This window comes from uncultured Flavobacterium sp., from assembly GCF_963975515.1.
Classification (GTDB): Bacteria; Bacteroidota; Bacteroidia; order Flavobacteriales; family Flavobacteriaceae; genus Flavobacterium.
The window spans coordinates 1-57,671 of sequence record NZ_CAXBGY010000007.1; the positions used below are offsets into that span (position 1 = coordinate 1).

General features: G+C 29.3%; 57 protein-coding genes and 1 tRNA gene (1 of these 58 running past the window's edge). 32 read left to right on the top strand and 26 right to left on the bottom strand.

Annotated features, from left to right (window positions below):
* Nucleotides 1–171: 171 nt before the first annotated feature.
* A complete protein-coding gene (locus AAC008_RS08985) occupies nt 172–1,365 on the bottom strand; it encodes a pyridoxal phosphate-dependent aminotransferase (RefSeq protein WP_339888874.1) in 1,194 nt (397 codons plus the stop codon).
* Between the two features lie 102 nt (nt 1,366–1,467).
* Between AAC008_RS08985 and AAC008_RS08990 the strand changes: the two genes are divergently transcribed.
* Nucleotides 1,468–2,808, top strand: a complete 1,341-nt coding sequence (locus tag AAC008_RS08990) for a PDZ domain-containing protein (RefSeq protein ID WP_339888876.1) — start codon at nt 1,468–1,470, stop codon at nt 2,806–2,808.
* A 31-nt stretch (nt 2,809–2,839) separates the two neighbouring features.
* Here the strand turns inward: AAC008_RS08990 and AAC008_RS08995 are convergent, their stop codons facing one another.
* Nucleotides 2,840–3,265 (bottom strand): DUF1573 domain-containing protein, encoded by a 426-nt coding sequence (locus AAC008_RS08995; RefSeq protein ID WP_339888877.1) that lies wholly within the window; start codon nt 3,263–3,265, stop codon nt 2,840–2,842.
* A gap of 305 nt (nt 3,266–3,570) precedes the next feature.
* Here AAC008_RS08995 and AAC008_RS09000 point away from each other — a divergent pair, with 305 nt between their 5' ends.
* From AAC008_RS09000 to AAC008_RS09010, 3 genes are read left to right on the top strand one after another with little or no spacing between them, the layout of a single operon-like run.
* Nucleotides 3,571–6,198 (top strand): valine--tRNA ligase, encoded by a 2,628-nt coding sequence (locus AAC008_RS09000; protein ID WP_339889086.1) that lies wholly within the window; start codon nt 3,571–3,573, stop codon nt 6,196–6,198.
* Between the two features lie 34 nt (nt 6,199–6,232).
* Complete coding sequence (locus tag AAC008_RS09005) at nt 6,233–6,922, top strand: hypothetical protein (RefSeq protein ID WP_339888879.1); 690 nt, start codon at nt 6,233–6,235, stop codon at nt 6,920–6,922.
* Nucleotides 6,912–7,676 carry a hypothetical protein gene (locus AAC008_RS09010; RefSeq protein ID WP_339888880.1) on the top strand — a complete coding sequence of 255 codons (765 nt, stop codon included), beginning with the start codon at nt 6,912–6,914 and terminating at the stop codon, nt 7,674–7,676. Before AAC008_RS09005 ends, AAC008_RS09010 begins: the two co-directional genes overlap by 11 nt.
* A 75-nt stretch (nt 7,677–7,751) precedes the next feature.
* Here AAC008_RS09010 and AAC008_RS09015 read toward each other — a convergent pair whose 3' ends face one another.
* The 3 genes from AAC008_RS09015 to AAC008_RS09025 are packed head-to-tail and all read right to left on the bottom strand — an operon-like array spanning nt 7,752 to nt 9,192.
* Nucleotides 7,752–8,195 carry a sensor of ECF-type sigma factor gene (locus tag AAC008_RS09015; RefSeq protein ID WP_339888882.1) on the bottom strand — a complete coding sequence of 148 codons (444 nt, stop codon included), beginning with the start codon at nt 8,193–8,195 and terminating at the stop codon, nt 7,752–7,754.
* A gap of 4 nt (nt 8,196–8,199) precedes the next feature.
* Nucleotides 8,200–8,619, bottom strand: coding sequence for a hypothetical protein (locus tag AAC008_RS09020; protein ID WP_339888883.1), 420 nt, complete (start codon nt 8,617–8,619; stop codon nt 8,200–8,202).
* A gap of 30 nt (nt 8,620–8,649) precedes the next feature.
* Complete coding sequence (locus tag AAC008_RS09025; protein WP_339888885.1) at nt 8,650–9,192, bottom strand: sigma-70 family RNA polymerase sigma factor; 543 nt, start codon at nt 9,190–9,192, stop codon at nt 8,650–8,652.
* A 101-nt stretch (nt 9,193–9,293) separates the two neighbouring features.
* Between AAC008_RS09025 and AAC008_RS09030 the strand changes: the two genes are divergently transcribed.
* Together AAC008_RS09030 and AAC008_RS09035 are read left to right on the top strand one after the other, a co-directional pair.
* On the top strand, nt 9,294–9,950 hold the full coding sequence (locus AAC008_RS09030) for an HAD-IA family hydrolase (protein WP_339889088.1): 657 nt from the start codon (nt 9,294–9,296) through the stop codon (nt 9,948–9,950).
* 163 nt (nt 9,951–10,113) lie between these two features.
* A complete protein-coding gene (locus AAC008_RS09035) occupies nt 10,114–10,542 on the top strand; it encodes a DUF559 domain-containing protein (RefSeq protein WP_339888886.1) in 429 nt (142 codons plus the stop codon).
* 47 nt (nt 10,543–10,589) lie between these two features.
* On the opposite strand, the gene AAC008_RS09040 is transcribed toward AAC008_RS09035, so the two are convergent.
* The 3 genes from AAC008_RS09040 to AAC008_RS09050 all read right to left on the bottom strand — a co-directional run bounded on the left by AAC008_RS09040 (nt 10,590) and on the right by AAC008_RS09050 (nt 13,151).
* Entirely contained in the window at nt 10,590–11,876 is a 1,287-nt protein-coding gene (locus AAC008_RS09040; RefSeq protein ID WP_339888887.1) for a deoxyribodipyrimidine photo-lyase, read from the bottom strand.
* A gap of 104 nt (nt 11,877–11,980) precedes the next feature.
* Complete coding sequence (locus tag AAC008_RS09045) at nt 11,981–12,679, bottom strand: SDR family oxidoreductase (protein ID WP_339888889.1); 699 nt, start codon at nt 12,677–12,679, stop codon at nt 11,981–11,983.
* Nucleotides 12,680–12,683: 4 nt separating this feature from the next.
* The gene (locus tag AAC008_RS09050; protein WP_339888890.1) at nt 12,684–13,151 is read right to left on the bottom strand and encodes an SRPBCC family protein; all 468 of its coding nucleotides are present in this window, start codon (nt 13,149–13,151) and stop codon (nt 12,684–12,686) included.
* Between the two features lie 135 nt (nt 13,152–13,286).
* Between AAC008_RS09050 and AAC008_RS09055 the strand changes: the two genes are divergently transcribed.
* A complete protein-coding gene (locus tag AAC008_RS09055) occupies nt 13,287–14,138 on the top strand; it encodes a DUF2911 domain-containing protein (RefSeq protein ID WP_339888891.1) in 852 nt (283 codons plus the stop codon).
* A gap of 86 nt (nt 14,139–14,224) precedes the next feature.
* Here AAC008_RS09055 and AAC008_RS09060 read toward each other — a convergent pair whose 3' ends face one another.
* The 10 genes from AAC008_RS09060 to AAC008_RS09105 all read right to left on the bottom strand — a co-directional run bounded on the left by AAC008_RS09060 (nt 14,225) and on the right by AAC008_RS09105 (nt 24,781).
* Entirely contained in the window at nt 14,225–15,919 is a 1,695-nt protein-coding gene (locus AAC008_RS09060) for a sodium:solute symporter (protein WP_339888893.1), read from the bottom strand.
* 165 nt (nt 15,920–16,084) lie between these two features.
* On the bottom strand, nt 16,085–18,535 hold the full coding sequence (locus AAC008_RS09065; protein ID WP_339888894.1) for a PIG-L family deacetylase: 2,451 nt from the start codon (nt 18,533–18,535) through the stop codon (nt 16,085–16,087).
* Between the two features lie 173 nt (nt 18,536–18,708).
* A complete protein-coding gene (locus tag AAC008_RS09070) occupies nt 18,709–19,029 on the bottom strand; it encodes a hypothetical protein (protein ID WP_339888896.1) in 321 nt (106 codons plus the stop codon).
* A 101-nt stretch (nt 19,030–19,130) separates the two neighbouring features.
* A complete protein-coding gene (locus tag AAC008_RS09075) occupies nt 19,131–20,963 on the bottom strand; it encodes a hypothetical protein (protein WP_339888898.1) in 1,833 nt (610 codons plus the stop codon).
* A gap of 44 nt (nt 20,964–21,007) precedes the next feature.
* Nucleotides 21,008–21,544: a mechanosensitive ion channel family protein gene (locus AAC008_RS09080; protein ID WP_339888900.1), complete on the bottom strand. Its 537-nt coding sequence runs from the start codon at nt 21,542–21,544 to the stop codon at nt 21,008–21,010.
* Nucleotides 21,537–22,118, bottom strand: a complete 582-nt coding sequence (locus AAC008_RS09085) for a Maf-like protein (RefSeq protein ID WP_339888902.1) — start codon at nt 22,116–22,118, stop codon at nt 21,537–21,539. The genes AAC008_RS09080 and AAC008_RS09085 overlap by 8 nt, the downstream gene beginning before the upstream one ends.
* Nucleotides 22,111–23,043, bottom strand: coding sequence for a geranylgeranylglycerol-phosphate geranylgeranyltransferase (locus AAC008_RS09090; protein WP_339888904.1), 933 nt, complete (start codon nt 23,041–23,043; stop codon nt 22,111–22,113). Before AAC008_RS09090 ends, AAC008_RS09085 begins: the two co-directional genes overlap by 8 nt.
* Nucleotides 23,044–23,083: 40 nt before the next feature.
* Nucleotides 23,084–23,458, bottom strand: a complete 375-nt coding sequence (locus AAC008_RS09095) for a four helix bundle protein (RefSeq protein WP_339888906.1) — start codon at nt 23,456–23,458, stop codon at nt 23,084–23,086.
* A 53-nt stretch (nt 23,459–23,511) separates the two neighbouring features.
* A complete protein-coding gene (locus tag AAC008_RS09100) occupies nt 23,512–24,039 on the bottom strand; it encodes an HAD-IIIA family hydrolase (RefSeq protein ID WP_339888908.1) in 528 nt (175 codons plus the stop codon).
* On the bottom strand, nt 24,023–24,781 hold the full coding sequence (locus AAC008_RS09105; RefSeq protein WP_339888910.1) for a DUF2520 domain-containing protein: 759 nt from the start codon (nt 24,779–24,781) through the stop codon (nt 24,023–24,025). Before AAC008_RS09105 ends, AAC008_RS09100 begins: the two co-directional genes overlap by 17 nt.
* Before the next feature lie 122 nt (nt 24,782–24,903).
* On the opposite strand from AAC008_RS09105, the gene AAC008_RS09110 reads away from it, so the two are divergent.
* From AAC008_RS09110 to AAC008_RS09125, 4 genes are all read left to right on the top strand, one after another.
* Nucleotides 24,904–25,155, top strand: a complete 252-nt coding sequence (locus AAC008_RS09110; RefSeq protein ID WP_339888912.1) for a hypothetical protein — start codon at nt 24,904–24,906, stop codon at nt 25,153–25,155.
* A 39-nt stretch (nt 25,156–25,194) separates the two neighbouring features.
* A complete protein-coding gene (locus tag AAC008_RS09115; RefSeq protein ID WP_339888914.1) occupies nt 25,195–27,408 on the top strand; it encodes a T9SS type A sorting domain-containing protein in 2,214 nt (737 codons plus the stop codon).
* Between the two features lie 69 nt (nt 27,409–27,477).
* Nucleotides 27,478–28,071 carry a hypothetical protein gene (locus AAC008_RS09120; protein ID WP_339888916.1) on the top strand — a complete coding sequence of 198 codons (594 nt, stop codon included), beginning with the start codon at nt 27,478–27,480 and terminating at the stop codon, nt 28,069–28,071.
* Nucleotides 28,072–28,101: 30 nt separating this feature from the next.
* The gene (locus tag AAC008_RS09125; protein WP_339888918.1) at nt 28,102–28,620 is read left to right on the top strand and encodes an NUDIX domain-containing protein; all 519 of its coding nucleotides are present in this window, start codon (nt 28,102–28,104) and stop codon (nt 28,618–28,620) included.
* Between the two features lie 56 nt (nt 28,621–28,676).
* Here the strand turns inward: AAC008_RS09125 and lpxD are convergent, their stop codons facing one another.
* Nucleotides 28,677–29,666 (bottom strand): UDP-3-O-(3-hydroxymyristoyl)glucosamine N-acyltransferase, encoded by a 990-nt coding sequence (gene lpxD, locus AAC008_RS09130; RefSeq protein WP_339888920.1) that lies wholly within the window; start codon nt 29,664–29,666, stop codon nt 28,677–28,679.
* A 442-nt stretch (nt 29,667–30,108) separates the two neighbouring features.
* Between lpxD and AAC008_RS09135 the strand changes: the two genes are divergently transcribed.
* The 16 genes from AAC008_RS09135 (at nt 30,109) to AAC008_RS09210 (ending at nt 47,889) form a co-directional block, all read left to right on the top strand.
* A complete protein-coding gene (locus AAC008_RS09135) occupies nt 30,109–31,344 on the top strand; it encodes a phage integrase SAM-like domain-containing protein (RefSeq protein ID WP_339888922.1) in 1,236 nt (411 codons plus the stop codon).
* Between the two features lie 26 nt (nt 31,345–31,370).
* Nucleotides 31,371–32,060: a hypothetical protein gene (locus AAC008_RS09140; RefSeq protein ID WP_339888924.1), complete on the top strand. Its 690-nt coding sequence runs from the start codon at nt 31,371–31,373 to the stop codon at nt 32,058–32,060.
* 98 nt (nt 32,061–32,158) lie between these two features.
* Nucleotides 32,159–32,443 (top strand): helix-turn-helix domain-containing protein, encoded by a 285-nt coding sequence (locus AAC008_RS09145; RefSeq protein ID WP_339888926.1) that lies wholly within the window; start codon nt 32,159–32,161, stop codon nt 32,441–32,443.
* A 3-nt stretch (nt 32,444–32,446) separates the two neighbouring features.
* Nucleotides 32,447–32,722, top strand: coding sequence for a helix-turn-helix domain-containing protein (locus tag AAC008_RS09150; RefSeq protein ID WP_339888928.1), 276 nt, complete (start codon nt 32,447–32,449; stop codon nt 32,720–32,722).
* 2 nt (nt 32,723–32,724) lie between these two features.
* Nucleotides 32,725–34,983, top strand: coding sequence for a DUF3987 domain-containing protein (locus AAC008_RS09155; protein WP_339888930.1), 2,259 nt, complete (start codon nt 32,725–32,727; stop codon nt 34,981–34,983).
* 104 nt (nt 34,984–35,087) lie between these two features.
* Nucleotides 35,088–37,982 carry an SNF2-related protein gene (locus tag AAC008_RS09160; RefSeq protein ID WP_339888931.1) on the top strand — a complete coding sequence of 965 codons (2,895 nt, stop codon included), beginning with the start codon at nt 35,088–35,090 and terminating at the stop codon, nt 37,980–37,982.
* A gap of 3 nt (nt 37,983–37,985) precedes the next feature.
* The gene (dinD, locus tag AAC008_RS09165) at nt 37,986–38,837 is read left to right on the top strand and encodes a DNA damage-inducible protein D (RefSeq protein ID WP_339888933.1); all 852 of its coding nucleotides are present in this window, start codon (nt 37,986–37,988) and stop codon (nt 38,835–38,837) included.
* A gap of 12 nt (nt 38,838–38,849) precedes the next feature.
* A complete protein-coding gene (locus AAC008_RS09170) occupies nt 38,850–40,793 on the top strand; it encodes a site-specific DNA-methyltransferase (RefSeq protein ID WP_339888935.1) in 1,944 nt (647 codons plus the stop codon).
* A 2-nt stretch (nt 40,794–40,795) separates the two neighbouring features.
* Complete coding sequence (locus tag AAC008_RS09175) at nt 40,796–42,529, top strand: site-specific DNA-methyltransferase (RefSeq protein WP_339888937.1); 1,734 nt, start codon at nt 40,796–40,798, stop codon at nt 42,527–42,529.
* Nucleotides 42,530–42,535: 6 nt separating this feature from the next.
* Nucleotides 42,536–45,229: a DEAD/DEAH box helicase family protein gene (locus tag AAC008_RS09180; protein ID WP_339888938.1), complete on the top strand. Its 2,694-nt coding sequence runs from the start codon at nt 42,536–42,538 to the stop codon at nt 45,227–45,229.
* A 2-nt stretch (nt 45,230–45,231) separates the two neighbouring features.
* Nucleotides 45,232–45,774, top strand: a complete 543-nt coding sequence (locus tag AAC008_RS09185) for a hypothetical protein (protein WP_339888940.1) — start codon at nt 45,232–45,234, stop codon at nt 45,772–45,774.
* Between the two features lie 4 nt (nt 45,775–45,778).
* Nucleotides 45,779–46,003 (top strand): hypothetical protein, encoded by a 225-nt coding sequence (locus tag AAC008_RS09190; RefSeq protein ID WP_339888941.1) that lies wholly within the window; start codon nt 45,779–45,781, stop codon nt 46,001–46,003.
* A complete protein-coding gene (locus AAC008_RS09195) occupies nt 46,003–46,419 on the top strand; it encodes a protein-export chaperone SecB (RefSeq protein ID WP_339888942.1) in 417 nt (138 codons plus the stop codon). The genes AAC008_RS09190 and AAC008_RS09195 overlap by 1 nt, the downstream gene beginning before the upstream one ends.
* A 174-nt stretch (nt 46,420–46,593) precedes the next feature.
* Nucleotides 46,594–46,752, top strand: a complete 159-nt coding sequence (locus AAC008_RS09200; RefSeq protein ID WP_339888943.1) for a hypothetical protein — start codon at nt 46,594–46,596, stop codon at nt 46,750–46,752.
* Nucleotides 46,742–47,281, top strand: coding sequence for a GNAT family N-acetyltransferase (locus tag AAC008_RS09205; RefSeq protein ID WP_339888944.1), 540 nt, complete (start codon nt 46,742–46,744; stop codon nt 47,279–47,281). The genes AAC008_RS09200 and AAC008_RS09205 overlap by 11 nt, the downstream gene beginning before the upstream one ends.
* 134 nt (nt 47,282–47,415) lie before the next feature.
* Nucleotides 47,416–47,889 (top strand): hypothetical protein, encoded by a 474-nt coding sequence (locus tag AAC008_RS09210; RefSeq protein ID WP_339888946.1) that lies wholly within the window; start codon nt 47,416–47,418, stop codon nt 47,887–47,889.
* 1,096 nt (nt 47,890–48,985) lie between these two features.
* Here the strand turns inward: AAC008_RS09210 and AAC008_RS09215 are convergent.
* Nucleotides 48,986–49,789, bottom strand: a complete 804-nt coding sequence (locus tag AAC008_RS09215; protein ID WP_339888947.1) for a hypothetical protein — start codon at nt 49,787–49,789, stop codon at nt 48,986–48,988.
* A gap of 98 nt (nt 49,790–49,887) precedes the next feature.
* Between AAC008_RS09215 and AAC008_RS09220 the strand changes: the two genes are divergently transcribed.
* Entirely contained in the window at nt 49,888–50,382 is a 495-nt protein-coding gene (locus AAC008_RS09220) for a thermonuclease family protein (protein ID WP_339888948.1), read from the top strand.
* A gap of 83 nt (nt 50,383–50,465) precedes the next feature.
* On the opposite strand, the gene AAC008_RS09225 is transcribed toward AAC008_RS09220, so the two are convergent.
* Nucleotides 50,466–50,539 (bottom strand) — tRNA-Arg (locus tag AAC008_RS09225).
* A 112-nt stretch (nt 50,540–50,651) separates the two neighbouring features.
* Here AAC008_RS09225 and AAC008_RS09230 point away from each other — a divergent pair.
* On the top strand, nt 50,652–51,164 hold the full coding sequence (locus AAC008_RS09230; RefSeq protein WP_339889090.1) for an adenine phosphoribosyltransferase: 513 nt from the start codon (nt 50,652–50,654) through the stop codon (nt 51,162–51,164).
* A gap of 90 nt (nt 51,165–51,254) precedes the next feature.
* Here AAC008_RS09230 and AAC008_RS09235 read toward each other — a convergent pair whose 3' ends face one another.
* The 4 genes from AAC008_RS09235 to AAC008_RS09250 all read right to left on the bottom strand — a co-directional run bounded on the left by AAC008_RS09235 (nt 51,255) and on the right by AAC008_RS09250 (nt 55,357).
* Nucleotides 51,255–51,395 (bottom strand): SsrA-binding protein, encoded by a 141-nt coding sequence (locus tag AAC008_RS09235; protein ID WP_339888949.1) that lies wholly within the window; start codon nt 51,393–51,395, stop codon nt 51,255–51,257.
* 91 nt (nt 51,396–51,486) lie between these two features.
* On the bottom strand, nt 51,487–53,688 hold the full coding sequence (locus AAC008_RS09240) for a M56 family metallopeptidase (RefSeq protein WP_339888950.1): 2,202 nt from the start codon (nt 53,686–53,688) through the stop codon (nt 51,487–51,489).
* 4 nt (nt 53,689–53,692) lie between these two features.
* Complete coding sequence (locus AAC008_RS09245; RefSeq protein WP_339836108.1) at nt 53,693–54,049, bottom strand: BlaI/MecI/CopY family transcriptional regulator; 357 nt, start codon at nt 54,047–54,049, stop codon at nt 53,693–53,695.
* Nucleotides 54,050–54,118: 69 nt separating this feature from the next.
* A complete protein-coding gene (locus AAC008_RS09250) occupies nt 54,119–55,357 on the bottom strand; it encodes an MFS transporter (RefSeq protein ID WP_339888952.1) in 1,239 nt (412 codons plus the stop codon).
* An 80-nt stretch (nt 55,358–55,437) separates the two neighbouring features.
* Between AAC008_RS09250 and AAC008_RS09255 the strand changes: the two genes are divergently transcribed.
* The 3 genes from AAC008_RS09255 to AAC008_RS09265 all read left to right on the top strand — a co-directional run bounded on the left by AAC008_RS09255 (nt 55,438) and on the right by AAC008_RS09265 (nt 57,473).
* Nucleotides 55,438–56,034, top strand: coding sequence for a DUF1684 domain-containing protein (locus AAC008_RS09255; RefSeq protein ID WP_339888953.1), 597 nt, complete (start codon nt 55,438–55,440; stop codon nt 56,032–56,034).
* A complete protein-coding gene (locus tag AAC008_RS09260) occupies nt 56,034–56,684 on the top strand; it encodes a TatD family hydrolase (RefSeq protein ID WP_339888954.1) in 651 nt (216 codons plus the stop codon). Before AAC008_RS09255 ends, AAC008_RS09260 begins: the two co-directional genes overlap by 1 nt.
* Before the next feature lie 72 nt (nt 56,685–56,756).
* A complete protein-coding gene (locus AAC008_RS09265) occupies nt 56,757–57,473 on the top strand; it encodes a tRNA threonylcarbamoyladenosine dehydratase (protein WP_339888955.1) in 717 nt (238 codons plus the stop codon).
* Between the two features lie 34 nt (nt 57,474–57,507).
* Here the strand turns inward: AAC008_RS09265 and AAC008_RS09270 are convergent, their stop codons facing one another.
* Nucleotides 57,508–57,671: the 3' end of a GyrI-like domain-containing protein gene (locus AAC008_RS09270; protein WP_339888956.1), read on the bottom strand. It continues 910 nt past the right edge of the window; only the last 164 of its 1,074 coding nucleotides appear in the window; the start codon falls outside the window, past its right edge — the gene reads right to left on this strand; its stop codon occupies nt 57,508–57,510.

Sequence of the window (57,671 nt, forward strand, 5' to 3'; positions counted from 1 at the left end):
TCATTAAAACGATAATAGACTTTAAATAAAATCAATAAAAATAAGGCTTTCTCAACTGAGAAAGCCTTATTGCTTTTATAATAAAACCTAAATGTTTTACTCGAAATCAGTTAAGTATTAGCTCAAAAAAAAAAGCCCTTTTTAGGGCTTTTTTTAAATTTGTATAATATATTATATCTTATTATAAGCTTTTATTGCTTCTTTAAGAATTTGAACCGATTTTACTAAATCTTCTTTTTTAAGAACATAAGCAATTCTAACTTCATCTAATCCAACATTAGGGGAAGAATAAAAACCTGCAGCAGGAGCAACCATTACAGTTTCTCCATTTAAATCATACGATTCTAGTAACCATTGAGCAAAGTCATTTGCACTAACAATTGGTAATTTAGCAATACAGTAAAAGGCACCTTTTGGAGTAGCAACTTGAACGCCTTCTATCTTTAATAATTCTTCAATTAGTATATCTCGTCTTTCTTTATATTCTTCAATAACTTCATCAAAATAACTTTGTGGTGTATCTAAAGCTGCTTCACTAGCAATTTGTGCATATGTTGGAGGACTTAATCTAGCTTGAGCAAATTTCATGGCTGCAGCCATTACTTCTGTGTTTTTAGAAACAATACATCCAATTCTTGCGCCACACATACTAAAACGTTTAGAAACAGAATCAATCATTATTGCATGGTTTTCTAATCCTTTTACATTCATTACAGAATAGTGCTTAAAACCATCATAAGTAAACTCTCTATAAACTTCATCAGCAATCAAAAACAAATCGTGTTTAATTACAATTTTTGCCAGTTGATTTATTTCCTCTTCAGAATATAAATATCCAGTTGGATTTCCTGGATTACAAATTAAAATTGCTTTGGTTCTTGGTGTAATTAATTTTTCAAAATCTTCAATCGGAGGTAAAGAAAATCCAGTTTCAATACTTGAAATAACAGGAACTACTTTAACACCAGAAGCAACAGAAAAACCATTATAATTAGCGTAAAATGGTTCAGGAATAATAATTTCATCATCAACATCCATAGTGCTTCCTAAAGCAAAAAGTAAAGCTTCAGAACCACCAGTAGTTATGATGATATTTTGTGTATCAATAGGTATATTTTGATTTTTATAATATTTTGAAAGTTTCTCTCTATAGCTTTCAAAACCAGCAGAGTGACTGTATTCTAATACTTCAATATTCGCATTTTTAACAGCATCAAGGGCTACTTGTGGAGTTTTAATGTCTGGTTGACCAATATTTAAGTGATAAACCTTATTTCCTTTTTTCTTTGCAATTTCTGCATAAGGCACCAATTTTCTTATCGGTGATTCAGGCATTTGTGATCCTTTTTTTGAAATTTTTGGCATCTTAAGTTTTTTTTTTAAAATACAAAATTGCAACTTTTTTTTAAAATAAAACATGAATGTTGGTTTTAAAATGCTCAATTATCAAATTACTTTATTAACTTTATGAAAACTAATAGATATATGTATAAAACGAGGGTTTTGATTTTGCTTTTACTTGTTTCAAATATAGCTATTAGTCAAGTTGATAATCTTTGGCACTCAGATAAAGATAAAATTTCTATCCCTTTCGACTTTTCAAACAACTTAATAATTTTAGATGTACAAATAAATGCTGTTAATCTTAAAGTTATTTTGGATACTGGTACAGAAAAAAATATACTATTCAGTTTTCCTAGTAATGATAGTATTGAGCTTTTTAACCCTATAAAAACTAAAATATCTGGAGTTGGATCTGGAGAAACTATTGACGCATTAATTTCATCTAATAATAAATTAAAAATAAGAGAATTCGAAGATAATGATTTTACTGTTCTAATTTTAAACGAGAACAATATTAACTTTATTAGTAAGTTAGGAAAAGAAGTAAATGGAATAATTGGATATAGTTTTTTTAGAGATAAATTAATTGAAATTGATTATGATAGAAAGAAAATCATTATACATAAAAACAGAAATTATTTAAAAAAAAGAAAGTTTAGAAAATTTTCAAAACTTAAAATAGATTTAATAAACAATAAGCCATATGTTGAAATTAATTCAACATTTAATGATAAAAATTCACCACTTAAACTATTATTAGATACGGGTCTTAGTGATGGTTTATGGGTTTTTAAAAATGATTCATTAAAAATACCTGAACAATTTTTACAGGATTATCTAGGGTTTGGACTGGCTGGAGAAATACATGGAAAAAGAGCTAGAATTGAAAAACTGCAATTTTCAAATTTTGAATTTAAAGAAGTCTTGGTTGCCTATCCCGATTCAATATCTTTTAATAATATAAATTTAATCTTTGGCAGAAATGGTTCAATTGGTGGTGAATTATTAAAACGGTTTCATTTATTTATTGATTACAAAGAGGAGTTGTTGTATTTGAAGAAAAATCAATCCTATACTAATTTATTCAACTATAATATGTCTGGAATTGAAGTTCAGCATTCGGGAATAGAGCCTATTAAAGAAGAAATAAGATTAAACTCAGCAAGTTCTGAAGTTAATGCAATAGAATATGTTAAAAATAATTCTGAATATAGATATAATTATAGATTTATATTAAAACCAACCTTTGTTGTGTCTAATGTAAGAATTAATTCACCTGCAGCAAATGTTGGTTTATTACCAGAGGATAAAATAATTAGTATAAATAACAGAAAAGCATATAACTATACCATTCAAAAAATCAATGATTTATTCCAATCCGAAGATGGGAAAAAAATAAAAATGGAAGTTGAGCGAGAAGGTAAAATAATTGAAGTCATTTTTTACCTTAAAAAACTGATATAAAAAAAGCCTCAAATTAATGAGGCTTATTTATTTATTGTTCTAAAATTGATTTCTTTTTTTCAAGAAGATTGACTTCTTTTTTCTCAACAACTGTACCTTTAATTCTCAAGGTAACCATTCCGCTAGGAACATTCACTGCATTACTTTCAACCGTAATCGATTTACTAATTGGTCCAGGATTCATGTTATATTGAACTTCAATAAAGTCAGATTTCCCAGGCATAATAGGAGCAGATGGTTTAGTAGGAACCGTACAACCGCAAGTAGATTTAACATTTTTAATTTCTAAAGGTGCATCACCAGTATTCGTAAATTCAAACTTACGCTTACCATCATCTTCACCTCTAGTAACCGTTCCATAATTAATTGTTTCTTCTTTAAACTCAATCTTTGGGCCTTGAGCAAAGGCAACCGTTGAAATAAACAAAACTGCAATTAAATTAAGTAAATTTTTCATCATATTATTTTTTTAATTATTGTAAAATTAAACACTTTTGCAAAAAATACAAACAAATTAACTTTTTTTATTTTAGCTTATATCGTTACTTTTGCAAATAGTTAATTGCAAAAACAATACCAAACTCAATTTTCTCTATTTTTGGAGCATTAAGGCTTGGGCATTTTTAGAAACCATATTCCTGCCATTCATTATATCTTTTTTTTCAAAAAAGGATGCCATTACTGTCAGGGCTAGAAAGTTTTCATAAACCTTTTGTAATGGACAACAAATTTTTAAATAACAGACAACAGATAACAAAAAATATGATTCCAGCTCAATTCAACGCAAAAGAAGTAGAACAAAAATGGTACGATTACTGGATGAAAAACAAGTATTTTCATTCTAAGCCAGACGACAGAACTCCTTATACAATAGTAATTCCTCCACCAAACGTGACAGGAGTACTTCATATGGGTCATATGTTGAACAATACCATTCAAGATGTTTTAATTCGTCGTGCGCGTTTAAAAGGATTCAATGCTTGTTGGGTTCCTGGAACAGATCATGCATCGATTGCAACAGAAGCTAAAGTTGTAGCCAAACTAAAATCAGAAGGAATTAATAAAGCTGATTTAACGCGAGAAGAATTCTTAAAACACGCTTACGATTGGACTGACAAATATGGAGGAACTATTCTTGAGCAACTAAAACAATTAGGATGTTCATGTGATTGGGACAGAACGAAGTTTACTATGGACCCAGATATGTCAGCTTCTGTAATTAAATCTTTTGTGGATTTATACAATAAAGGAATGATTTATCGCGGTTACCGTATGGTAAATTGGGATCCAGAAGCAAAAACAACTTTGTCTGATGAGGAAGTAATTCACGAAGAACGTCAAGGTAAATTATACTATATCAACTATAAAGTAGAAGGTACAAACGATGTTTTAACTATTGCGACAACACGTCCAGAAACTATTTTTGGAGATTCTGCAATATGTATCAATCCAAATGATGAACGTTTTTCACATTTAAAAGGTAAAAAAGCAATAGTTCCTATTTGTAATAGAGTTATTCCTATTATTGAAGATGAATATGTGGATATCGAATTTGGAACAGGTTGCTTAAAAGTAACTCCAGCTCATGATGTTAACGATAAAGAATTAGGAAACAAGCACAATCTTGAAATCATCGATATTTTTAATGAAGATGCTTCGTTAAACAGTTTCGGTTTACATTTTCAAGGACAAGATAGATTTTTAGCTCGTGAAGAAGTTGCCAAAGAATTAGAAGCAAGTGGCGTTTTGGTAAAAACTGAAATCCACATGAATAAAGTTGGAACTTCAGAAAGAACTAAAGCAGTTATTGAACCAAGATTATCAGATCAATGGTTCCTTAAAATGGAAGATTTAGTAAAACCAGCTATAAAAGCAGTTTTAGAAACAGAAGAAGTTAAATTATATCCAAGTAAATTCAACAATACATACCGTCATTGGTTAGAAAATATTCGTGATTGGAACATTTCGCGTCAACTTTGGTGGGGACAACAAATTCCAGCGTATTTCTATGGTGATGGAAAAGAAGATTTTGTAGTTGCAGAAAATATTGAAGAAGCATTAATTTTAGCCAAAGAAAAAACTGCCAACTCATCACTGACCACTGCCAACTTGAAGCAAGATGCTGATGCTTTAGATACTTGGTTCTCATCATGGTTATGGCCAATGGCTGTTTTTGGAGGAATAATGGATCCAGAAAATGAAGAATTCAACTATTATTATCCTACAAATGATTTAGTTACTGGTCCAGATATTTTATTTTTCTGGGTAGCACGTATGATTATTGCAGGTTATGAATACACTGGAAAAAAACCATTCAACAATGTATACCTAACAGGTTTAGTTCGTGATAAACAACGTCGTAAGATGTCAAAATCATTAGGAAATTCTCCTGATCCATTAGAATTAATTCAAAAATTTGGTGCAGATGGAGTTCGTGTTGGATTACTTTTAAGTGCTTCAGCCGGAAACGACATCATGTTTGATGAAGAGTTATGTAATAATGGTAAAGCTTTCGCGAATAAAATTTGGAATGCGTTCAGACTAATCAAAGGTTGGGAAGTAGCTGATATTCCTCAGCCAGAAGCTTCTAAAATTGCAATTGATTGGTATGAAGCTAAGCTGCAACAAACCTTAGCGGAAATCGAAGATAACTTTGAAAAATACAGATTGTCTGACGCTTTAATGAACATATATAAATTAGTTTGGGACGATTTCTGTTCATGGTTATTAGAAATTATTAAACCAGCTTACCAACAACCAATAGACAAAGCAACGTTTGACAAAGCCATTGAATTGTTAGAAGCTAATTTGAAATTATTACATCCATTCATGCCTTTCTTAACGGAAGAAATTTGGCAATATATTGCAGAAAGAACTCCAGAAGAAGCATTAATTGTTTCTACTTGGCCAACAATGAAAGATACAAATGCTGATTTAATCGCTGAATTTGATTTTGCTGCTGAAGTTATTTCTGGAATTAGAACGATTCGTAAAGAGAAGAATATTGCTTTCAAAGACGTTATAGATTTAAAAATAATCAACAACGAAAAAGTAGCCACAAATTTTGATGCTGTAATTCTAAAATTAGGAAACATCGAAAATCTAGAATACGTTACAGAAGCTGTAGAAGGAACATTGACTTACAGAGTAAAATCAAATGAATACTTTATCCCAATTGCAGGAAATATTGATGTAGCTGCTGAAATTGAAAAATTAGAAGCAGAATTAAAATACACACAAGGTTTCTTAAAATCGGTTCAAGGTAAATTAAAAAATGAGAAATTCGTTGCTGGTGCACCAGAACAAGTTATTGCAAACGAACGTAACAAAGAAGCTGATGCTTTAGCTAAGATTGCTACAATAGAGCAAAGTTTGGCTAGTTTGAAGTAAACAAGAGAATTAAATAGATAAACTCCAATAAAGAATGAGTAATGAAAAAATAGTTCTTATTGCTTTAAGCATACTATATATACCTTTATTCTTATTGGAGTTTTTTTATTATATAAAACTTCTTAAAAGACCAAAACTAAATTTTAAAGTTACTTTTAAATATATAATAGCATCATTTATTGTTATAATAATAGGTATTCTTACGTTAAGCCATACGAATTACTTAAATTATGAAAAGCCAATTCCTTATAAAGATTACAACAACATTGATTTTAAAAAATTTAAAGGAATTGAACTCTTTCAAAAAGAATTATTTGGCAGTAAATATTTTGCTTATGTAGTTACTAGTATAGAAGTTGAATATGAAAAAGATAGTGTTTCAATAATTTCATATTTTCACCCATCTAGTTCTTTTGTTTATAATAAAGAATCAAGGTTTAAAGATTTACTAAAGCATGAATTATATCATTTTAAAATAACTGAATTATTTGCTAGGAAAGCTAAAGAAAAAATTTCTACATTTGAAAAAATTTCTAAAAAAGAAATTAATATAATAGTTGAAGAAATTGAACTTGAAGAAAGGAAGTTTCAAATAAAGTATGATTATGATACTCATCATAGCTTTATTTATAATAAACAAATTGAATATCAAAAAACTATCGACAGTTCACTCTTAACATTAAATAATTTCAAAAATCCAAAAATTAAAGTATATGAAAATTAATAAGTTAATGCTAATTCTTTTTGTAGCATTCATAGCATGTAATAATGAAGATCATAAATTTCCAATGGATAAAAGATTTTGGTCAACTGATGATTATCGGGATGCAGTTACAGAACTAAGGTTTGGTTATAATGAAGATGAAGAATTACCAAATTTTAATAATCCTGAAACTAAAGCTATTGTCGAAAAGCTTACTGATACAGAAAACTTTAATGTAGTGTTACAAGATAATGAATTAGGAGTTAAACATAAAAATGAAGTAGCACAAAGTTTTTTTACAGTATGGAAAGATATGACTGATATTTATGATATTCTTGACAAAAAAGATAAATATACTTATGAACTTGAATATTTAGAAACTTATAAGTTTGGATTAGAATTACAATTATCTTATTTCAAATTGGGAAATGAAGAAATATTAAAAAGTGTTGATGATCCTGATTCTGAATCTACAAAAAGAGTATTAGATTCAAATATTAGTACTTTAATTAGTAACTATACTTATTATCTTGACTTAGTTAATAGTGAAAATGCTTTTTCAGAAAATGGAAAAAAAGTATATGCTGAAAGTATTTCAGAGTATTTTTCTAAGCTTATCAATAATCATCCAAATTCTGATTATAGTGAGTTAAAATCAAAAAGCGTATTGCTTATTTCTAAATCAAATTCAGCAATAATAAAAAATTCTTTAGAAGAAATTAATAACTTGATTGATTCGAAAAAAATAAAAAGTATTGATAAGACTGAAGAATAAAGTTAAAAACTAATAAATCAAAAATCCCGTTTAGTTGTAAAACCAAACGGGATTTTTTTAATAAACTAACCTAATTTATTTTTTATCTTTTCCTCTATACTGCTTAAATAGAGTTCTTGTAAAATCTTCTTCTGCTTTTTTGAGTTGTAATACTTTTTTGGCACCAATAATTTCTTTAGCTTCTTTAACAAATTTCTTTCTTAAAGTTAATAATTCTTCATCAATAGATTCCATTTCTGAAAGAATAGTTGCTGCTTCTTTGTCATTCAGTTTATCTAAACCATCATCTTTGTATTTTTTCATGATAGTTCTCATTTTGTTATGACGTAATTCAAATTGTTTTTCGTCATAAGCATTGTAAATAGGCCAAAACTTTTCAGCTTCAGAAGAGGTAAGGCTTAATTCTTTAGTAATATAGGCTACTTTTAAAGCTTTTACTTTTTCTATTTTTTCTTTGCTAGGTTGTGCAATCGATACCATCGAAAACAAAATAACCATTAGTGTAATAAACTTTCTCATTTTTTTATTCGTTTAAATATAAATCAACATTTTGATAATTTTGTTCTAAATATAATTCTACAGCATCATCATTTAAAGCTAAACTTTCTTCAAGAGATGCAAAATCTTCATTGGTTAATTCGGTTGCAATTTCATAATTTGTCATAACTGGTTGCATAGCCAAATAAGTCTCAATAGTTTCATCTTCAACTACATTCGTTGTCGTGTTATTCATTGAAAAATAAATAGGTAACGCAATTGAAACTAATAAAACAGCAGCTATACTAGTCATCCAAACTCTTTTGTTTTGCCACAACGAAATGACTTTAGGTTCATTTTCAACAACTAATTGATTTAGCATTTTGCTTTCAAATTGTTCAAAATATCCTTCAGGGACTTTAAATCCTGTTTCTATTTTTTCATTATTTAGATTAAAATCTTTCATATATATAAGACTGTGTTTTTTGTAAATGGTTTAATTTGATTTTAAAAATTCTTCGATTTTTTTAGAAGCAATATGATAACTTGCTTTTAAGGCACCAACCGAAGTATCAAGAATTTGCGACATTTCTTCGTATTTCATTTCTTCAAAATATTTCATTTTAAAGACCAATTGTTGTTTTTCTGGCAAAATAGCAATAGCTTTCTGTAACTTTAATTGAATTTCATCACCTTCAAAATAAACATCACTTTCTAAATTATTTATAGCTTTACTTTGAACTTCTTCATTAGAAATACCACTTTTCTTAGCTTTCTGCTGTAAAAACGTCAACGATTCATTTGTGGCAATTCGATACATCCAAGAATATAATTTGCTATCACCTTTAAAATTCTTCACATTTGAAAACACTTTTATAAAGGTATTTTGAAGTACATCATCAGTATCATCATGGTTTAAAACAATGTTACGTATGTGGAAATATAAAGGCTTTTGATATAACTCCAATAGCTTTTTGAACGCATCATTTTGCGTTTTAGGGTTTGATAATTCCGATAAAAATGCTTTTTCGTCTTGCAAGTTTTAAATCATTTGTTGATAAGACTAAAGATATACAAAAAGGTTTAATATAATTTTTAAAAATCTTTTGTAGAATGTACCTTTGGCAAAACAACACTACAATGGTACAAACTGTAATTTTTGATATGGATGGCGTAATTGTTGACACAGAACCCGTTCATCAGTATGCATATTTTCAACATTTTCAACAACTAAATATTGAGGTTTCAGATGAGTTGTATAGAACTTATACAGGAAATTCAACTCGAAATGTTTTCCAAAAAATAAAAGCTCAATTTAATTTACATCATGAAGTTGAAGATTTAATTCAGACAAAAAGAAGTATTTTTAATGATGCTTTTGATACCAAAGAAGATTTATATTTAATTGAAGGAGTAGAAGATTTGATCAAAGATTTACATGCCAACGGAATTCAGTTAATCTTAGCGTCATCAGCTTCAAAAGTCACGATTGATAGAGTTTTTAATCGTTTTAACTTGAATCAATATTTTACGCACAAAGTTTCAGGAGAAGATTTTCCAAAATCAAAACCACATCCAGCTATTTTTGAGCATTCAGCTAGATTATCTATTGCTCCAAAAGAGAATTGTATCGTCATAGAAGACAGCACAAACGGAATAGAGGCTTCTGTTGCTGCAAATATTTATTGTATTGGCTATGATAGTTTACATTCCAAAGATCAAGATTTGTCGAAAGCGAATATTTTAGTAAAACATTTTAACGAGTTAAATGCTGAAATTATTAAGAATTTGAAGTAGTTAATATTTCCCCTCCTTTGGAGGGGTGCCCGTAGGGTGGGGTGGTTCTTTTATTGAAATTTATTACTAATTTTGAAATTTAGAAAACCACCCCGTCTTTCAGACACCCCTCCAAAGGAGGGGGAAGTTAGAATTATAATTAAATATTTTTTAAATTTCATATATGAATTCAATTGAAATACTAACTAATATAAATGGAGTTCCTATTAGAAGAAATTTTGTAGAAAATTTACCTTACAATCCTAAATTAAAATTAAGAGCAAGAGGTTTAAGAAAAGCAGGAGTTTTTTCTGAAGTGGTTTTTTGGAAGCATGTTAATAGAAAACAGTTTCATTCTATAGATTTTGATAGACAAAGAGTTATAGGTAATTATATTGTTGATTTCTATGTAAAAGCATTAGGTTTAGTAATCGAGATTGACGGATCAAGTCATAATAATAAAGAAGATTATGATATTAAAAGAGAAGAATTCTTAAAATCTGTGGGTTTAAAAATATTTAGAGTTTCAGATTTAAGAATAAAACATGATTTAGAAAATGTTTTGAAGGAACTTGAGGGTTTTGTGATTGAGAATTTTGGTGTTAATGATTAGTTTTACCACCCCGCCCTTTGGGCACCCCTCCAAAGGAGGGGAAAACTTTATCCTAAAACTTCTTTGTAAGTTTTTAAACAAAGTTCTCTAGCTTCTTTATGGTCAACAATTGGTTTTGGGTAATGAAGAGTTTCCAATTCAGGAACCCATTTTTTGATGTATTTTAAGTCTTTATCAAACTTCTTAATTTGTTCTGTTGGATTAAATATTCTGAAATAAGGAGCTGCATCAACACCTGAGCCTGCTGCCCATTGCCAATTTCCAACATTACTCGATTGTTCATAATCTAATAGTTTTTGAGCAAAATAAGTTTCACCCCATTTCCAATCGATTAGTAGGTGTTTACATAGAAAACTGGCTACAACCATTCGTACACGATTGTGCATGTGACCTGTTTTGTTTAGTTCTCTCATTCCAGCGTCTACCATTGGGTAACCTGTTTTTCCTTGACACCATTTTTCAAATAATTCTTCATTATTTTTCCACTTTATAGCATCGTATTTTGGTCTAAAACTCGAATTTACTGTATGAGGAAAATGCCATAAAATTTGCATGAAAAACTCTCTCCAAATTAATTCTTTTAAAAACGTTTCATTTTGAAAAGTTGAAGCATGATTTACCATTTTTCGAATTGAAACAGCTCCAAAACGCAAATGAGTTCCCAGCATTGAAGTTCCATTTAAAGCTGGAAAATTACGAGTTTCTTCATAATTTGAAATTACTTTATTGCTGATGTCAAAAGGTGTAACTTTTATTGAAGAAACGTCAAAGCCAATTTCTTTTAGACTTAAAAAAGGGTAGGAGTGATTGGTTATTTTATTTAACTTATCTTCAGAATTGTAATGCTTTAATTTGATTTTAGAAAGAGCTTCTTTCCATTTTTTGGAAAAAGGTGTATAAACTACATAAGGAGTTCCATCTTCTTTTACGACTTCACTTTTTTCAAAAATAACTTGATCTTTGCTGGTTTTAAATTCTACCTCATTGTCTTTAAATAACTGATTCATTTCCTTATCGCGTTTTCTGGCATAAGGTTCGTAATCGTGATTGGTGTAAACCGTTTTTATCTTATTTTCTTGAATTAATTTTTCGAAAATCGCTTTCGGTTCACCATGAAAAACCGCTAAAGATTTTCCGTTCTCTTGCAGTTTTTCTTGAATTTTGGATACTAATTCATAGATAAAGGAAACACGAGCATCATCTTTTGGTAATTCTGATAAAATTTTTTCATCAAAAATAAATATAGGTAATACCTTTTCGTCATCATTCAAAGCATGAAAAAGGCCTACATTATCTTCTAATCTTAAATCTCTTCTAAACCAAAATATGTTCATGTTCAATTCTTTGTTTCAGTTGTTTCAGTTTTTTTTTTGTTTCAATTGTTTCAGATGAAAATTCAATTAATTTGAAACCTGAAACTTTTAAAATGCTATTTTTATTATCCATTAACTAATAAAGTTGACATTCCTCCATCAACATGTAAAATTTGACCGCTCATCCAACTGCTATTTTCGCTTAGTAAAAAGCTTGCCATTTGAGCAATATCTTCGGGTTGTCCAAATCGTTTTAACGGATGACGTTCCGAAGATTTTTCCTTTTTCACATCATTATTTAAAAATTTATCCGCTAAAGGAGTATCCGTTAAAGATGGTGCAATTACATTAACCCTGATTTTTGGAGCATATTCAGCAGCTAAAGCTTTAGCAAAACCTTCGATTGCACCTTTTGAAGCAGCGACACTTGTATGAAAAGGCATTCCCATACTTGCGGCAACACTACTAAACAAAACAATACTAGATTGGTTTGAAGCTGTTAAATTAGGCAAAAGAGCTTGAATAACCTTCACCATTCCAATAAAATTGATTTGCAAATCGTTTTCAAAGGCTTCAATTTTTAATCCTTTAAAGGGTCTTAAATTAATGCTTCCTGGTAAATAGACTAAACCATCTATAACTTCTGGTAATTTTGATGTATCTAATGTGTCTGCTGTTACATCAAATGGAATATGAGTTACGTTTAAATTTGCTAATTCTTCATTTGTTCTACTGGCTACAAATACGTTATTGTTCACTTGTAGTTCTTTGGCTAACGCTAAACCAATTCCGTATGAACCTCCAATTAATAGTATATTTTTCATGATTTTATTTTTTAAATTCTCCGAACATTTCAATTAATTTTTTTCTTCTGTATTCGAAGATTTCGTTTAGTTTAGGTTGAACAACAAAAGGATGCACCATTTGACCTAAAATTCCCATTGGAACTTTATAGTCTACAATATCTTCCATTTCAACACCGCCATCTATTTCTTTTAAAAAATGTTTGTGATGCCATAATGCATATGGCCCAAAACGTTGTTCATCTACAAAAAACTTTTTATCTACAACGTGTGTGATTTCTGTAACCCATTTTGTTTTGATACCTAAAACTGGAGTGACTATATATTGAATAAGCTGTCCTGGATACATTGGCCTATCAGCTCCAGAAAGTATTTCAAATCCCATATAATCAGGAGTTATTGTTTTTAAATTTCTTGGATTGGATAAAAATTCCCAAGCCTCATCTAAAGAAATAGGTAAGTTTTGTTTTGTATGTAAGGTGTAGATTTTCATTTATTTTTTTTGTAAAGATAATTATTGTTTAATGAATTGCAAAAAAGATTAAACAAAATATTTTAATTTTTAGAAAGCTTTAACATAAGTTTGATGAATATTGTTTAATTTCGTAGGATTAAAAAAAACAATATCATGAAAAAAGTATTTTTATCAGTTCTAGCATTTGTAAGTATTGCTGCAACTGCTCAAGTAAAAACACCACAATCTAGCCCTAGCTCAAAGGTGGAACAAGTTGTAGGTTTAACAACTATTGAAGTTAATTATTCTCGTCCAAGTGCAAAAGGAAGAACAGTTTTTGGAGAATTAGTTCCTTATGGTTCTATGTGGCGAACAGGTGCAAATGCAAATACTACTGTTACATTTTCAGAAAATGTAAAAATTGAAGGTAAAGATTTAGCAAAAGGGACTTATGCATTATTTACAACGCCAAAAGCAGATAGTTGGGACGTCTATTTTTACAAAACTACTGACAATTGGGGAACACCAGAAAAATGGGATGATTCACAAGTTGCGGCTAAAGTAAATGTGAAACCTGCTTCAACATCAAGAAATATTGAAAGTTTTACTATTTCAGTAAACGATATTACTAATGATAATGCAACTTTAAATTTAGAATGGGAGAAAACTATTGTTCCAATTAAAATTGAAGTTCCAACAAAAGAAACTGCAATTTCAAGCATCGAAAAAACTTTAGCTGGACCAAAAGCTGGTGATTATTTTTCTGCTGCACAGTATTATTTTCAATCAAACGGTGATATGAACAAAGCTTTAACTTGGGTTAATCAAGCGATTGATTTAACTGAAAAAGGTAAAGATGCTCCATTCTGGTATTTACGTCAAAAATCATTAATTCAAGCAAAATTAAATGATAAAAAAGGTGCTATTGAAACTGCAAAATTATCTTTAGCAGGAGCAATTAAAGCTGGAAACAAAGATTATGAAAAAATGAATAACGATTCAATTGCTGAATGGTCTAAAAAATAAGAATATACTTTTTTAAGTACTAGAAAAAGCCTTTCATAATTGAAAGGCTTTTTTTGTATACTATTTGAGTTATTAGTCTTCTAGCTTTATGCTTCAGTTAACGAATCTTTACTATTCAAAAAGCGTTGAATACTTAACGATAAAATAATTGTTAATATCGCTCCAATGAAGTTTAACCAAAGGAAACTAACTATATCAATATAGAAAATATAAAAGATTGTTAATTGGCTAATACAGGCTGCAATAAATATCGCTTTTCCTTTTACATATTGGATATAAAATCCGACAAGGAAAATACCTAAAACAGTTCCGTAGAATACAGACCCAATGATGTTTACTAATTGAATTAAGTTTTCAAATAGTGAACTAATACAAGCAAAACCAATTGCTACTAATCCCCAAAATAGTGTGAAATATTGTGTAGCATAAACATAATGTTTGTCTGATTTACCTTCTTTATTTCTTTTGTAAATATCTATTGTAGATGTCGCTGCTAATGAGTTTAAACCAGAAGCACTTGATGACATGGCTGCACTAAAAATTACAGCTAATAATAAGCCTAAAATTCCTTTTGGCAAATGATGTAGTATGAAATATAAGAAAACATAATCTTTATCATTTGTTTCGGCTTTTGAATCTGATTTAGCAATTAAATTTTTAGCATCTTCACGCAATTCTTTTTCTTGAAGCGATAGATTTTGCATTTTCTTTTTTAATGCATTGTTATCATATTCTAAATTTAATTGCTCAATATAAATATGATTGATAACGTTTTTTTCTTCATTGATGATATTTAATTTGTCTTCCAATTTATTATAATCGGCTTTGTATTTAGAATTTTCAATATTCGTTACATTAGTGGGATTAAAATGCAAAGGAGCGCTATTAAATTGATAAAATACAAATACCAAAACTCCAGTTAAAAGAATAAAAAACTGCATTGGAACTTTTAAAAGACCATTCATAATCAATCCCATTTGGCTTTCTTTGATTGACTTTCCTGAAAGATAACGACCAACTTGCGATTGATCTGTTCCAAAGTAAGAAAGCATTAAGAAAAATCCACCTGTAATTCCACTCCAAAATGTATAACGTGTTTCTGGATTGTAAGAGAAGTCTAGAATATCCATTTTGCCGTTTGCACCAGCGATTTTTAAGGTGTTAAAGAAATCTAATTGCTCAGGTAATTGGTTTAAAATGATAACAAATGTAATTACCATTCCACTAAAAATGACAAACATTTGTTGTTTCTGAGTAACATTTACAGCTTTTGTACCACCAGTTACTGTGTAGACAATAACTAGGAGCCCAATGATTATGTTTAACATAAATAAATTCCAACCTAATAAAGCTGAAAGTATAATAGCTGGAGCATAAATTGTAATTCCAGTTCCTAAACCTCTTTGAATTAAGAATAAAATGGCTGCTAATGTTCTTGTTTTAACATCAAAACGCTGTTCTAAATATTCATAAGCTGTGTAAACTTTTAACTTGTGATAAATAGGAATAAATGTATATGCAATAACTACCATTGCCAAAGGCAATCCAAAATAGAACTGTACAAATCCCATTCCGTCATGATAAGCTTGTCCTGGTGTGGAAAGAAAAGTAATAGCGCTTGCTTGAGTCGCCATAACCGAAATTCCAACTGTAAACCAAGGAGTTTCGTTGTTTCCTAAAATATAATCTTTAACATTAGCACTTCCTTTTGTCTTTATAGCTCCATAAATTACAATAAAGAGTAGTGTAACCGATAATACAATCCAATCTAAATTTGCCATATTAAGTGAACATTTGCATTAATAAATAGAACACTAATATGTAAAGAGCGTTCACCACCAAAACGATGCTATAACTCATTTTCCATTTGTTTTTCTCATTTTCCATAGTTTGTGTATTTCAATCCTTTCGGAGTTTTAAATTCCAAAAGGGTTTTGTAAGTATAATTATTCTAAAGCAATAATGTTTGCCAACAATCTATAAGCACCACTAACACCTTCAGGTAATTCTCTAAAGAAACTTAAACCTGTGTAAATGTAATTTCCTTTTCCGTATTTTGCGATTAATAAAGCTCCTTTTGTAGGTGTTTCACCTTCATCGTTAGCTTGTAATATTGGTGTGAATTCTGAAGCATATTCATCAGGATAATATAATCCTTGTTCTTGTACCCAACCTTCAAAATCTTTAGATGTAATCTTATTTGGAGTATTTAAAACTGCATGATCAGGAGCTAAAAATGTAATTTTCGCATTTTCATTTGTAACTCTATCTCTTGAAATTTTTAATTCATAAGGAGCAATTTCTTCCGTTACTAAACCTCTGTTGGTATTGTATTGAACTATTACATTTCCACCATTTTTAACATACTCAAATAGGATTTTGTTTTTGAATGCTAATTCATCAATTACATTAAAAGCACGAATTCCTACAAGAATAGCATCATAATTTTGAAGTTTATCTAATGAAATATCTGATGGATTAATTGTTGTGACTTTGAAACCTAAATTTTCTAAATTACTTCCAACTTCATCACCAGCACCTTTGATGTAACCAATATTTTTTCCTTTAGTTTGAATGTCTAATTTAACTAATTTAGAAGTTGAAGGTTGTAAAATGGTCTGTTTTGGAATATGAGGATAATTGATTTCAATAAGTTCTTGGTTGAATTTTTTTCCATTCATTGAAACCACTGCTTCTAAAGTAGAAGTGCTTTCTGATTTTGGAGGAAAAACTTTAAAAGTCACAGTTCGCTCGTCATTTTTTTGAGGAATTTCAAAAGCAATTGATGCTGGTTCAACTTTCCAAGTTTTATCTACGTTTAAAGATAAAGTTCCTTTTGTGTTTTCGGTTTGTGAAATGATTTTAACCTGAATTTCTTTCGGTTGATTGTCATTAAAAATCGATACTTTATTTACAATGTTTGTCGTAACTTCAGGTAAAACCGTGAAAGGAATATACGTTTCTCCAAATTCAGGATCATTTTTCTTGTAGACAACATTTTTGACGAATTCAATTGTTGTTCCTTCAATATTTACAGAAAAAGTTATAGGAAATTGTAATGTTTCTTCAGGTGAAATTCGGATTGCTTTGTTCGAAACTTTATACATTCCAACAGTTGGAGTTTCTTTTAACCAAAATAAATTGGAGTAATCAAAATCAGTTGGAATTTTATTATTTTCTAACTTTAAACTAATTTTTGAATTGTTCTTTAAAGCTATATTTTTTTCTGAAGCCGTTTTATTTCCAAATGAAACTGAATTCAATGTCATATTTGCATCACTACGATTAATAGCTTCAATATTTAAGGAATAAGTATCCGATTTCGTGACTTTTTCAGAAGAACTAATAGCTTCTAAATATAAGCCAGAACATGCTTGAATTAAATTTGAAAGCTCATTTAGTTTAATTTTTTTCCAATGTGAATCTTCTAATTTTTGAAGCATTTTATAAGCTTCAACCAATTGTGGAATATGTTTTTCAGGATTTTTGAAATTGAAATTGTCTTCAATTGGATTTAATATTTTTCCAATAGCATCACCACCTTTTATTCGGTTCCAAGAAGTGTCAATTCCTTCAAAAATATTATCAGATGAAGGCATATTTCCTTTTAAAAGTTCTAAATATTCTGTTTCATCACCACGAGAACCTGTTGAACCAAATCCTTGACAACGGTGTTGACTTCTACTTAAAGCTGCAATTTCAAAATTACTTTTCCCTAAAATAGGGAAGAAGACATTTGCATTAATAGCTAACAAGTTACTTTTGTCAGCTTTATCAAAAGCTTCTTGGCTTCCATAAAACCAATAAGAAGTATTAAAAAACACTCGTTTTGGTTTGTTTTTAATTAAATCATACGCTTCCAAACTTAACATTGCACTTGCTGTGTGATGACCATGAGTTGTTCCTGGTGAACGATGATCAAAACGATTGATGATAATATCTGGTTGAAAAGTTTCTATGGTTTGAATGACATCATCTAAAACTTCTTGTTTGTTCCAAATGGTAAATGTTTCAGAAGGTACTTTTGAATATCCAAAATCATTGGCACGAGAGAAAAACTGTTGTCCACCATCAATTCTTCGAGCCGCTAAAAGTTCTTGTGTTCTAATGGCTCCTAATTGTTCTCGCAATTGTGGTCCAATTAAGTTTTGTCCACCATCACCACGAGTTAATGATAAATAAGCAGTTTGAGCATGATAATGATTAGAGAAATATGAAATTAATCGTGTGTTTTCATCATCTGGATGCGCTGCTAAATATAAAACAGAACCTAAAAAGTTTAGTTTTTTAACTTGTTCGTAGATTTCTCCAGTAGCAGGTTTTTTGGGTTGTTGTGCGTTTACAACTATGAAAGAGAATAGAAATAATAGTACAAATTTGAATTTTGACTGATGCATTTTAACTTTTTTATTGGCAATAGCCTCAAAAATAGCAATTATAAATTTGTTGTGAAGTGTTTTCTCAAATTTTGGAATTTCTTTAACAAAAAGTTAAGAGCAACAACTTAGTAGTTATTGCTCTTAATTAGTAAATTAAAATACTTTTTAAGTTGTATTTTGAGTTTTTGGAATTACAATAATAAAATTAAAAGTAATATAATTACTATAATTGCACCAACAGATAAATAAACTCCATTTCCAGTTGATCTTAATTCTTTTTTGATTGATCTAACCTCTTTTCTAAGTTCTTTTCTTTCAGATCTAGATAAATCGGATTTATCCATTTCCTTGATTTCCTCTAAACGATCAAGCATTACTTGAACTTTTGCAGGAACTTCTGAATTTGGATTTGCATTAATTGTTTCGTTTGCAAATGTTAATGTTGGAATTAATGTCATAGTTAAGACCATAAGTAGAGTCATAAAAGACATTTTGTTGATAATAGTTTTCATAATGTTTGGATTAAATTAGTTTTAATTATAATGTAAAGTTCTCTAAATTATATAAAAACATGTTACATAATTTTAAGACATACTTATATAATTTTCATTAACTATTTATATTCTATAATTTTAGGTTTGGAGAAATCGAAGTTTTGGAACCCTATATCGTCTGTTTTAAAAGCATTAGTTTTAAAAATATTATTTCCATCACCAGGAATATTTGGAAAAAATGAAAATGAGATTTGAAAACTATCAAAAACCAAATAATCATTACTAATTACTAAACCAGCTCCAAACTGAGAAAACATTTTACTTCTCGTAAAGTGGTTGTTATCATCACTAAGCATTCCGAAAGTATAACTTAGAAAAGGATTTAAACGAAATCCTCCTAAATTCCAAGGAGAATAGCCTTGAGTTTGAAAAGTCATCAACAACTTTTTTGTACCAAATAGAACGTCACTATTAAAACCTCTAATTCCGTAATTATCATTTAAGGTAACTCTATCAAATCTTGAATCAATTCTATTCGTTCCAATAATTAGTTCAGGTTTAATAAATTGTCTGAATTTCCATTTTTTACCTTCTATTAAATTGGTAAAATAAATCAGTTTTACCGAAAGTGTTGTTTGTTCGGATGAATTTTTATAAAAAGTACCATATTCAATATTTGAACTCAAATAACCCCAGTTGTAAAATTTCCCCAAGCTAAATCTACCTCCATAATAGTAGCGATACTCATCATTTTTACGCTGAAAACCACTTGTTATTCCGTAAACAACTCCCGTTGGTATGTCTTCAATTACTCCATAATTAAAAACATATTTTTCTTGTTTAAATTGTCTAGATGCAACCCCGATACCTACCAAATATAATTGTTCGTTGGAATAAAAATCTTTCTCATCATATAATGGAGAAGCTTTTTCTAAATAATTTGTTCGATAAAAACGTGCTGACGTTATCAATTTTGTTGTTCTGTCGCTTTCTGAGTTTCCATTAAAAATTTTAAAAGATCTTCCAACCCAATAATCTTGATCGTTATATTTAAAATTTTGTTTATCACTAATAAATGTAGTGTCAATAGGGATTTCGCTTCTAAATTGTTGTCCAACTTTAATTCCACCAGCCCAATTCAAAAATGCAGAAACAAAAGGTCTTTCAATATTTACACTTTTTGAGTAATTTCCATCTAAATCAATATAATAATTTAGTCTAGTACTTATATATGTGTTTTTGAAATTTGGGACTATGTAATCAACACTATAAGCATTATCACTGTTGCTTAAACTTTTTTGATATGAATTTTTTAATTGATGTCCAAAGCCTAGAAAATTATATTCATTTAATTCGAAAGTTGATTTGTTGGTTGACGATGAAAAATTAGGAACAGTACTCCAAGAATCTAAAACTTTGATATGGATATCTACTGAATCTGATTTTTTTGAAACTAAATTGGCTTCAATTTCAACTCTTCTAACATATTTTTGACTTCTTATAATACGTTTTGAGTCTTTTAATAACAAAACATCTAAAGGTTTATTTCTCTTAAATAACAATAGATTTTTAATAGTCCAATTACTTGTTTTGTCATGAATTGAATTTCCAACTCGTTCTAAATAATTTCTAGGTTTTTTGGTGCTATCTGTAACAGAAAAACCAAAAGGATCCATAACTTCAATAGTTATATTTCTCACAATTTTACCTTCAAAATTGGAGTAGTTTTCTTCAATTTTCTTGATAATTTTAGTAGAATCAACGTTTACTTCTTTAGTTGGTTCAAAGATAAGTTTGTGTAAATATTTCGTAAAACGACCCTTTTTAGAATAGTTTTCAATGTCTTTATATATTTTTACACTATCTTTCTCCTTAGGATTTGTTTGAGAAAAACCCGAAGTACAATAGAGAAATACAAATAGAAATAACAATACGATTCTATTACTATTCATTTTATAATGATTTTTTATAACTGAAAACAGGCTAATTTTATTTATTAATCTGTAAACTCTTTTACTTCAGAATGATTTTTTAAAACTGAAATTCCTTTTTGCATTAGGATGTTATTTGGATAAGTAACGGTTTCACCTTCTTCGGTTTTTAAAAGAATATAAAATGCTTTAATGTCAATGATTTCACCAGAAATTGGAAAATCTTTATCTAAAATTTTAATATGATCTCCAATTTTAAAAGGGAATGCAAAAAATATAATTATTCCTGCTGTAATATTACTTAATAACGACCATTGTGCAAACGCAGCAACACCAACTACAGTAAAAATTGAAGAAATAAATAGAAAAAGTTGGTCTTTTTTTACACCCCAAATTACCACAATCGTAATAATAGCTAATAAACCAATTAGAAAATTGACATATTTAATAACTAAATTTGTTCTATGCTCTAAAGCTTCATGAGTCTTTGCGTATTTTCTAATTCCTTTGGCAAAGAAATAACGCAGCATAAAAACCACGACTAAAACAACTAGTGTATAAATTTCTTGGTCAATATATTTATTTTGAATGATATCAAGCATATTCTTTTAGTTTAGCATACAATTTATCAACTGGTAAACCCACAACATTAGGATAAGAACCTTCAATTTTAGATATTCCGATTAAGCCTATCCATTCTTGAATTCCGTATGCACCAGCTTTGTCAAAAGGTTTGAAATTTGTAATGTAATAATCAATTTCTTCTTTGCTCAAATTTACAAAAGTCACTTTAGTAATACTATGAAAGACTTCTGATTTTAACGAAGTTTTAATACAAACCGAAGTTATGACTTCATGCGTTTTTCCTGCCATTGAGTGAATCATTTCAAAGGCTTCATCATAATCTTTTGGTTTGCCTAAAGCTTTATTTTCATGCCAAACAATAGTGTCACTAGTAATTAAAATTTCGTTTTCAGCTATTTTTTTTTCAAAGGCATTTGCTTTCAATTCTGCTAAAAAATCAGTGATTTGATGATGTTTTAAGTTGTTAGGATAGATTTCTTCCACTTCTTTTAATTGAATGGAAAAATCTAAACCTAATTCTTTGCAATATTGTTGCCTTCTTGGAGAACCAGAAGCTAAAATGATTTTTTTATTTGGTAGAAAATTATCCAACGTTTGAAATTTGATTTAAGTTATAAGTAATGACGATTATTGATAAAATTCCTGTAATCATGACAATTTTAAGAACTGTACTTAGGTGATTAAAATCTTTTTGTGTTTTAGCTTGCCAAAGTTTAACAATAAAATAAAGCATTGGAGCAACAATAAAAGCTAAAGTATAATAAATTACATATTCTAAATTAGTAAAATTTGCATTCAAATAATAGAGTAGTGTAATCAATGGAATAAAACTTAATCCGAAAACTACTTTTTGTGTTTTTTCTTTTCCTAAATAAATTGGTAAAGTGTTCATTCCGGTTTTTAGATCACCATCATAATCTTCAATATCTTTTACAACTTCTCTGATGAAAGTTAGTAAGAAAGCAAAAATGGCATAATCGATAATAATCTGAAATAAAATACCTAAAAATTGTTGATTTTCAGCAATTATCATTGGATATAAATCGAAAATTCCAACCAATAAAATACTAAAAGCAACAAGGAAAGAAACCAAGAAATTTCCAGCTAAAAGACTTTGTTTAAATTGAGTTGCATAAAGATAAAGAATAAAAGCAACCACAATAAAAACAGCAGCAAAGCTTTCTTTAAAAACGATATTTGCTACAAAAAATCCAATTAAAACGCCAATAATATTTAAGGCAATATAATAGTTATAAGCTCTTGTTTCTGATATGTATTTACCAACAATTACTTTTTCGGGTTTAGAAATAGCATCAGTTTCTTGATCGACAATATTATTGATGATGTAACCAGCAGCAGCAATACAAACCGTTGCGATGATTAGTAAAATAAACTCAACATCATTTAATGCAACTAGTAAACCTTTTTGTTGTTTTAAAAATCCAAAGTGAAAAACAGCTTGGACAAGGGCTATGATTAGTAAGTTTTGGTAACGTATTAGTTTTAGGAAATTCATATATTTAGTGTTCAGTGTTCAGTGTTCAGTGCTCAGTTTTTTAGTTTTCAGTTTTTACTCCGAATTTACTTGGATATAAAATCATGTAGTTTATTAGTTTTCCAACTTCATTGTTTTTTTCTGTTAAAAGTTGAAACGTTTCTTTTGAAATATAATTGCAAGCAAATGCAAATTCTAGCCAAGTTTGTGTTTCAGAATTTTCGGCATCACAATCCGTTAATTTACTATGAAAATGTTTTGGATAATCTCTTTTTCTATAAGCTTCAGCAATATTTGCACAAACACTTCTTGAACTTCTTCTAACTTGGTCCGTTAAAGAATAAATTTCTTCTTTAGGAAATGATTTTGAAGTTTCAAAAATATTCATCGCAACTTCAAAACCTTTTTTATAAGCCAATAAATCTTGATATTTCATTTTTAAATAATTATAAACTGCCTACTTAATACTGAACACTGAACACTTTTAATCTAGTCAAACTTCGCATCAAAATGCTCCATCCATTTGCCTTGGACTTTCATAACTTGTTCGATTACGTCTCTAACGCAACCTTTTCCACCATTGATGTGCGAAATGTATTTGCTTATGTTTTTGATTTCTGGAACAGCGTTTTGTGGACAAGTTGGTAATCCAACTAATTTCATCACATGAAAATCTGGAATATCATCACCCATGTATAAAACTTGTTCAGGTTTGATGTTGTATAATTCGATAAACTCGTTGAACGTTTCTACTTTATTTGGAACACCTAAATGAATATCGGTGATTCCTAAATTGCGTAAACGAACACGAACACCTTCATTACTTCCGCCAGAAATGATGCAAACCGTGTAGCCATTTTCAACAGCAGCTTTCATGGCATAACCATCGCGAATGTGCATATCACGAAGCATTTCTCCGGTTTGTGTAACGTGAATTGTTCCATCAGTTAAAACACCATCTACATCTAAAATAAATGTAGTGATATCGTTCATTATTTCTTTATAGCTTTTTGACATTTTGTATGGATAATGTTATTTTTTGATATAATTCTTTATAAATCGGATTTTCTAAAGCTTCCAAATGTTTCTGAATCGTTGGCTCATCATTACGAATCGCTGGACCAGTTTGTGCATCAGTTGGAGTTAGGGTTTTTATCTTATTACCTGTTTCTTCAATTAAAGGCTGCAAGATAGCAAAAGGAACGTTATTTTCTTCACAAAGTGCGTTACCAATTTGATACATGTGATTCACAAAATTAGAAACAAAAACGGCTGAAATATGCAAACTTTTACGTTGTTCACCATTTATAGCATAAACCGAATTGGATAAGCTTTTGGCTAAATTTTCTACTGTTTTATAATCACCTACATTTTCAGTTTCTAGGCAAAATGGAACCGATTTCATGTCAACTTCTTTACTTTTTGAAAACGTTTGTAAAGGATAAAAAACACCACGTTTGTGTTTAGGATTAATGACATCAAAACCCATTGTACCAGAAGTGTGAACCACTAATTTATTGGTAAACGGAATTTGATTAGAAACTTCTTCAATAGCTTTATCACTAACCGAAATTACATAGACATCAGCTTCTTTTAAATCACCGAATGAAGTTGTGATTTTAGAGGAATCAATCATATTTTCAAGCGGTTTTTTAGAACGAGCAAATACTTGAACTAAATCAATAGCATCATTGACTTCCATCGATTTTATAAGATGTGAAGCTACATTTCCTGAACCTAAAAGTACGACTTTAATCATTTGGCTAAATTACTATTTTTTTGAAGAATTAAATAGTTAGGAATAAACTTATGTTTTTAATTAAAAAAAAGACTTTTATTTCCTAAAATAGTTTATTTTTGATTTTCCATAATTGATTAAATATGAAGAAATTATACTTTTTAGTGGTTTTAGCCATGAGTTTTGCTACACAAGCACAGATTGTTAATATTCCTGATGCGAATTTTAAAGCGAATTTGTTGGGTGCGAGTTCGAGTAATTATACTGCGTCAACTATTGCTTCACCTTTTGCTTCACCAGGAAATAATTTTGTAAAAATTGACACTAATAACGATGGCGAAATACAAGTTAGTGAGGCACTAGCCATAAAATATTTAAAAATATCTTCTGGTTGAGGTATTACAGATCTAACAGGTATTGAAGCATTTACTAATTTGGAAACTTTAATTTGTTCAAATACTACTTTAACCAGCTTAAATGTTTCTCAAAACACGGCTTTGACTGAATTAAGGTGTGAAAGTATTAATTTAACCAGCTTAAATCTTACTCAAAACACGGCCTTGACTCATTTATATTGTTCAACTAATAATTTAACCAGTTTAAATGTTACTCAAAACACAGCTTTGACTTATTTAAATTGTTACCAGAGTAATTTAACCAGTTTAGACGTTAGTCAAAACACGGCTTTGACTCAACTAAATTGTGCTGATAATAATTTAACCAGTTTAGATGTTACTCAAAACACGGCTTTGATAGTTTTAATTTGTTATTATAATAATTTAACCAGTTTAGACGTTAGTCAAAACACGGCTTTGACTCATTTAGATTGTGGTAGTACTAATTTAACCAGTTTAAATGTTTCTCAAAACACGGCCTTGACTTTTTTAAATTGTTCTAATAATAATTTAACCAGTATAGATGTTACTCAAAACACGGCTTTGACTGATTTAAGGTGTGAAAGTATTAATTTAACCAGTTTAGATGTTACCCAGAATACCGCTTTGATATGGTTATATTGTAATTATAATAATTTAACCAGTTTAGATGTTAGTCAAAATATGAATTTGAAATTACTATATTGTAAGAACAACCAACTTGAAACACTTTTTATAAAAAATAATAATTTAATCTGGTCAGAAAGTACAGGTTCAAATGGTTCTTCATTAATATTTTCCAACAACCCAAACTTAGATTACGTTTGTGCTGATGAAGAAGATGTGGCTATGGTTCAACAAAAAGTAAATACTTATGGTTATTCAACTACATGTACAGTAAATAGTTATTGCAGCTTTACACCTGGTGGTACTTTTTATACAATTGAGGGTATTAATAAGTGGGACTTTGATAATAATGGATGTGATGTTTTAGATTATCCTTTTCCTAATTTAAAATATAATATTGCTAATGGAAATGTTAATGGAATAATAATTTCAAACACATCAGGAAATTATTCCATTCCAGTTCAAGCAGGTACTCACACAATTACACCAGTTTTAGAAAATCCAACTTATTTTAATATAAGTCCAATAAGTTTTGTAGCTAATTTTCCAACACAAACAAGCCCATTAGTTCAAAATTTTTGTGTTACAGCCAATGGAATTCATCATGATGTTGAGATTGTATTAATGCCAACAAATCCAGCTCGTCCTGGTTTTGATGCAAACTATACCATTGTTTATAAAAACAAAGGAAATCAAATTGAAAATGGTTCAGTAACATTAGATTTTAATGATTTAGTTTCAGATTTAGTTTCAGCTAACCCTACATTTTCAAGTCAAGCTACAAATGCAATGACTTGGAATTACACTAATTTGCAACCTTTTGAAACAAGAACTATTGATTTGGTTTTCAATGTTAATGGTCCAACAGAAACTCCAGCTGTAAATATTGGTGATGTTTTAAATTACACAGCTTCAATAACTCCTTTAACAACAGACGAATTTGTTTCTGACAATACTTCTACACTGAATCAAACAGTTGTAGGTTCTTATGATCCAAATGATAAAACTTGTATTGAAGGTACAACCGTTGGTCCAGATATGATTGGTCAATATGTGCATTATGTCATTCGTTTTGAAAATACAGGAACTTATCCAGCAGAAAATGTTGTAGTAAAAGACATGATAGATTTAGCTAAATTTGATGTTAGTACTTTAATTCCTTTGCATTCAAGTCACGATTTTGTAACAAGAATTAATGGTAATAAAGTAGAGTTTATCTTTGAAGGCATCAATTTGCCTTTTGATGATTCAACTAATGATGGTTATGTGGCTTTTAAAATTAAAACAAAATCTAATTTATTAGTTGGTAGTACTTTTAGTAATAACGCTAATATCTATTTTGATTATAATTTTCCGATTACGACAAATACTTTTACATCAACGATTCAAGTTTTGAAAGTTAAAGATTTTGATTTTGGAACACATTTCACTTTATATCCAAATCCAGTAAAAGATGTTTTGAATATTCAATCAAAAGATAACACAACAATCAACTCCATTGAGATTTATAATACATTAGGACAAGTTGTTTTGGCTGTTCCAAATGCAATTTCGACTGTTGATGTTTCCAATTTGCAATCAGGAAATTACTTTGTAAAAGTGAATACGGATTTAGGAGTTTCTAATACAAAGTTTATTAAGGAATAAATAATTATAAAAACAATTTCAATCCAATTAAAATACTATTTTTACTTTTTTAAAAATTAAAAAAATCTTATGAAAAATCATTTAAAATCAATTGTACTTTTAGTTTTAACTTCTGTTGTTATTTTTTCTTGTTCATCTGATAGTGATTCAAGCAAATCAGCAAATCAATTTACTATAGAAGGGCAATCCTATACTTTAATTCCAGATAATGCTTTGCTTGAGCTTAAAATGGATAATCATATTATGGATCAAGGTCAAACCTATGATAGGTCTTCAATTACTTTAAGTGGACTTAATGGAACTACTATTGGTACAGCGTCTTTTGATTTATTTTACAAAGATGGATTACCCGTTGAAGGAACTTACACTATTACGGGTTCATTAAGTGATAATGATCCTGATTTTTTTGACCAATTGTTAGTTGATAATAAACTTTGTTTGGGTTGGACATCAAGTTGTGCTGTTTCAGAAGCAGGTGCACCTACTTTTTTGGTAAATGCAAATAATCCAACTGGTACTGTAACTGTAATTAATAATGGTAACAGTAATTATACAATTCAATTCAACGGAAATTATAGAAAGTATGATGGTAATTTTGAAGTAATTGGAACATCTCCTGTGGTTATAAATGTGACAACAGATGTTACTATTCAGGTTTTTTAATTTTTTCTTGAGCATGTTTAGTAAGTAATAATGAGTAAATCTATTTTCAAATTTTGTCCCAATTGCAAATCAGAAGACTTTTCTTTTGAAAATGACTTCAAGTTTCATTGTAATTCCTGTGATTTTGTGTTGTATCATAACATTGCAGCTGCTGTAGCTGTAATTATTAAACATGAGGACAAAATACTCTTCACAGTAAGAAACGTTGAACCAGACAAAGGAAAATGGGATTTACCTGGTGGATTTATCGATCCAAATGAAAATGCAGAAGAAGCTGCTTGTCGCGAATTAAAAGAAGAATTAGGAATTGATTTATTGCCGAAAGATTTAAAATACATTACAACTTCACCAAATAACTATTTATACAAAAATGTTCCTTATCGAACTATGGATATTTTTTATGAATATGAAGTCAATTCCAATCAAATAAACATTGCTGCCGAAGATGAAATTAACGAATTGATTTGGGTTACAAAAGAAAAAATCCAATTAGATAAAATTGGATTTGTTTCTATTCGTAAAGTTATTAAAGATAATTATGAATTGTAAATTATGAGTTATGAATTAGAAGAAGAAACTCATAATTTACAATTCATAATTCATCATTAACTCGTTGCCATTCGTTTCAAAATTGCCCATTGTTTCAATGCAGTTCTAGCTTCAACAGCAGGATAACCTAGCATTGTTACTTTAGCAGCAACATCACCTGTTACACCAGAACCAGCACCAATAATAGCACCATCACCAACAGTAATATGATCTTTTAGTGAAGCACTTCCACCAACGATTACACCATTTCCTAAAGTCACAGAACCAGCTAAACCGCTATTTCCAGCCATAATACAGAATTTACCCATTTTTGAGTTGTGTCCAATTTGCACTAAATTATCAATTTTACAACCATCACCAATTATTGTTGAACTAAATTTTCCTCTATCAACACAAGAGTTTGCACCAATTTCTACGTAATTTCCGATTACAACATTTCCAATTTGTGGTATTTTTGCTAAACCTCTTTCCGGACAAGGTCTAAAACCAAAACCGTCAGCACCAATTGTAGCGTTTGGATGAAAAATACAATGACTTCCAATTATAGAGCGTTCTCTAATCACTGTTCCAGACCAAATTGTAGTATTATTTCCAATAGTACAGTCATCTAAAATTGTCACGTTTGGATATAAAATTACATTTTCTCCAATTACAGTATTTGGACCAACATAGCAATTTGCACCTATTTTTGTTCCTTTTCCAATTGTAGCCGAAGCATCAATTGTAGCAGTTGGATGAATTTCTTGATGAAATATAGGTGGAGCAGGAGCAAAGAGTTCCAAAACCTGAGACATAGCTAAATCAGCATTCTTGACTTTAATAAACGCTTTATTTTCACCAGGTTCAATAGAAATATCTTCATTTACAACAGCAACAGAAGCATTAGATGTTTCCCAAAGTTTTTCATATTTCTTATGACCTATAAAAGTGATTTCGTTTTCTTTGGCAGCTTCAATTTGTTCAGGAGCTGTAAGAGTTAGGTTTAAATTCCCAACGATTGTTCCTTTAAGTACTTCGTTAATTTCTGCTAAGGAGATATTTTTCATTAAAATTTGAATTGGTTAGTTAGTTTTTCAAAAGTAATGAAATAAAATAATTTCTGCTAATTTGTAGAATATGTGTTTTTAAAGTTATCAGAAATATTATTTTTTAATATTTCACGAAACTGGATTTTGCTTCGCAATATTCAGTAAAGCTCCGCTTTGAAAATAGTATATAAAAGAAAAATCGCTCAAGTGAACTTGGCGATTTTTCTTTTATATACTATTTATTCGTGACCTCGACTGGAGTACCAAGCCACAATTTATCAAAAATCAAAAACCAACAAAAACCCCTTATTTTATCAAAAAAACCAATAAAATCAATACTTTGAAAGCTTTGTTGTTTTGGATAGGTTTTAATTAGTTTGCATGATATTGTAATAATGTCGGGAAAATGTTGGGAAGATGTTGGGAATTTCGTATATTTGATAAACTAAAAATCACTACTATGGCACGTGTAAAAGTACTCTTAAAATCCGACAATAACCCAGCACCAATTTACATAAGATTAACTGATGGAAGACAAGTTGATGTCATGGCAAAAACCAAATACATAATCAATCCTAAAGAATGGAGTAGTGCAAAAGAGCAGCCAAAAAATTTAAAGGATGTAGATTTTTCAAATCTAAGCAACGAGCTTTTTGAATTGAAATCTAATTTAGTAAAACACTATAACAAGACTAAAAATAATTTAGTTATAAATACTCAATGGTTAAAAGATTTTTTAGATCCTTCAATTGAAGTAATTGAAGAAAGTAAAATACCAACAACATTAATTCACTACATAGATTATTATTTAGAATTTCGTAAACACGAGTTGCAACCATCTACAGTAAGAAAAATTAAAGTAGTATATCATAAGCTTGAAAGATTTGAATTACACAGAAAAAAAATAATTCAGATAAATGAAATTAACAGCAATTTCAAAAACGAATTTCTTAATTATTTTAAGTCAGTTGGATATGCACAAAACACTTTACAAAGAGATTGGGTACAAGTAAAAACATTTTGCAGACACGCTAGACATTTAGGCATAGCAATACACCATCAATTAGACGATTTACAGATAGATAAAGAAAAAGTAACTAAAATCTACCTAACAAATGAAGAGCTAGCAGAAATAGAAAAAGCAAACGTAAAAGCACATAACAAACATTATGAAGATGCAAAAGATTGGTTAATTATTAGTTGTTACACAGGACAAAGAATTTCAGATTTTATGAAATTTACAAAAGACCAAATAAGAATAGAAAACGGTAAAAGCTTAATTGAATTTACACAGGTTAAAACAGGTAAAATTATGACTGTTCCTTTGCATCCAAAAGTTTTAGAAATTCTAAAAAAACGAAATGGTAATTTTCCAGAAGTTATTTCAGATTCTAAGTACAATTTATATATTAAAGAAGTTTGTAGAATAGCGAAGCTTAAAGAAAAAATAAAAGGGAGTTTAAAAGTTGAAACTGCTGAAGGAAGTAAAATATATAGGAAAGTAACAGATAATTATGAAAAATGGAAATTAGTATCTTCTCACATTGGTAGACGTTCGTTTGCAACAAACTTTTACGGCAAAATTCCAACAACCTATTTAATTTATGTAACTGGGCACAGTACTGAAAAAATGTTTCTAAATTACATTGGTAAAAGCAACAAAGATTTAGCAATGGAAATTGGAAATTATTTTTAACTTAGGCGTTCATTATTTTTTATAATATGGATAGATATTCTGGCACAAGAGAGAACTTTATTAGGTTAGGTGTAGATTATGACAATTTAACTTTTGATGAAGTTATAGAGCAAATAAATAGCATAGAAGAAGCGTTTTACGATAGAGAAAACAATTTTATATATGTTGATGTTCTTGACTACTTAGAAGACGAAACTTATTTCAATCACTTACAAGAGTTAGGTATTCCAAACTTAGGGGAGTTAATGGATAAATTAAGTGTTATAAAAGATGAAAATGTTAGAAGCACTTTATATGTAAAAGGTGTTGTAAAAATATTAGAAGCTCATTACAATGCTAAAGATAAAATATTAGATAAACTTATTTTCAACAATGAAAGTAATAAAACTAATGTAAATAGTGAAAATATTGAAATTAGATCTATTAATAATTCTAACGAAGAAAATCCAGAGCCATTAGTTTTTAAAAGTTTCAATGCATTTTTAGTATTCGAAAAATACTTTGAAAGATTTCCTGTATCACCTCAAAATTTAACTAATTATAGTTTTTTGTTTCACAAAATGAAGCTCGATAAATTAATTCACGAAGAAGCAAAGCAAATAGCTTATTTCAATTTTTTAAGTAAGTATGATATTTCTATTGAAAGAATTAAACCTATGACACAAATAGGAAACAAAAATATTAAAGAACAAATCTACAATAACTGTAAAGAATAAAACAGTTACACGAATCGTGTCAAAAAGTGCATGAAATCGGTTTACTCATAGCACGAACCTCCGACGAATTTTGTCTTGTTAATCTTAAAAATAACAAGATGGAAAATTCAATTTTACTTCAAAGCCTTACAGTTGAACAACTTCAACAATTAGTAAGCACATCCGTTAGAACCGGAATTCAAGAACTTCAAAAAGAACTTCAGTCAAAAGACAATTCAGAAGAATTAATGACTAGAGAAGAAACATGTCTATTTCTTAAAATAGATAGTAGCACACTATGGGCTTGGACGAACAAGGGAAAAGTCAAAGCTTACGGAATAGGGGCAAGACGCTACTACAAACGTTCAGAATTACTACAATGTTTAACCCTATTAAAAAAATAAGCCATGAATAATTACGAAGAAAGAGTAGAAAACATTTTAAAAAGGTTAGACGAACAAATGACTTTAGTAGTAGCTAAATTAAAGCTGAATGAAAAAACAGATCCCGAAGATGTATTTTTCGACAACCAAGAATTCATGAGCTTAATGAATATTAGTAAAAGAACAGCACAGGAGTGGAGAAACAAAAAAATTATTAAAGCTAGTCAAATAGGGAATAAAATCTACTATAAACTAAAGGATGTAAAAAAATTAATAGACGAAAACTATAATATTAAGTAATAATGGAACAGGTAGCAAATAACAAACTGATGGTTAGTGTTTATAAAGAGTTCAAATACAACTTAGGAGAAAAAAGTCTTTTAGATGTATTACAAGAAATCAAATCCGATAAATACCAAAGCGAAATAAATTCAATCCGATATGCATTACATAAAGGAGAGGATAAAACAGCAGATGAAATAAAAAGTAACTTAATTGGCTTTACAACTTCGGGAACGTTTGGAGAAAGCAGAACCAAAGCAAATATAGTAACCTATTCACAAATACTATGTTTAGATTTTGATTATATACCACTTACAGAAATTAATAGTCTTGTTTCACTAATAAATGGCTGTAGATACACATTTGCATCATTTATTAGTCCAAGTGGCGAAGGTTTAAAAGTATTCATTAAAGTCAATTCAAATGCAGAACAACATACAACAGTTTACAATCAAATTGCAAATTTTTATAAAGAGTTATCAGGTTATGATTTTGATGCAAAATGCAAAGACATTACCAGACTTTGTTTTGTTTCTTGTGATACAGAATTATATCTAAATAATGATGCAATAACTTTCGAATTAAAAGAAGAAGTAAAGCCAATAAAAACAGAGTATCAAAAAGAAGTACAACATACACTCACAACAGATGAATTATTAGATAAATGCTTAAAATTTACAGAGCAAAAAGAACAATACTATAACGGTAATAGAAACAACTTTATTTTCCTATTCTCTTGCAATGCTAATAAGTTTGGGATTTATGAAGATGATACACTGAACTATTGTTTAAATAATTTTGATTTAGAAGAAAGAGAAATAAAAGCAACAGTAAATAGTACATATAAAAACCAATCGACCGACTTTGCAAGGTATTCAAACTTTGCAAACCTGCAAAGTGCAACATCTTTAAATACAGAAGCCAAAGAAAAGAGTTTTGAAGAGTATGAAGATTGTCTAAAAACAACACCAACTATTCCGCAATCGGTTTACGATAATTTGCCACCAATACTAAATGAAAGTTGTCAAGTATTTAAACAAGAAAGAGAAAGAGATACTTTTCTAACAGGAGCATTAGCAATTCTCTCAGGTTGTTTGCCTAATGTATCGGGAGTTTATAGTGGTAGTGTAATTTATCCAAGTTTATTTTCTTTCATTTTAGCTCCAGCAGCTTCAGGAAAAGGAGCTTTAAAATTTGCCAAAGCTTTAGCCGATAAATACCACGATAAAACATTAGCTAATTCAATGGAAGATAAAAAAAGATTTGATGAAAACTTAGCAGCTTACAAAATGCTTAAAGCAAAAGGAAAGTTAGAAGAGAATCAAGAAATGCCAATAGCTCCAAAGTTTAAAGTAGTTTATATTCCGGCAAACACAAGTAATGCAAAAATAATTCAACATTTAGATTGTAATGAGGGTAAAGGTATTATTTGCGAAACCGAAGCAGATACTTTAGGACAAACCTTTAAAAACGATTGGGGCTCTTATTCAGATATGTTAAGAAAATCATTCCATCACGAGAAAATTTCAGTGAGTAGAAAAACAGATGGTGAATTTGTGGAAGTAGACAATCCTCAATTGTCAGTAGCTTTATCAGGAACACCAAAACAAGTATTTAATATCATTTCATCAGCAGAAGATGGTTTGTTTAGTAGATTTATTTTTTATGTTTTTAAAACAGATGCAGTTTGGCTAGACCCATCACCAAAAGGAAATCCTATAAACTTAACAGACTATTTCACAACCCAATCAAAACAAGTTTTAAAAATGGTAGAATATTATGAAACAGATGAAATGATTTTACATTTAACAGACGAACAATGGGAAAAATTCAACCCTATTTTCAGTTCATTCTTAGAACAAATAAATACGTTTGTTAGTGAAGATGCTTTGAGTATAGTTAAGCGTTTAGGTTTAGTTTTATATCGTTTATGTATGTTGTTTACAGCAATTAGAAAGTATGTTTCAAATGATTACCACACAGAAGTATATTGTTCAGATGTTGATTTTGAAACAGCTTTAACACTAACTAGAACTTATCTACAACACAGTGTAATAATGTTTACTAATTTACCAAAACAAGGAGAACAGGGAGTATTCAAATCAGGTTCAAACAAGAAACAGTTTTTAGAGGCTTTACCAAGTAAATTTCAAAGAAAAGAAGCAGTAGAAATAGCTAAAAGATTTAATATTGGAGAACGTTCAGTAGGTAGTTTTTTAAAATCTTGTTTGGGTAAATATTTATCACAGGCTGAATATGGAATATATTGCAAAATGTAAAATGTATTAGTTATAAATTCAAAACTTGTTTTTATATTTACAAATTATAGTAAATTGCGTATTCTTAATAATTGCAATTACTGATACCAATACTAAAACATTAGATGAATTTCACTGCATATCACGCTAAATATTTTGCTTACGAATTAACAAGACAAAGAGCTTCAAACGATTTAGGCAAGTTGACATCATCTTTACAAGATGCACAAGTCGACTTAAATCCACATCAAGTAGAGGCTGCTTTATTTGCTTTTCAATCTCCATTATCACATGGTGCCATATTAGCTGATGAAGTTGGTTTAGGTAAAACTATCGAAGCAGGAATAATATTATCACAGCAATGGGCAGAACGTAAAAGGAAATTACTAATTATCGCCCCTTCAAATTTGCGTAAACAATGGAATCAAGAACTTGCGGATAAGTTTTTTTTACCTTCAATTATTTTAGAAACTAAGTCTTTTAATGAATATGTGAAAGGTGGAAATTTAAACCCCTTTAATCAAAATGATAATATTGTTATTTGTTCTTACCATTTCGCTAAAAATAAAGCGGTTTATGTTGAGCAAACAAATTGGGATTTAGTAATTATAGACGAAGCTCATAGATTAAGAAATGTATATAAAGCTTCAAATAAAATTGGTAATGTAATAAAAGCATCATTAGAAAAAAGAAAGAAAGTATTATTAACTGCAACACCATTACAAAATTCAATATTAGAATTATATGGTTTAGTAAGTATAATTGATGATTTTATTTTCGGGGATTTAAAAAGTTTTAAAAGCCAATATAGTAGGCAATTAGATGAAGGTAATTATGATGAATTAAAAAGTAGATTACTTCCAATCTGTCATAGAACTTTGAGAAGACAAGTTTTGGAATACATTAATTATACAGAACGAAGAGCAGTTTGTGAAGAGTTTATACCTACAGACCAAGAACATCAATTATACGAATGGGTTTCAGAATATTTACAGCGACCTAAGCTTTATGCTTTACCAAATAGCCAACGTCAGTTAATGACTTTAATTTTAAGAAAGTTATTAGCTTCATCATCTTATGCAATATTTGGAACATTAGATGCATTAGTTAAAAAGTTAGAAAAAATAGTGGTTTCAAATGATGTAGACCTTTTTACGGAATTAGAAGATGATTTTGAAACTTTAGACGAAATTAGTGATGAATGGGTTGAAGAAGAAGCAGAAGAAGTTGTTAAAATTGAATACACAGATGAGGATATTGAGGCTATTAATGATGAGATTCAAGATTTAAAACAATATAGAGATTTAGCAAATAGAATTAGAAAAAATTCTAAAGCAGAAAGATTAATAACCGCTTTAGATAAAGCTTTTCAAGAAATTGAAAAAATTGGAGCAAATAAAAAAGCATTAATATTTACAGAAAGTAGAAGAACACAGGAGTTTATTTATAATCTTTTAGAAGCTCGTGGTTACAAAGACAAAATAGTACAATTTAATGGTTCAAATACCGATGTAAAATCAAAAGAAATTTATAAAGCTTGGTTAGAAGAGCATAAAGGTACTGATAAAGTCACTGGTTCACCAACTGCTGATAAAAGAGCAGCATTAGTAGATTATTTTAAAGAAGAAGCTACATTAATGATTGCTACAGAAGCAGCAGCTGAGGGTATAAATTTACAATTCTGTTCATTAATAGTTAACTTCGATTTACCTTGGAATCCTCAACGAATAGAACAACGAATAGGTCGTTGTCATCGTTATGGTCAAAAACATGATGTAGTAGTGGTTAATTTTCTTAATGTAAAAAATGCAGCAGACCAAAGAGTTTATGAATTACTAGACCAAAAATTCAGATTATTTGATGGTGTTTTCGGTTCTAGTGATGAGGTTTTAGGTTCAATTGGTAATGGTGTTGATTTTGAAAAAAGAATTGCTCAAATATATAATGATTGTAGAACAATTGAAGAAATAAAGACAGCATTTGATAATTTACAAGCAGAATTAAAGCCAGAAATTTCAGAAAAAATACAAGCTGTTAGAACAACTTTGTTAGAGCATTTTGATGAAGAAGTAAAAGAAAAATTAAAAAGTAATTTATTAGAAACAAAACAATACTTAAACACTTTTGAGGATAAACTTTGGAAAACAACTCAATATTTTTTAAATGATTATGCTGAATTTTCAGAAGACTATTCATTTAAATTATTAAAAAATCCATTTCCTACTGATAATATACACAGTGGTCCATATATGATTTTAAGACCAAAAGAAGGTCAAAAAAAATCAGACATCCACATTCCAGATGATACTAATATTTTTAGAATAGGACATAAATTAGCACAACGTATATTAACTGCTTGCAAAACTAATAACACACCAAATAAGGAAGTAATTTTTAATTACACAGAGACACCTACCAAAGTAACAACATTAGAAAAATATATAGGACAATCAGGTTGGCTGCAATTACAACATTTAGAAATTAATTCTTTTGAGCTTGAAGATTATATATTAATGGCATGTTATACTGAGAATGGTGAAACGATTGAAAGTGAAATAGCACAAAGATTATTTTCTTTAAATGCCTTCGAAAAGAACAGTATAGAAGTAGATAATGAAGTAGCAAACAACTTCAAAGAACTTATATATAGAGAAAGACAATCAATTATTTCAGAAAACGCTAACAGAAATAGAGATTTCTTCGATGTAGAAATGGATAAACTAGATCAATGGGCAGATGACATGAAGATAAGTCTAGAAAAGGAAATTAGAGATTTAGATGCAGAAATTAGATTAAGAAAGTCCGAAGCAAAAAAAATGCTTAATTTAGAAGCTAAAGTCAAATCACAAAGGCAGATAAAAGAATTAGAAAAGAAAAGAAGCGAGAAAAGACAAACATTGTTTTCGGCTCAAGATAATATAGATGATAAAAAGGAGAATTTACTTTCTGATATTGAAAGAAGATTAAACCAAAAAATCAATCAAAAAGAATTATTCACCATTAAATGGAAAATGATATAAATTATGGAAAAAGATACTATTTTTAAATTAAATAAGTCATTTGAAGAATATGCGTATGAACAAGATGGTGTAGAATATTGGTTGGCTAGAGAATTACAAGAACTTTTAGGTTATATGGATTGGCGTAATTTTTTGAATGCGATTAACAAAGCAAAAGAAAGTTGCTTAACCACTGGTGAAGCTATTTCAGATCATTTCGTTGATGTCAACAAAACGATACCAATGCCAAAAGGCGCTACAAAAGAAGTTCCTGATTTTATGCTAACAAGATACGCTTGTTATCTCATTGCGCAAAATGGCGATACCAAGAAAGAACAAATTGCTTTTGCTCAAAGTTATTTTGCTATTCAAACCCGTAAACAAGAGCTGTTAGAAGAACGGATTCAGTTAATGGAACGTTTGGTAGCAAGAGAAAAATTAGCGGCTACAGAAACCGAATTATCAAAAAATATTTTTGAAAGAGGTGTTGATAATAGAGGTTTTGCCAACATACGTAGCAAAGGCGATTGGGCAATGTTTGGTGGATACAACACTAGTGCTATGAAACGCAAATTAGGCATTAAAGAAAACAGACCTTTAGCAGATTTCCTACCAACAATTACAATAACTGCTAAACAATTAGCAACCGAAATTACTAATTTTAACGTAAAGAAAAATAACCTTAAAGGCGAAGGAAATATTACAAACGAACACGTAAAGAATAATAAAGACGTAAGAGGTTTATTAGGTAAAAGTGGTATTAAACCAGAACAACTTCCTGCCGAAGAAGATATTAAAAAATTAGAAAGACGAGTGAAATCTTTAGACAAAGAAATTGCCAAGAAGAAATTAAAAGGCAATACTGATAACGAATAATACAAAACTACTATGTCAAAAAATAAACTCCAAAAACTAGAACTAACATGGATTGGTAAAGGTGATGAACCTAAACTAGAACCACGAATTCTTATAGAAAACCCAGAATACAGTTACGGCGACTCAAATACCGAAAACATGCTTATTCATGGTGATAATTTATTGGCATTAAAAGCGTTGGAACAAGATTATTCGGGTATAATTAAGTGTATTTATATTGACCCACCTTTTAATACGGGCGCTGCATTTGATAATTATGATGATGGTGTTGAACATTCTTTATGGATGGATTTAATGTATAGAAGAATAACTATTTTATATAACCTTCTTTCAAAAGATGGTTCTATATTTATTCATTTAGATGATAATGAACTTGACTATTGTAAAATTATATTAGACGATGTATTTGGTAGAAGTAATTTTATAAATAGAATTACGATTGATGCTAGGTCACCATCTGCATTTAGCACTGTAAATCCAGGTGTATTTAAATCTTCAGAATACATTTTATGGTTTGCAAAAGATAAACTAAGTTGGGAAAGTCGAAGTATGCGTGTACCTTCAAATAGAGATGCGGCTTATAGTAAGTTTATCGAAAATAAAGACAAGAATACAGATGAATGGGTAATTACATCATTAAAAAAATCATTTCTTGAAAACTTAAATAGTGAAAAGATAGAAATTCTTAAAGATTTTATTAAGAGTTTTTACAATACTTGTGCTGATGATAATTCAATAGATATATTAAACTACTTAAAAGTAAATTTTCCATTTGATCAATTAGTTGATTTAAAAAAATTAACTAATTATTTGAAAACAAAAATAAAGACAGAAAATAATATAGAAGATTTTTTCGATAAAGTTTATCCATATCTTCTTGAAAAAACAAGTTATAATTATAAAGACATAGATATTGATAAATATGTTTTCGAGAATTCAGGAAGTGTATATAGAGATACCGAAATAAGCGACACTGGTGCTGGCAAAGAAACAGTTGAGCTTAAATATGTGTCAATTGAAAATCCAGAAAAAATATTCAAACAGACAAGAACAAATGGTTTGGATGACATCTATATTTTGAATGGGAAACAATTGTCATTTTACTCAAAAAACGTCCATGAAGTTGATGGTGTTTTAACTTCAACAAAATTATTGACTAATATTTGGGAAGATATTTCATGGGAAGGAATTGCTAATGAAGGTGGTGTTACTTTCAAGAAAGGAAAAAAACCAGAAAAATTAATTCAACGATGTTTTGAATTAACAACAAATGAAAATGATTATATTTTAGATAGTTTTCTGGGTTCAGGTACAACTGCTGCAGTAGCTCATAAAATGAATAGAAAATATATTGGTATAGAATTAGGAGAACAAGCTTATACGCATTGTTATAAAAGATTAAAATCTGTAGTTAGTGGTCAAGATAAAACAGGTATTTCAAAAAATGTAAAATGGCAAGGTGGGAATGGTTTCAAATTCTATCAAATTGCACCAAGTTTATTAAAACAAGATAAATTTGGTAATTGGGTTATTAGCGAAGAATACAATCCAGATATGTTAGCAGCTGCAATGGCAAAACAGGAAGGTTTTGATTATTTGCCACATGAAGATAAATTTTGGAAGCAAGGTAATTCATCTGAAAATGATTTTATTTTCACTACAACTCAATTCCTAACAGTTGAAACTTTAGACAGTATTCAAGATGATATGAAAGAAGGTGAAAGTGTATTAATCTGCTGCAAAGCATTCCAAAAAGAATGTAAAAACAAATATCCAAATATAACACTCAAAAAGATACCACAAATGCTTTTAGATAGATGCGAATTCGGTAAAGATGATTATAGTTTCAATATAATAAATATGCCATTAGAAGTCAATGGTGATGATAGTACAAATAATGTAGAAGAAATCAGTGTACAAGCCATAAGAGATATAAATAAGTCCAATGATAATTAAGAATGAATAAAAAAGCATTACAAAAACTAGAATTAACTTGGATAGGCAAAGGTGAAGAACCCAAGCTAGAACCACGTATCCTTATCGAAAACCCAGATTATAGCTATGGTGACACAAATGCTGAAAACATACTTATACACGGGGATAATCTTTTAGCATTAAAAGCTTTGGAACAAGACTTCGAAGGAATAATAAAGTGCATATACATTGACCCACCATACAATACTGGTGGTGCATTTGAACATTATGATGATAATTTAGAACATTCTATTTGGCTTAATCTAATGTATCAAAGAATAGGTATACTTCATAAATTATTAAGTAAAGATGGAGTTTTCTGTATACACTTAGATGATCAAGAAGTTTTTTACGCTAAAATTATTTGCGATGAATTATTTGGAAGAGATAAGTTTGTTACATCAATTGCTGTAAAATCTTCTACACCATCTGGTTTGAAAACAGCACACAGAAATAAGACAATAATCAAACAAAAGGATTTAATTCTTGTATATAAAAAATCAGAAAGTTTAGTTGTTAATCCTCAGTATGCTAAGAGAGATAAATGGGATAGTCATTATTCTAAATATTTTGACCTTGAAACAAAAACTATACATGATTTAATTGATGTGTTACTTGAAAAAAATATTATTTCAGAAAAGGTATCTATAAAAAAACTCGACTTTGAAAATAAAAAATTTAAGAGCTTTTATATAAAACATTGTAAGAACATATTTCAAACTCAGCCTACAATGCCTGATGAATACAAAGAACTTTCTAAAAGAAATCCAAACAAAATAATAGAATATGTTGACAACGATGGTAAAGTAAATTATGCTCAAAACGGAAGAAGATTTGTTTTCTTAGATAATTCACTTAACGTATTGGATAATGGTGAAACAGATTTAGGAACATTGTTGTGTGATTTTTGGTCAGACATTGATTTTCAAAATACGCAAAACGAAGGGCATAATTCTTTTCCTGCTGGAAAAAAACCAGAAAAATTACTTAACAGAATTTTAAAACTGTTTACAAATGAAGGTGATTATGTATTAGATAGTTTTCTTGGCTCAGGTTCTACAGCAGCAGCAGCATTAAAACTGAAAAGGAAGTTTATAGGAATAGAATTAGGAGAACATGCGATATCACATTGCTATCCAAGATTAAAAAATATTGTAGATGGTATTGATAATAGCGGTATATCTGAAGATACTAACTGGCAAGGTGGTAGTGGTTTTAAATTTTACACTTTAGCACCAAGTTTATTAAAACAAGATAAATTTGGTAATTGGGTTATTAGCGAAGAATACAATCCAGATATGTTAGCAGCTGCAATGGCTAAACAAGAAGGGTTTAATTACTTACCACATGAAGATAAATTTTGGAAACAAGGGAATTCATCAGAAAATGATTTTATTTTTACAACTACGCAATTCTTAACAGTTGAAACTATCGATAGTATTCAAGATGATATGAAAGATGGTGAAAGTGTTTTAATATGTTGTAAAGCGTTTCAAAAAGAATGTAAAAACAAATATTCCAATATTACACTTAAAAAAATTCCGCAAATGCTTTTAGATAGATGTGAATTTGGTAAAGATGATTATAGCTTTAATATAGTAAACTTACCAATTGAACAAGAAGAAATGGAAACTGAGGAAGAAATTGAAGCTTCAACAGAAAGCGTACAAGAATTAAGGGATAAAAACGAAGCAGATAATCAAGTAAAACTATTTTAATTGCACATGAACAATACAGCCAATAACATCAAATTACGTCTTTCATTACGTGAACCTCTACAAGAAGCATTAGATATAGTTGCACAATTATCAGATGAATTAACGTTAGATAAAGTACCCAATAATGAGGAAGAAGCCTTAGCTTTCTTAAAAAGTGAACTAGATAAAGTTAAACATAGTTTTACAACTTGTTCTAATTTTCAAAGAGATTTTCCTTCAATTGCATTTTCCATTGCTACAGGTGTTGGTAAAACACGTTTAATGGGTGCTTGTATTGCTTATTTGTATCTACAAAAAGGTATTAAAAACTTTTTTATATTAGCCCCTAACTTAACAATATATGATAAATTAATTGAAGATTTTGGTAATCCTGCGTATCATAAATATGTATTCAATGGTATTTCAGAGTTTGTGCATAATAGACCAGTAATTATTACAGGAGACAACTACAATCAACAAGGAAATCTTTTTAAAGAAGGTGAAATAAGAATAAATATTTTTAATATTGCTAAGTTCAATTCAGATAATAAAGGTCAAAAAAAAGGAGGTATTTCTTTAGCTCCTAAAATAAAAAGGTTGTCAGAATATTTAGGTGAATCCTATTGGGATTATTTATCCGGTATTCAAGATTTAGTTATATTAATGGATGAGGCACATCGTTATCACGCAGATGCTTCTAAAAAAGCCATTAATGAATTAAAACCTATATTGGGTTTAGAACTAACCGCAACTCCATTTGACGAAAAAGGACAGCAGTTTAAAAATGTAGTATATGAATATTCTTTAGCTCAAGCATTAGCAGAGGGTAAATATGTTAAAAACCCTGCCATAGCAACACGAAAAAATTTCAAGCGTGGTGATTTATCAGAAAAGGAAGTAGAATTAATCAAATTAGAGGATGCTATTAGTGTTCATCAAGATACTAAAGTAGAATTAGAAGTTTATGCTAAAACAAATGATGTTAAATTAGTTAAACCTTTTATTTTAGTGGTTTGTAGAGATATTAACCATGCTAGGGAAATTTATGATTTAATTAATTCTAATGACTTTTATAATGGAGAATATTTAGGTAAAGTATTGCAAATTGATAGCTCAACTAAAAAAGAAGAAGAAATTGAAAAACTATTCCTTTCTCTAGAGAATTCAGACAATGAAATTGAAATTGTAATCCACGTAAACATGCTAAAAGAAGGTTGGGATGTTACTAATCTTTATACAATTGTTCCGCTACGTGCAGCTAATGCAGCTGTTTTAATTGAGCAAACTATTGGTCGTGGATTGCGTTTGCCTTATGATGGTAAAAGGACAGGTGTAGATAAAATTGATAAGTTAACTGTCATTGCACATGATAATTTTGAAGCAGTTTTAGCAGCTGCAAAAGACCCAAATTCAGTATTAAATAAAATGAGTTTTGTTGAAATACCTGAAGAAAATTTAGCGACTAAAACAGTTGTAGTAACTTCAATACCAGTTATAGACCAAAATCTAATAAAGGAGCAAGAAGTTGTAGATAAAATTGATAATAAAGAAAACAAACAAAAAGCACAAAATACTCTTGATGCAAAAAAAGCCATAATAAATGCCTTACCTGATTTCAATACATTGCCAGAAGTAAGAAGAATAGAAGACTTAAATAAACCAGAAGTAAAAAGAAAAGTTATTCGTCAAATTGAAAAGAAACTAAATGAAGGGCAAGGAAATCTTTTTGCAGGTGATATTGTAAAAGAAGCAGAAGAGTCTTATGAAAAAATAGTAGCTTCATACAAAGAAAACAGTATAGAAATTCCTAGAATGGATTTAGTGTTAGGAGAAGTAACTGCAACATTCAATCATTTTGATTTAAATTTAACAGACTTTAATTACCAGGCATTAGATCAAGAGATTATCCGTATGGGATTAAAAGATACTGTTATTGAAACACTAAAAGCAAAATCAAGTGGTTCTTATGGAAGCCCTGTAAAAATGATTATAGCTGAGTTAATTGACTTTCCCGAAATTGATTATGATGATAATGCAGAACTTTTACATCATTTAGCTAATCAAGCTTATATATGTATTTTAGACAATAGTGATGATAAAGAGAAAATACAACAAACAATATTTCAATTTAAATCTGCTATAGCTGAAAAAATATACCAACAAATGAAGGCTAATTTTACGCTTTCAAAACAAGAATATGTAGAGCCAAGAGTATATCCATTTACCCGAATTGAACCATGGAATTTTTCCGCTTTAGTTAATGCAGGGTATAAAGATTATCGCGATGTTGTTGTTCCTACAGCAATGGTACCAAAGTTTGTGTTTAGAGGTTTTGAAAAAGCATGTCATTTCGAATATAAATTTGATAGTAAAACAGAACAAGATTTAGCTTTTGTATTAGAAAATGATATAAAAGTGTTAAAATGGTTACGTCCTGCAACGAATCAATTCCGTATATATTGGGATAATAATTCTAGAAGATATGAGCCTGATTTTATTATAGAAACAGATGATGTTATTTATATGGTTGAACCAAAATCATCCGCAAATATTAATGATGAGGACGTATTAGCTAAAAAAGAAGCAGCAATTAAATACTGTAAATATGCAACAGAATTCACTGCTAAAAACAATGGTAAACCTTGGAGATATTTATTAGTTCCACATACAGATATTTCAAGAACAATCAATTTAGATTATTTAATAAGCAAGTTTAGTTAATAATGATTGTTGAAGCGTATCAAACCTTAGAAGACTTAGATAATATCGACCAAATTGAAACTGAAGGTCCTTTTGACTGTAAACGTTCAGGAGCTTGGTTAGGCTTTGGTTATTATTTTTGGGACACTAATATGGATTGGGCTATAGCTTGGGGTGAAAATGCTTATAAAAAATATGGAAAAGAATATGTAATTGGACGTTGTAAAATAAATTTAGCCAATGATTGTTTTGATTTAGTAGGGAACGTTCAACATCAAATTGATTTAAAAGAAGTTATTGAAGTAATGATTAGATCTAAAAAGATTAAATCTTTAAAAGATGCAATTGTTCCAAACGTAATATTGTTTATGAAATCAAAAGGATTGTTTCCATATAAATCCATTAGAGCAGCTGATATGCAAAACAATATAGTGCAATTACAATTTAAAAGAGACAAGAAAGAGTATATGGTTATTAACCAACGAGTTCAAATTTGTGTTATTGAAAAGAAAGACGTACTTTTGCGTCCGTTTTCAGTGATATATCCTGAAAAATACGTATATTAGCACTATGAAATCTGAATTAGCAAATAAACTAAAAGAAATTCTTGAAAACATGTCTCAAGAACAATTCGATCAAGAATGGAGTCAAATTACCGCTCTTGAATTGGAAGGACCTTCTTTTGCTGATGCAATTGAGTACTTTTCAGTGTCAATAGATAAGATGGGTAAATTTGAATTAAACTCAAAAATTCAAAACGAAGTTACACCAACTATTAATTATCTAGCAGCATAATGAGTACAGAAATAGCAGAAATACAATTTCTCAACTTTGCAGTAAGAGAAAGTCATATTATCTTTAACAAACTTTCGGACTTTAAAATTGATATCAACATAAACCCAAAAGGTTTTGTGTTTAAATCATTAAATCAATTTAAGTTACAATTATCAGTAGATGTAAAAGATGTAGATGATAATTTTAATATAAATATTGTTACAGATGCTATTTTCTCATATCCAGAAAACGCTGAACTAACAAAATATATAGATACATTATTTGTGGTTAATGCACCTGCAATTGTATTTCCTTATGTTAGAGCTTACATAAGTAGTCTAACTGCTTTGTCAGGTATGCCAACTCTAAATTTACCTACTTTAAATTTATCAAATGTAGGTGAACAATTAAAAAATAATATAGAAATAGTTGAATAAATATATAGCTAGATGTTAAATATTAACAATTTATTTGTAACTTTTTGAGAATAAATACGTTAAATTAGCATAGAAATTATATGATTTATTTACATAGTATGTAATATATGTTTTACGTATTATATTTTTTATATATTTGCAAAAGCTTTCAATAACAATTAAAAATATGAAATTATGGCAAAACCAATAAAAGAAACTCCTTTTCTTTATGGTAAAGATGCTGATACATTTGTAAAAGAAAACAAAGAAGTAAAGAAAGTATCTGAAGAAGAAAAAGAAGAAATTAAAGAAGATTATGAATTACTAATGAGTTTAGCTTCATTTGGAATCTAATAATATTAAATTAATCAGGTTAGAGCCTGAAACAAATATATTGCCGTTCGATTGTGGAGACACTGATTTGAACGGCTTTCTTTTTGATGATGCTATTAATTACACAAAGGATTTAATAGCTGTCACTTACTTAATCCACGATAATGAAAAGACAATTGCATATTTTAATTTTTTAAATGATAAAATTTCTCATACTGATCTTGATGGTAGTATAGAAAAATTTGCTGCAAGGGTAGGTGTTTTTTTACCGAAGGAAAAAAGTAGTTATAAAAGTTATCCGGCAGTTAAAATAGGGAGGTTAGCAGTTCATGTAGATTATCAAAACGGTGGGGGTTATGGTAGAAAAATAATTAATTACACTAAAGTATTATTTACAAATAAAAATAAAACAGGTTGTAAATTTATTACTGTGGATGCTTATAGAGACTCACTTAAGTTCTATGAAAAAATGGGCTTTAAATACCTGTCAAGTAAAGATAAAAAATCTGATACAAGATTAATGTATTTTAACCTCGAAAGTATTTCTTAACTTATATTACCTCATTCACCTGCACAAAAATCGCTCCTAGTCCAAGTATTCCTAGCATCTATTCTTTGTTTGCTTCATTTCGTTAATATCATAATAAAAAGATTTAAATTTGTTATTGTTGAAACAAGAATAATATGCAAAACAAATATAAATTAATCGATACAAATGATTCAATAGATTTTGGCCAACAAATAGGTGAGCCATTTAAATGGATATTTCTTTTAGATACACATTATTTAATATGGTTAATAGAAGAAACAGATGTATGTTTTGCAAATTTAGATTTATTTTATGCTTTTGGTAAACCATTAATAATTAACGAAAATATTATTTCTAAAGAAGAAATTAGTTATTTATCAAATTTATCAAGAAGTATTGGAAAAAATATTAATTCAACAGGTTTGACAAAATATAAAATTACAATTGAAATTCTTGCAAATGCTATCGACTTAAAAATAATAACACCTAAACATTTTATTGAAAGAAACTTCAAATTTGAAGACAAAATAATTAAAATGAACAATAATAAATTATTAAACTGTAAACCTTACTATAATTCAATAAATTCAAAGAGAGACAACCACTTAAAGAACATTTTCAAAATATAAACCAAATCACTTTTAATTCTTAAATGAAATAAAAAATAGGTACGCTATCGCTGAGTTTTTGCACCCACCCAATCCAACGCTCCCCACCGCAATGTGGTTTCTCCCATCCTTTTAGCATTTGTTTTCCCCTCAGTACAGCCATTTTTAGTATTGCAGGAAAGTAGAGTATAAAAAACAAAATTATAGGTAGCAATACTAAAAACCACTGTACACCCAAAGCTTAAAAACAAAAGCTAATCCCAACGCTAAAACCACCCCAAGCTATTTTACATAATGCATCGAGCATTATAGGTCAAGAAAGTTTTTGTTATTGTTTTTTTGGTTTTTCTTGCCCCATAATTTGCACTATGTAAAATAGCCGCTCCCCAACGCTCCCACCCAAAATAGGTATTATATTTTCATTGTTTTTGTAAGTGCTTTTACATTTTCAAAACAACATAATGACTAAACATCAAATATCATTTTCAGTGGAAGTAATAAGCACCCACAAAATCAAGATTGCCAGCAAGAGTGTAACTATTTATTTGCCAGAACAATAAAATACATTGCTTTCACCAAAAGCCGATGCCATACAACTAAAAACAAACCAAATACTAAAATTGAAAGTAATGCATATAAATGGAGTAGGGTGGCATCATCTTTTGACAAAAGCAATCACAACAAACAACTCAGCAAATAAACAGTTACACCCTTGCCCGAGCTTCTGCCTACGCACTAGGTAAGTTCAGTTGGGGCAATCTTCCATTTCCCCAAACCCCTATGGATGCAATTTTTTTCAAAAGCATGCCACAAACATTTCCCTCCGATTGACATTAATAGGTAAGCATACTTTCAAAAAAAACAGCTCAAATTCCTCCCCACCCGATTAACCAGTGCTGAAAAAAGAGTTCAGTAATTATTTGCCAACTTCAAAGGGATAAAAAAACAATTCCAACCTTCCCCTTGATTCATACTTGTTTCGTACTTATTTGCACTATAAGTCCTATATGACTCCCCATTATGGGTAAATTAGTGCAAAATAAAAAACCCTCTCGTTAGAAAGGGTTTTACTTTGTAACATTGCAGACTTTGCAAACCTACAAACTGATGGTACTTTTTAAAATACGTCTTGAATCTTCATTGCGTTACCAGCATTAAATAAGTAGTAATTTCCGCTTACTTCTTGATAAAATTCAATTCCAATACTACCCAATACAGAAGTACTAGCAGTTAGAGTAGGAGCATTTGGTAAAGTTGCTGTTACATCAATTGGAGTTGTTACTGCATCAATCGGAATGTAAGTTGAATAAGCAATGTTTGAAACTTCATTCAATGTTGGGTCAGCTGGTTCATAAGCATTAGTAGCAGAATTAAATACAAAATCCGAGATAACAGATAAAGCATTAATAATTCTAAAATGTGTTGCACCAGATGGAACATTTAAATAATTAAGCGGATTAAATGTTGGAATACTTAAAACGCTTTCATTTCTGTCTACATTAGGCGTTAAAGTAAAAGGAGCACTAAAAACACCATTAAAAGAAATGTTCTTATTAAAATCCAAACCTTTTAAATATTGAGGCTCTTGCGAAACCAAAATAGCTCTTTGCCCTCTAGCTTCAGAACCATCTTCAATATTTATTTTTTTCATAATAGCAGTTAACCTACCTGTAAATTGACTGTCTGTCATTTGTTTTGTAATTGCAGACAAACCAATTCTAACAGATTTTCCTGCCATTGCACAAGCTGCAAACTCCGACATGTTTTCACGTGTACGAATAAAGCCCGGTGCAGTTTTAACTTGTTCTGCCGTTGGTCCACCTTTTAGACCCGCAAAGTAACCACTGTTACCTTTAATTTTGAAGTGACGAACTTCTCCTAATGTGCCGACATATTTTACATGTCCTTTCTGTTTAGCCATAAGCTTAAAAATTAAATTGGTTAATACTTTTTTATTGTCTAAATTTACAACATAAACAATTGATAATCAAGTAAATAGACAAAGCAAAATAAGGTAAAATGATGCAGAACAACGCTAACGAAATGACAATCCAAAATAATCTACTTAAAGTGACAAGATTTGTTGATGGAGATGGAATTATTTTAAAAGATATTATTACAAAAAAAGAAATTGAAGTTAGATTTTTAGGAATTGATGCACCTGAAATGAGCTACTGTAATAAAATAAAAAAGGATGAAAAAGAATTACATCTTCCAGCAGCTTTATTAATTAAATTGGGTTATTTGTCTTTAAACTTTTTAAAGGATCAAATTTCTTTAGGTGAAATTTGTACTTTAGTACAAGAAAAAAACAACTTAGTTGATAAATATGGAAGGCAATTAGGTTATTTGATTTTGTCAGATGGTAGAGTATTGAACGAAATTATGATAAAAGAAGGCTATGCAAAGCCATATAATGAAGTATTTTGCGAAAACCTTCCAATATATCAAGCATTGAATTTACAAGCTAAAAACAGCTTAAAAGGTTTATACTCTCTGGTAAATATATTTTAAAAAGATTGTTGGGAAGATATCGGGAAGAATTGAAATAAAAAAACGCAATCACTTATATATCAGTGGATTGCGTTTTTTAAAAGTGACCTCGACTGGATTCAAACCAGTAACCTTCTCAGCCGTAATGAGATGCGCTATTCAGTTGCGCCACGAGGCCATTTTGCAAGGTTAATTAAATACATAAATGTGTTTTTTCAACTTGTTTGCGGGTGCAAATATAGATATAAATGACTAAATTGCAAGTTGAAATGATAAAAAAATACACAAAAATGAATATTGAAAGCTATATACGTGACATTCAAGATTTTCCAAAACCTGGAATTGGTTTTAAAGATATAACTCCATTATTACAAAATGCTGAAGCAACTCAAGCTTGTTTAGATTTGTTAGTCAGTTCATTAGAAGGAAAAAAGATAGATAAAGTAGTTGGTGTAGAAAGTCGCGGATTCTTTTTTGGTATGCTTTTAGCTCAAAGATTAAGTGTTGGATTTATTCCTGTTCGTAAACCAAAAAAATTGCCATTTGAAACAATTTCGGCTTCATATGAGTTGGAATATGGTTCTGATGTCTTAGAAATGCACACAGATGCCTTTGAAAAAGGGGAAAATATTTTAATTCACGATGATGTTTTGGCAACGGGTGGAACAATAAAAGCGGTCTGTGAATTAGTTGAACAATTAGGTGGAAATATTGTGCAATGTAATTTCTTAATGGAAATTGCTTTCTTGAATGGAAGAGAAAAGATTTCTGAGTATGAAATTTTTGCTGCTTTGAAGTATTAGATTAAAAGATTAAAAGATTTTAAGATTGAATGATCAAATTATTGAAAGATTTCATTTTCTGAAAATCCAATATCTGAAAATCCGAAAATCTTACTTTAAACTTTTAATAGTAATAAAATAGCGATAAGCTAACAAAGCTTTTTGCCAACCTTTTGCTTTAGTAATATCTAAACCGCTTTTAGTTAGACTTGGTAAGATAAGTTTGTTAAGTTTAGCTAGGAATTTGTACATTTTATTTTTTTGGCAAATATAGCTAAAATAAAACCACAAATAAATCCCTTTTTGAGAAGTATTTGTGGTTTGAATTTTCAATTACTGTGTTTTATTTTTTTGTTTTCTCTTCGATTTCTTTTCTTCTTATTTCTAGTTGTTTTTTCTTTTCTTCCATTAGCTTTCTTCTTTCATTAAGAATTTTTTCTCTTTTTGCACGACGTACTTCTAACTCTTCAGTACTTAATTTTAAATTTTGTTGCGCTTTTAACTCTCTTTCTTTTTTTAACTCTTTTTCTACATCACTCCAATTTCCACCAGAAATAACTTTTCTGTTTTCTTTTTCAATTTCAATTCTAGATCTTTCAATTTCTGGTTTAGAAATATCAATTTCATTTTTAGCACTCTCTATTTCTGTTTTTACTTGATCTTCTTCTGTAACAAAAATAGATTTACCATTAAAAATAAGAACACCATCTTTTGCTTTTTGACCATATTTTTTAATTCCTTCTTCATTGCTTAAATCATTAATCATTCCGTCTAATGAAATTGTCGTTCCCTTTGGAATTTCGCTTTGTAGCACTTCTTTTCCATTAATTATGTAAAGTTTATTTCGTGTTGATTTAGTTTCACTATTTATTTTAACAACACCATACTTACCTTTTTCACCATATTCAGCAACCATCGTAGTATTTGGTAGAATTTGAATTATCTCAGTAATTAATTCACCTTTTATGTTTTTTGCTACTTTTGATGTAATTTCTTTATCATTAAAATAGTATAGTGCTTTTTGATTATCATTTACAATTTCATTTTTCATTTGAAATCGGGTTTCAATTAAATCATAAACATCAAAAGTTGTTGTAACAAATTCATAGTCTAAAGCCATAGTTTTAACTTCAAAATACAGTTTGTTTTTATCAGCTTTTTGATGGTATTTTTTTTTAAATTCTGTTGCTGAAATTTGTTTTCTTTCACCAAGTTTTTCATTTTTTAATAATTTTATCTTTTCTTCAGCACCTTTAATTTGACCATTAATAATTAAAACAACTTCCTTTCCATCTTTTTTTAAATTATCTAGACTTACATAATTGTATTCGGAAATATTTTCAGTTTCAACTGCATAAGCTGCTTTTGAATCTATTTCTTTAAAATCGACGCTTTGAACATTGTTACCGTCTGAATTCACAAATATTCTTATATCATTAATTGGTTCGAAAGACTTTCTTTCTAAAACTTTATTATAGGTTTTTCCTGAATCTAAGGTCAGCTTAATTTCTATAATTTCTCCATTCTTATCTCTTTTAACATTTGTAATTTGTAATTTTTGATTTTCAACAGAGTAAGTCTTTTCTAATTTTTTTAATTCTTCATCTGAAGTGTTTTTAGTAATTATTGATGAATTGTTTTTAGAATTAGTAGAGGATAAATTTTCTTTAACCTGTGCCACAGTTTCAACTTGAAAAAGCAACATAAAAGCACTTAAAACAGGAAGAATTAAAGCATACTTCCACGATTTTCTTTGGTTGGATTGATTTGTGTTTAACATAACGATTCGTTTTTTGATTAATGATTGATAAAATTGATTTGTAATTGAGAGTTGGTGTTGATTAGTCACCACTTTTAATAAGGTTTTTTGATAATTTATTTTGTCTTGAGTTATTACTGAAGCTTTGGCGTCTGCAATATATTCTAGATTTTGAAGCATTTCTTTTTGATAAAACCACATAATTGGGTTAACCCAAATTATAGCACAAAACACTTTAGAAACTAATACATCAATTGAGTGTTTTTCTTTAACGTGAATGTTTTCATGGGAAATTATGTGTTGCAACTCATCTTCAGAAAACATTTGACTGTTAAAAACAATGTGATTAAAAAACGAAAACGGATTTTCATTAGACTCATTATCAATTAAAATAGCTTCACTTGTTTTAGTTCTTTTGCCAAATTTTATAATCCTGAAAAAGGAAAGTATTTCGATTAAAATCTTTACAATAAACACTACTGAAATTCCTAAATAAACATAAAATAGAATTGAATTCCAGTCAATTGGTTCTTCAATAATTTTATTTTCAATTATGTAGGGAACAAAGTCATTAGAAAAAGTTTCATAAACAACTGGACTTGGTTCAACCCAAATTGTCTTTGTAAAAGTGATTAAAGGTAAAAGCACAGAAGCAAATAATCCCAACAACAAAAACCATCTGTTCTTATTAAAAAAGGTCTCTTTTCGCAATAGAAAATAATAAGCTAAAAAGAAGGTTATCAGTAAACCATTAACTTTTATAAAGTAGGTGAATAATGCTTCCATAAGCTTATTTTTTTTCGATTAAATCTAAAATTTCACGAAGTTCTTTTGCCGAAATTTTTTGTTCTTCCGCAAAAAAGGAAACCATATTCTTGTACGAATTATTGAAATAATTTTCAATAGCCGTATTCATAAATTCTTTTCGATAAGCTTCCATTGAAACAATAGGGTAGTATTGATGTGTGTTACCGTAAGCAGTGTAGGAAACGTATCCTTTTTCCTCTAAATTTCTGATAATTGTAGATAAAGTATTGTAGTGAGGTTTGTCTTCTACAATTTCGGCTAATACATCTTTTACGAACGCTTTTTTAAGGTTCCATAAAATGTGCATTATTTCTTCTTCTTTGTTGGTAAGTTTTTGCATAACTAAAATTTTGTCATACAAACATATAACTATTTTTTTAGTTTTACAACTATTTTTATAGTTAAGTAACTATTTTTTAAGTTTGACTTTAATTTCTTTTTCTTCTTTTACCATTTTCAAAGTATAATAACCTAGTAAAACTCCAACTAAACCAAGACTTCCCATAAAGAACCAATTAGTTTGATAACCAAAACTTTCTATTATTTGCATTCCAGTTTTGGCACTTAAAATATGAGCCATACTATAACTCATTGTAAAAATTGCCATATATCTTCCTTCATGACCTTTAGGAGCACGACTCATGGCAAATGAATTAGCAAACGGAAAGGCAAACATTTCTCCAAATGTCATAAATAACATCATTACAATTAAAATTCCAGCCCAAAAGTTGACCATCATTAAAAACAAACTTATAGCCATTGCTAAACAGCCAAAAACAACAATTTTTAATCTGTTGATGTTATTTTTTTCAATGTAATTAACTAATGGCATTTCTAAAAAGAAAACTAAAACACCATTTAATGTAAGGAGTAAACCTGTTTGTAATTCGGTTAAATTAAATTGTTCTTTATGATAAATAGGAATAGTAGTGAATAATTGAAAGAATAAAATTCCTGTAATTAAACACATTGCAAGAAATACCCAAAAAATATGATCTTTGAAGACAGAAGCTCTCAAAACTTCTCCAGGATGTTCTTTATCCTGATATGGTGATCTAGCTTTTTCTTTTACCATTAAAGCAAAAACAATGATGGCTAAGATACAAGTTGCACCATCAACCCAAAACAAACCTTTATAGCCAATATAAAGGATGATTAAGCCACCCAAAGCTGGTCCGGCTGCAAATCCTAGATTAATAGCTAATCTTACTAAGGTTAATGATCTAGTTCTGTTTTCTGGTTTTGAGTAAGCACCTAATGAAACAAACATAGCTGGTCTAAACATATCAGCAACTGTCATTATTAGAAACATAGCGATTAATAAACCAACATAACTTGTGATAAACTGCAAGCCAAAAAACATTAATCCACTAGTAAATAGACTGAAAATCATTATTTTATAGAATCCTATTTTGTCGGATAATTTTCCTCCAAGCCAAGAACCCAACATTGAACCAGCTCCAAAGCTCACCAAAACCCATCCAATTTGATTAAAAGTAAAGTGCAAATCTTCTTTTAAGTATAAGGATAAAAAAGGAAGCACCATTGTACCAGCACGATTTATGAAGGTAACAAAGGTTAAAATCCAAATTTCTCTTGTAAATCCTCTGAAGTTATCGATGTATTTATTGAATGCTTTTTGTATCATATCTTTTGAAAGCACAAAAATACAAAAGACTAAAAGAAATGAATGTAATTTAAAATATATATTTTTGTAAAAAAATTGAAATGAAAAACCTTAGCTATATTTTCCTGTTGTTAACTTTAAATCTTTTTGCTCAAGAAGAAAAAGTACAAACTAGTAAAGAATATCAAGAAGAATTAAATGTTTCTTTTGCAGATTCTTTGCATAGTCCGTTAACAAATGAAGATAGATTGCATTTTGAACATTTAGATTTTTTTCCAATTGATGAAAAGTATGTTGTTAAAGCCAAATTTATTAAGCTTAAAAAACAAAAACCTTTTGATATGCCAACAACAACTGCAAGAAAACCAAAGTACATTAAATATGGTGAATTACATTTTACGATTGATGCAAAAGAATTGGTTCTAACGGTTTATAAAAATATAGATTTATCTAAAAGAAAAGGATTTAAAGATTATTTATTTTTACCTTTTTTAGATGAAACAAACGGAGTTGAAACCTATGGTGGTGGAAGATTTTTAGATATGAAAGTTCCAAAAACTAAAGAAGTTATAATTGATTTCAACAAAGCTTACAATCCATATTGTGCTTATAACCCTGAATATTCTTGTCCGATTGTTCCTTTAGAAAATGAATTAGCTATCGAAATAAAAGCTGGAGTTAAAAAGTTTCACGACTAATGGAATTCATCAATTTACATACACATTCTTACACCAAAGACGACTCAATTTTAGAAATTGTAAATCAGTATCCTTGGGAATTTGACGAGGCAATTCCGCAATATTCTATTGGAATTCATCCTTGGTATATAGATGAAAATAGATTAAAATCAAACCTAAAATCAATTGAAGAAAAACTACAATTAAATGAATGTTTAGCTTTAGGTGAATGTGGTTTGGATAAACGAATAGAGATTCCTTTTCAAAAACAAATAACAGTTTTTCAAAGTCAGATTGAATTAGTTCAAAATATTTCAAAACCAATAATTTTGCATTGTGTTGCTTCTTTTCAGGAAGTTATTTCAATTAAAAAAGAAATGAACATTGAAAATCCAATGATTATTCACGGTTTTTCTAAAAACAAACAAGTGGCTAAATCGCTTTTAGATAATGGTTTTCAGTTGTCTTTTGGAAAATATTTACTTCGAAATCCTGAATTGTCTGAAGTTTTTGAATATGTTCCAAATGACAACTTTTTTCTAGAAACAGACACAATTGAAGAAACAATTATTGATGTATATCAAAAAGCATCAAACATAAAAAATATAAAAATTGAAGATTTAAAAGAAGTTGTGAATATAAATTTCGATAAAATTTTCAAGAATAAATAAATAAGTTGAAAAGAATCTGAAACAAGTTCAGATTAAACCTTATAACTCAATAAACTTATAACCAAACAGAAAATGGCACAATGGCAAGAAAGAGCAGAATTACTCTTTACAGAAGAAGGAATTAATAAACTAAAAAACGCAAATTTATTAGTAGTTGGACTTGGTGGTGTTGGAAGTTTTGCTGCCGAATTTTTAGTTCGTGCTGGAATAGGAAAAATGACTATCGTTGATGGAGATACGGTTGATATTACGAACATAAACCGTCAATTACCTGCTTTGCATTCAACCATTGGCAAAACTAAAGTTGATATTGTTGCAAGCAGATTATTAGATATTAATCCTGAATTAGATTTAACTAAAGTTGAGGAATTTCTTTCACCAGAAAGAGCTACAGAAATTGTAACAACAGATTATGACTATGTTTTAGATTGTATCGATAGTGTTACTCCAAAGTTGAATTTAATTATTTCTGCTAAACGAAAAAAAGTAAAAGTTATAAGTTGCATGGGAGCAGGAGGAAAGTATGATTCTAGTAAAGTTTTTGTTAGAGATATTAGTAATACTAAAGATTGTCCTTTAGCCAAAAACATTAGAAAAAGGCTAAAAGCGGTTAAGATAGACAAAGGTGTTAAAGCTGTTTTTTCTGTAGAAATTCCAGAACCTTCTAGTCTAAAAATGACAGATGGTAAAAATTATAAAAGATCGTTTTACGGAACTAATAGTTGGATGCCAGCTCAGTTTGGATTACAAGCTGCCGAAACAGTTGTTAGGTATTTGTTAGAGAAATAAAAAAAAGCCGAATAAATCAATATTCGGCTTTTTTTTATTCTATTGGTTGTGTTTCTAAAACGGGTTCAATACTTACGTTTGTGATTGGTTTCTTTTTAGGAGCTAAGTCAGCTTTAATAGGGATATAAATGTCGGTTACCCATTTAGAGGGTTCACTTTCACTTGGAGCTGAAACTTTGTAGGATTCAATATAACTAC

Bases quoted from the DNA above. Each gene is read 5' to 3' on its own strand.
- AAC008_RS08985 (WP_339888874.1), bottom strand. From the start codon at position 1,365: ATGCCAAAAATTTCAAAAAAAGGATCACAAATGCCTGAATCACCGATA.
- AAC008_RS08990 (WP_339888876.1), top strand. From the start codon at position 1,468: ATGAAAACTAATAGATATATGTATAAAACGAGGGTTTTGATTTTGCTT.
- AAC008_RS08995 (WP_339888877.1), bottom strand. From the start codon at position 3,265: ATGAAAAATTTACTTAATTTAATTGCAGTTTTGTTTATTTCAACGGTT.
- AAC008_RS09000 (WP_339889086.1), top strand. From the start codon at position 3,571: ATGATTCCAGCTCAATTCAACGCAAAAGAAGTAGAACAAAAATGGTAC.
- AAC008_RS09005 (WP_339888879.1), top strand. From the start codon at position 6,233: ATGAGTAATGAAAAAATAGTTCTTATTGCTTTAAGCATACTATATATA.
- AAC008_RS09010 (WP_339888880.1), top strand. From the start codon at position 6,912: ATGAAAATTAATAAGTTAATGCTAATTCTTTTTGTAGCATTCATAGCA.
- AAC008_RS09015 (WP_339888882.1), bottom strand. From the start codon at position 8,195: ATGAGAAAGTTTATTACACTAATGGTTATTTTGTTTTCGATGGTATCG.
- AAC008_RS09020 (WP_339888883.1), bottom strand. From the start codon at position 8,619: ATGAAAGATTTTAATCTAAATAATGAAAAAATAGAAACAGGATTTAAA.
- AAC008_RS09030 (WP_339889088.1), top strand. From the start codon at position 9,294: ATGGTACAAACTGTAATTTTTGATATGGATGGCGTAATTGTTGACACA.
- AAC008_RS09035 (WP_339888886.1), top strand. From the start codon at position 10,114: ATGAATTCAATTGAAATACTAACTAATATAAATGGAGTTCCTATTAGA.
- AAC008_RS09040 (WP_339888887.1), bottom strand. From the start codon at position 11,876: ATGAACATATTTTGGTTTAGAAGAGATTTAAGATTAGAAGATAATGTA.
- AAC008_RS09045 (WP_339888889.1), bottom strand. From the start codon at position 12,679: ATGAAAAATATACTATTAATTGGAGGTTCATACGGAATTGGTTTAGCG.
- AAC008_RS09050 (WP_339888890.1), bottom strand. From the start codon at position 13,151: ATGAAAATCTACACCTTACATACAAAACAAAACTTACCTATTTCTTTA.
- AAC008_RS09055 (WP_339888891.1), top strand. From the start codon at position 13,287: ATGAAAAAAGTATTTTTATCAGTTCTAGCATTTGTAAGTATTGCTGCA.
- AAC008_RS09060 (WP_339888893.1), bottom strand. From the start codon at position 15,919: ATGGCAAATTTAGATTGGATTGTATTATCGGTTACACTACTCTTTATT.
- AAC008_RS09065 (WP_339888894.1), bottom strand. From the start codon at position 18,535: ATGCATCAGTCAAAATTCAAATTTGTACTATTATTTCTATTCTCTTTC.
- AAC008_RS09070 (WP_339888896.1), bottom strand. From the start codon at position 19,029: ATGAAAACTATTATCAACAAAATGTCTTTTATGACTCTACTTATGGTC.
- AAC008_RS09075 (WP_339888898.1), bottom strand. From the start codon at position 20,963: ATGAATAGTAATAGAATCGTATTGTTATTTCTATTTGTATTTCTCTAT.
- AAC008_RS09080 (WP_339888900.1), bottom strand. From the start codon at position 21,544: ATGCTTGATATCATTCAAAATAAATATATTGACCAAGAAATTTATACA.
- AAC008_RS09090 (WP_339888904.1), bottom strand. From the start codon at position 23,043: ATGAATTTCCTAAAACTAATACGTTACCAAAACTTACTAATCATAGCC.
- AAC008_RS09095 (WP_339888906.1), bottom strand. From the start codon at position 23,458: ATGAAATATCAAGATTTATTGGCTTATAAAAAAGGTTTTGAAGTTGCG.
- AAC008_RS09100 (WP_339888908.1), bottom strand. From the start codon at position 24,039: ATGTCAAAAAGCTATAAAGAAATAATGAACGATATCACTACATTTATT.
- AAC008_RS09105 (WP_339888910.1), bottom strand. From the start codon at position 24,781: ATGATTAAAGTCGTACTTTTAGGTTCAGGAAATGTAGCTTCACATCTT.
- AAC008_RS09110 (WP_339888912.1), top strand. From the start codon at position 24,904: ATGAAGAAATTATACTTTTTAGTGGTTTTAGCCATGAGTTTTGCTACA.
- AAC008_RS09120 (WP_339888916.1), top strand. From the start codon at position 27,478: ATGAAAAATCATTTAAAATCAATTGTACTTTTAGTTTTAACTTCTGTT.
- AAC008_RS09125 (WP_339888918.1), top strand. From the start codon at position 28,102: ATGAGTAAATCTATTTTCAAATTTTGTCCCAATTGCAAATCAGAAGAC.
- lpxD (WP_339888920.1), bottom strand. From the start codon at position 29,666: ATGAAAAATATCTCCTTAGCAGAAATTAACGAAGTACTTAAAGGAACA.
- AAC008_RS09135 (WP_339888922.1), top strand. From the start codon at position 30,109: ATGGCACGTGTAAAAGTACTCTTAAAATCCGACAATAACCCAGCACCA.
- AAC008_RS09140 (WP_339888924.1), top strand. From the start codon at position 31,371: ATGGATAGATATTCTGGCACAAGAGAGAACTTTATTAGGTTAGGTGTA.
- AAC008_RS09145 (WP_339888926.1), top strand. From the start codon at position 32,159: ATGGAAAATTCAATTTTACTTCAAAGCCTTACAGTTGAACAACTTCAA.
- AAC008_RS09150 (WP_339888928.1), top strand. From the start codon at position 32,447: ATGAATAATTACGAAGAAAGAGTAGAAAACATTTTAAAAAGGTTAGAC.
- AAC008_RS09155 (WP_339888930.1), top strand. From the start codon at position 32,725: ATGGAACAGGTAGCAAATAACAAACTGATGGTTAGTGTTTATAAAGAG.
- AAC008_RS09160 (WP_339888931.1), top strand. From the start codon at position 35,088: ATGAATTTCACTGCATATCACGCTAAATATTTTGCTTACGAATTAACA.
- dinD (WP_339888933.1), top strand. From the start codon at position 37,986: ATGGAAAAAGATACTATTTTTAAATTAAATAAGTCATTTGAAGAATAT.
- AAC008_RS09170 (WP_339888935.1), top strand. From the start codon at position 38,850: ATGTCAAAAAATAAACTCCAAAAACTAGAACTAACATGGATTGGTAAA.
- AAC008_RS09175 (WP_339888937.1), top strand. From the start codon at position 40,796: ATGAATAAAAAAGCATTACAAAAACTAGAATTAACTTGGATAGGCAAA.
- AAC008_RS09180 (WP_339888938.1), top strand. From the start codon at position 42,536: ATGAACAATACAGCCAATAACATCAAATTACGTCTTTCATTACGTGAA.
- AAC008_RS09185 (WP_339888940.1), top strand. From the start codon at position 45,232: ATGATTGTTGAAGCGTATCAAACCTTAGAAGACTTAGATAATATCGAC.
- AAC008_RS09190 (WP_339888941.1), top strand. From the start codon at position 45,779: ATGAAATCTGAATTAGCAAATAAACTAAAAGAAATTCTTGAAAACATG.
- AAC008_RS09195 (WP_339888942.1), top strand. From the start codon at position 46,003: ATGAGTACAGAAATAGCAGAAATACAATTTCTCAACTTTGCAGTAAGA.
- AAC008_RS09200 (WP_339888943.1), top strand. From the start codon at position 46,594: ATGGCAAAACCAATAAAAGAAACTCCTTTTCTTTATGGTAAAGATGCT.
- AAC008_RS09210 (WP_339888946.1), top strand. From the start codon at position 47,416: ATGCAAAACAAATATAAATTAATCGATACAAATGATTCAATAGATTTT.
- AAC008_RS09215 (WP_339888947.1), bottom strand. From the start codon at position 49,789: ATGGCTAAACAGAAAGGACATGTAAAATATGTCGGCACATTAGGAGAA.
- AAC008_RS09220 (WP_339888948.1), top strand. From the start codon at position 49,888: ATGATGCAGAACAACGCTAACGAAATGACAATCCAAAATAATCTACTT.
- AAC008_RS09230 (WP_339889090.1), top strand. From the start codon at position 50,652: ATGAATATTGAAAGCTATATACGTGACATTCAAGATTTTCCAAAACCT.
- AAC008_RS09235 (WP_339888949.1), bottom strand. From the start codon at position 51,395: ATGTACAAATTCCTAGCTAAACTTAACAAACTTATCTTACCAAGTCTA.
- AAC008_RS09240 (WP_339888950.1), bottom strand. From the start codon at position 53,688: ATGGAAGCATTATTCACCTACTTTATAAAAGTTAATGGTTTACTGATA.
- AAC008_RS09245 (WP_339836108.1), bottom strand. From the start codon at position 54,049: ATGCAAAAACTTACCAACAAAGAAGAAGAAATAATGCACATTTTATGG.
- AAC008_RS09250 (WP_339888952.1), bottom strand. From the start codon at position 55,357: ATGATACAAAAAGCATTCAATAAATACATCGATAACTTCAGAGGATTT.
- AAC008_RS09255 (WP_339888953.1), top strand. From the start codon at position 55,438: ATGAAAAACCTTAGCTATATTTTCCTGTTGTTAACTTTAAATCTTTTT.
- AAC008_RS09260 (WP_339888954.1), top strand. From the start codon at position 56,034: ATGGAATTCATCAATTTACATACACATTCTTACACCAAAGACGACTCA.
- AAC008_RS09265 (WP_339888955.1), top strand. From the start codon at position 56,757: ATGGCACAATGGCAAGAAAGAGCAGAATTACTCTTTACAGAAGAAGGA.